The organism is Nonomuraea sp. NPDC005501 (assembly GCF_040605905.1).
Lineage (GTDB): Bacteria > Actinomycetota > Actinomycetes > Streptosporangiales > Streptosporangiaceae > Nonomuraea.
The window spans coordinates 1-54,923 of record NZ_JBEXDT010000050.1; the positions used below are offsets into that span (position 1 = coordinate 1).

At 72.4% G+C, this 54,923-nt stretch carries 59 protein-coding genes (1 of these 59 running past the window's edge); 30 read left to right on the forward strand and 29 right to left on the reverse strand.

Annotated elements, in window-relative coordinates:
* Nucleotides 1-101: 101 nt before the first annotated feature.
* The 4 genes from ABZS51_RS23555 to ABZS51_RS23570 form a co-directional block, all read right to left on the reverse strand.
* Nucleotides 102-1,319: a S8 family serine peptidase gene (locus ABZS51_RS23555; protein ID WP_355444709.1), complete on the reverse strand. Its 1,218-nt coding sequence runs from the start codon at nucleotides 1,317-1,319 to the stop codon at nucleotides 102-104.
* A gap of 77 nt (nucleotides 1,320-1,396) precedes the next feature.
* Entirely contained in the window at nucleotides 1,397-2,119 is a 723-nt protein-coding gene (locus ABZS51_RS23560) for a hypothetical protein (protein WP_310713003.1), read from the reverse strand.
* 150 nt (nucleotides 2,120-2,269) lie between these two features.
* Nucleotides 2,270-3,451 (reverse strand): adenylyltransferase/sulfurtransferase MoeZ, encoded by a 1,182-nt coding sequence (moeZ, locus tag ABZS51_RS23565; RefSeq protein WP_310713001.1) that lies wholly within the window; start codon nucleotides 3,449-3,451, stop codon nucleotides 2,270-2,272.
* Between the two features lie 52 nt (nucleotides 3,452-3,503).
* Nucleotides 3,504-4,415 (reverse strand): alpha/beta hydrolase, encoded by a 912-nt coding sequence (locus ABZS51_RS23570; RefSeq protein WP_355444714.1) that lies wholly within the window; start codon nucleotides 4,413-4,415, stop codon nucleotides 3,504-3,506.
* A gap of 360 nt (nucleotides 4,416-4,775) precedes the next feature.
* On the opposite strand from ABZS51_RS23570, the gene ABZS51_RS23575 reads away from it, so the two are divergent.
* From ABZS51_RS23575 to ABZS51_RS23585, 3 genes are all read left to right on the forward strand, one after another.
* Nucleotides 4,776-5,087 (forward strand): hypothetical protein, encoded by a 312-nt coding sequence (locus ABZS51_RS23575; protein ID WP_355444717.1) that lies wholly within the window; start codon nucleotides 4,776-4,778, stop codon nucleotides 5,085-5,087.
* Nucleotides 5,088-5,169: 82 nt separating this feature from the next.
* Nucleotides 5,170-5,688, forward strand: coding sequence for a hypothetical protein (locus ABZS51_RS23580; RefSeq protein WP_355444719.1), 519 nt, complete (start codon nucleotides 5,170-5,172; stop codon nucleotides 5,686-5,688).
* Between the two features lie 232 nt (nucleotides 5,689-5,920).
* Nucleotides 5,921-6,202 (forward strand): hypothetical protein, encoded by a 282-nt coding sequence (locus ABZS51_RS23585; RefSeq protein WP_355444722.1) that lies wholly within the window; start codon nucleotides 5,921-5,923, stop codon nucleotides 6,200-6,202.
* Between the two features lie 111 nt (nucleotides 6,203-6,313).
* Here the strand turns inward: ABZS51_RS23585 and ABZS51_RS23590 are convergent, their stop codons facing one another.
* A complete protein-coding gene (locus tag ABZS51_RS23590) occupies nucleotides 6,314-7,213 on the reverse strand; it encodes a Ku protein (RefSeq protein WP_355444725.1) in 900 nt (299 codons plus the stop codon).
* Between the two features lie 106 nt (nucleotides 7,214-7,319).
* On the opposite strand from ABZS51_RS23590, the gene ligD (ABZS51_RS23595) reads away from it, so the two are divergent.
* The 5 genes from ligD (ABZS51_RS23595) to ABZS51_RS23615 all read left to right on the forward strand — a co-directional run bounded on the left by ligD (ABZS51_RS23595) (nucleotide 7,320) and on the right by ABZS51_RS23615 (nucleotide 10,402).
* A complete protein-coding gene (gene ligD / locus ABZS51_RS23595) occupies nucleotides 7,320-8,225 on the forward strand; it encodes a non-homologous end-joining DNA ligase (RefSeq protein WP_355444728.1) in 906 nt (301 codons plus the stop codon).
* A gap of 19 nt (nucleotides 8,226-8,244) precedes the next feature.
* A complete protein-coding gene (gene ligD, locus ABZS51_RS23600; protein ID WP_355444731.1) occupies nucleotides 8,245-9,120 on the forward strand; it encodes a non-homologous end-joining DNA ligase in 876 nt (291 codons plus the stop codon).
* 35 nt (nucleotides 9,121-9,155) lie between these two features.
* A complete protein-coding gene (locus ABZS51_RS23605) occupies nucleotides 9,156-9,365 on the forward strand; it encodes a hypothetical protein (protein ID WP_310712987.1) in 210 nt (69 codons plus the stop codon).
* Between the two features lie 64 nt (nucleotides 9,366-9,429).
* The gene (locus ABZS51_RS23610; protein WP_175605892.1) at nucleotides 9,430-10,050 is read left to right on the forward strand and encodes a TetR/AcrR family transcriptional regulator; all 621 of its coding nucleotides are present in this window, start codon (nucleotides 9,430-9,432) and stop codon (nucleotides 10,048-10,050) included.
* 121 nt (nucleotides 10,051-10,171) lie between these two features.
* Nucleotides 10,172-10,402 (forward strand): DUF3107 domain-containing protein, encoded by a 231-nt coding sequence (locus tag ABZS51_RS23615; protein ID WP_310712984.1) that lies wholly within the window; start codon nucleotides 10,172-10,174, stop codon nucleotides 10,400-10,402.
* Nucleotides 10,403-10,936: 534 nt separating this feature from the next.
* Here the strand turns inward: ABZS51_RS23615 and ABZS51_RS23620 are convergent.
* Entirely contained in the window at nucleotides 10,937-11,581 is a 645-nt protein-coding gene (locus ABZS51_RS23620) for a ferritin-like fold-containing protein (protein WP_310712983.1), read from the reverse strand.
* Between the two features lie 349 nt (nucleotides 11,582-11,930).
* Here ABZS51_RS23620 and ABZS51_RS23625 point away from each other — a divergent pair, with 349 nt between their 5' ends.
* The 4 genes from ABZS51_RS23625 (at nucleotide 11,931) to ABZS51_RS23640 (ending at nucleotide 16,366) form a co-directional block, all read left to right on the forward strand.
* Nucleotides 11,931-13,823: a DEAD/DEAH box helicase gene (locus ABZS51_RS23625; RefSeq protein WP_355444736.1), complete on the forward strand. Its 1,893-nt coding sequence runs from the start codon at nucleotides 11,931-11,933 to the stop codon at nucleotides 13,821-13,823.
* 280 nt (nucleotides 13,824-14,103) lie between these two features.
* Nucleotides 14,104-14,994: an alpha/beta hydrolase gene (locus ABZS51_RS23630; protein ID WP_355444739.1), complete on the forward strand. Its 891-nt coding sequence runs from the start codon at nucleotides 14,104-14,106 to the stop codon at nucleotides 14,992-14,994.
* A 14-nt stretch (nucleotides 14,995-15,008) separates the two neighbouring features.
* On the forward strand, nucleotides 15,009-15,911 hold the full coding sequence (locus ABZS51_RS23635; RefSeq protein WP_355444742.1) for an oxygenase MpaB family protein: 903 nt from the start codon (nucleotides 15,009-15,011) through the stop codon (nucleotides 15,909-15,911).
* A 107-nt stretch (nucleotides 15,912-16,018) separates the two neighbouring features.
* A complete protein-coding gene (locus tag ABZS51_RS23640) occupies nucleotides 16,019-16,366 on the forward strand; it encodes a MazG-like family protein (RefSeq protein WP_310712976.1) in 348 nt (115 codons plus the stop codon).
* 172 nt (nucleotides 16,367-16,538) lie between these two features.
* Here the strand turns inward: ABZS51_RS23640 and ABZS51_RS23645 are convergent, their stop codons facing one another.
* The 3 genes from ABZS51_RS23645 to ABZS51_RS23655 all read right to left on the reverse strand — a co-directional run bounded on the left by ABZS51_RS23645 (nucleotide 16,539) and on the right by ABZS51_RS23655 (nucleotide 18,937).
* The gene (locus ABZS51_RS23645; RefSeq protein ID WP_355444745.1) at nucleotides 16,539-17,447 is read right to left on the reverse strand and encodes a PD-(D/E)XK nuclease family protein; all 909 of its coding nucleotides are present in this window, start codon (nucleotides 17,445-17,447) and stop codon (nucleotides 16,539-16,541) included.
* An 84-nt stretch (nucleotides 17,448-17,531) separates the two neighbouring features.
* Entirely contained in the window at nucleotides 17,532-18,242 is a 711-nt protein-coding gene (locus tag ABZS51_RS23650; protein WP_355444748.1) for an MBL fold metallo-hydrolase, read from the reverse strand.
* A gap of 41 nt (nucleotides 18,243-18,283) precedes the next feature.
* A complete protein-coding gene (locus ABZS51_RS23655; RefSeq protein ID WP_355444751.1) occupies nucleotides 18,284-18,937 on the reverse strand; it encodes a DUF6758 family protein in 654 nt (217 codons plus the stop codon).
* Between the two features lie 46 nt (nucleotides 18,938-18,983).
* Here ABZS51_RS23655 and ABZS51_RS23660 point away from each other — a divergent pair, with 46 nt between their 5' ends.
* Complete coding sequence (locus ABZS51_RS23660; protein ID WP_355444754.1) at nucleotides 18,984-19,376, forward strand: NUDIX domain-containing protein; 393 nt, start codon at nucleotides 18,984-18,986, stop codon at nucleotides 19,374-19,376.
* A gap of 30 nt (nucleotides 19,377-19,406) precedes the next feature.
* Here the strand turns inward: ABZS51_RS23660 and ABZS51_RS23665 are convergent, their stop codons facing one another.
* A complete protein-coding gene (locus ABZS51_RS23665) occupies nucleotides 19,407-22,469 on the reverse strand; it encodes a hypothetical protein (RefSeq protein ID WP_355444757.1) in 3,063 nt (1,020 codons plus the stop codon).
* Nucleotides 22,470-22,974: 505 nt separating this feature from the next.
* Nucleotides 22,975-24,072 (reverse strand): type II CAAX endopeptidase family protein, encoded by a 1,098-nt coding sequence (locus ABZS51_RS23670; RefSeq protein WP_355444759.1) that lies wholly within the window; start codon nucleotides 24,070-24,072, stop codon nucleotides 22,975-22,977.
* Nucleotides 24,073-24,172: 100 nt separating this feature from the next.
* Here ABZS51_RS23670 and ABZS51_RS23675 point away from each other — a divergent pair, with 100 nt between their 5' ends.
* Nucleotides 24,173-24,907: a hypothetical protein gene (locus ABZS51_RS23675; protein ID WP_355444762.1), complete on the forward strand. Its 735-nt coding sequence runs from the start codon at nucleotides 24,173-24,175 to the stop codon at nucleotides 24,905-24,907.
* Nucleotides 24,904-25,452, forward strand: coding sequence for a DUF6529 family protein (locus tag ABZS51_RS23680; protein ID WP_355444765.1), 549 nt, complete (start codon nucleotides 24,904-24,906; stop codon nucleotides 25,450-25,452). Before ABZS51_RS23675 ends, ABZS51_RS23680 begins: the two co-directional genes overlap by 4 nt.
* Nucleotides 25,453-25,458: 6 nt before the next feature.
* Here ABZS51_RS23680 and ABZS51_RS23685 read toward each other — a convergent pair whose 3' ends face one another.
* Nucleotides 25,459-26,397 (reverse strand): CoA ester lyase, encoded by a 939-nt coding sequence (locus tag ABZS51_RS23685; RefSeq protein WP_355444768.1) that lies wholly within the window; start codon nucleotides 26,395-26,397, stop codon nucleotides 25,459-25,461.
* A gap of 159 nt (nucleotides 26,398-26,556) precedes the next feature.
* Between ABZS51_RS23685 and ABZS51_RS23690 the strand changes: the two genes are divergently transcribed.
* The 3 genes from ABZS51_RS23690 to ABZS51_RS23700 all read left to right on the forward strand — a co-directional run bounded on the left by ABZS51_RS23690 (nucleotide 26,557) and on the right by ABZS51_RS23700 (nucleotide 28,941).
* Complete coding sequence (locus tag ABZS51_RS23690) at nucleotides 26,557-27,126, forward strand: biotin transporter BioY (protein ID WP_355444771.1); 570 nt, start codon at nucleotides 26,557-26,559, stop codon at nucleotides 27,124-27,126.
* A gap of 117 nt (nucleotides 27,127-27,243) precedes the next feature.
* A complete protein-coding gene (locus ABZS51_RS23695) occupies nucleotides 27,244-28,443 on the forward strand; it encodes a cytochrome P450 (RefSeq protein ID WP_355444774.1) in 1,200 nt (399 codons plus the stop codon).
* 126 nt (nucleotides 28,444-28,569) lie between these two features.
* Complete coding sequence (locus ABZS51_RS23700; RefSeq protein WP_355444777.1) at nucleotides 28,570-28,941, forward strand: hypothetical protein; 372 nt, start codon at nucleotides 28,570-28,572, stop codon at nucleotides 28,939-28,941.
* A gap of 79 nt (nucleotides 28,942-29,020) precedes the next feature.
* Here ABZS51_RS23700 and ABZS51_RS23705 read toward each other — a convergent pair whose 3' ends face one another.
* Nucleotides 29,021-30,001, reverse strand: a complete 981-nt coding sequence (locus tag ABZS51_RS23705; RefSeq protein ID WP_355444780.1) for an EamA family transporter — start codon at nucleotides 29,999-30,001, stop codon at nucleotides 29,021-29,023.
* A 96-nt stretch (nucleotides 30,002-30,097) separates the two neighbouring features.
* On the opposite strand from ABZS51_RS23705, the gene ABZS51_RS23710 reads away from it, so the two are divergent.
* Nucleotides 30,098-31,303: a CBS domain-containing protein gene (locus ABZS51_RS23710; RefSeq protein WP_355444783.1), complete on the forward strand. Its 1,206-nt coding sequence runs from the start codon at nucleotides 30,098-30,100 to the stop codon at nucleotides 31,301-31,303.
* Between the two features lie 43 nt (nucleotides 31,304-31,346).
* Nucleotides 31,347-31,814, forward strand: coding sequence for a DUF1003 domain-containing protein (locus tag ABZS51_RS23715; protein ID WP_310712930.1), 468 nt, complete (start codon nucleotides 31,347-31,349; stop codon nucleotides 31,812-31,814).
* On the opposite strand, the gene ABZS51_RS23720 is transcribed toward ABZS51_RS23715, so the two are convergent.
* Complete coding sequence (locus tag ABZS51_RS23720) at nucleotides 31,798-32,262, reverse strand: MarR family transcriptional regulator (protein WP_355444787.1); 465 nt, start codon at nucleotides 32,260-32,262, stop codon at nucleotides 31,798-31,800. The two genes, ABZS51_RS23715 and ABZS51_RS23720, sit on opposite strands and share 17 nt — an antisense overlap.
* 170 nt (nucleotides 32,263-32,432) lie before the next feature.
* Between ABZS51_RS23720 and ABZS51_RS23725 the strand changes: the two genes are divergently transcribed.
* Entirely contained in the window at nucleotides 32,433-33,572 is a 1,140-nt protein-coding gene (locus ABZS51_RS23725; RefSeq protein ID WP_310712926.1) for an Mrp/NBP35 family ATP-binding protein, read from the forward strand.
* 144 nt (nucleotides 33,573-33,716) lie between these two features.
* Here the strand turns inward: ABZS51_RS23725 and ABZS51_RS23730 are convergent, their stop codons facing one another.
* From ABZS51_RS23730 to sigE, 4 genes are all read right to left on the reverse strand, one after another.
* A complete protein-coding gene (locus ABZS51_RS23730) occupies nucleotides 33,717-34,076 on the reverse strand; it encodes a sec-independent translocase (protein WP_355444790.1) in 360 nt (119 codons plus the stop codon).
* A gap of 153 nt (nucleotides 34,077-34,229) precedes the next feature.
* Complete coding sequence (locus ABZS51_RS23735) at nucleotides 34,230-36,089, reverse strand: trypsin-like peptidase domain-containing protein (protein WP_355444793.1); 1,860 nt, start codon at nucleotides 36,087-36,089, stop codon at nucleotides 34,230-34,232.
* Nucleotides 36,090-36,469: 380 nt separating this feature from the next.
* The gene (locus tag ABZS51_RS23740) at nucleotides 36,470-36,976 is read right to left on the reverse strand and encodes a zf-HC2 domain-containing protein (protein WP_355444796.1); all 507 of its coding nucleotides are present in this window, start codon (nucleotides 36,974-36,976) and stop codon (nucleotides 36,470-36,472) included.
* Nucleotides 36,977-36,998: 22 nt separating this feature from the next.
* Complete coding sequence (gene sigE / locus ABZS51_RS23745) at nucleotides 36,999-37,655, reverse strand: RNA polymerase sigma factor SigE (RefSeq protein ID WP_310712919.1); 657 nt, start codon at nucleotides 37,653-37,655, stop codon at nucleotides 36,999-37,001.
* A gap of 161 nt (nucleotides 37,656-37,816) precedes the next feature.
* Here sigE and ABZS51_RS23750 point away from each other — a divergent pair, with 161 nt between their 5' ends.
* Nucleotides 37,817-38,455, forward strand: a complete 639-nt coding sequence (locus ABZS51_RS23750) for an O-methyltransferase (RefSeq protein ID WP_355444799.1) — start codon at nucleotides 37,817-37,819, stop codon at nucleotides 38,453-38,455.
* Between the two features lie 54 nt (nucleotides 38,456-38,509).
* Here the strand turns inward: ABZS51_RS23750 and ABZS51_RS23755 are convergent, their stop codons facing one another.
* Nucleotides 38,510-39,919 carry a leucyl aminopeptidase gene (locus ABZS51_RS23755; protein ID WP_355444802.1) on the reverse strand — a complete coding sequence of 470 codons (1,410 nt, stop codon included), beginning with the start codon at nucleotides 39,917-39,919 and terminating at the stop codon, nucleotides 38,510-38,512.
* A 79-nt stretch (nucleotides 39,920-39,998) separates the two neighbouring features.
* Nucleotides 39,999-40,166, reverse strand: coding sequence for a DUF3117 domain-containing protein (locus tag ABZS51_RS23760; RefSeq protein WP_020545024.1), 168 nt, complete (start codon nucleotides 40,164-40,166; stop codon nucleotides 39,999-40,001).
* Nucleotides 40,167-40,347: 181 nt separating this feature from the next.
* Between ABZS51_RS23760 and ABZS51_RS23765 the strand changes: the two genes are divergently transcribed.
* The gene (locus ABZS51_RS23765; RefSeq protein WP_355444805.1) at nucleotides 40,348-41,124 is read left to right on the forward strand and encodes a PaaX family transcriptional regulator C-terminal domain-containing protein; all 777 of its coding nucleotides are present in this window, start codon (nucleotides 40,348-40,350) and stop codon (nucleotides 41,122-41,124) included.
* A complete protein-coding gene (locus tag ABZS51_RS23770) occupies nucleotides 41,121-41,897 on the forward strand; it encodes an enoyl-CoA hydratase-related protein (protein ID WP_355444808.1) in 777 nt (258 codons plus the stop codon). The genes ABZS51_RS23765 and ABZS51_RS23770 overlap by 4 nt, the downstream gene beginning before the upstream one ends.
* On the opposite strand, the gene ABZS51_RS23775 is transcribed toward ABZS51_RS23770, so the two are convergent.
* Both ABZS51_RS23775 and ABZS51_RS23780 read right to left on the reverse strand, forming a co-directional pair.
* On the reverse strand, nucleotides 41,884-42,459 hold the full coding sequence (locus tag ABZS51_RS23775; protein WP_355444811.1) for a DNA-3-methyladenine glycosylase I: 576 nt from the start codon (nucleotides 42,457-42,459) through the stop codon (nucleotides 41,884-41,886). The two genes, ABZS51_RS23770 and ABZS51_RS23775, sit on opposite strands and share 14 nt — an antisense overlap.
* Nucleotides 42,456-43,256 (reverse strand): hypothetical protein, encoded by an 801-nt coding sequence (locus ABZS51_RS23780; RefSeq protein ID WP_355444814.1) that lies wholly within the window; start codon nucleotides 43,254-43,256, stop codon nucleotides 42,456-42,458. Before ABZS51_RS23780 ends, ABZS51_RS23775 begins: the two co-directional genes overlap by 4 nt.
* A gap of 28 nt (nucleotides 43,257-43,284) precedes the next feature.
* Here ABZS51_RS23780 and ABZS51_RS23785 point away from each other — a divergent pair, with 28 nt between their 5' ends.
* Complete coding sequence (locus ABZS51_RS23785; RefSeq protein ID WP_355444817.1) at nucleotides 43,285-43,566, forward strand: hypothetical protein; 282 nt, start codon at nucleotides 43,285-43,287, stop codon at nucleotides 43,564-43,566.
* Between the two features lie 142 nt (nucleotides 43,567-43,708).
* On the opposite strand, the gene ABZS51_RS23790 is transcribed toward ABZS51_RS23785, so the two are convergent.
* The 4 genes from ABZS51_RS23790 to ABZS51_RS23805 form a co-directional block, all read right to left on the reverse strand.
* Nucleotides 43,709-44,293: a TIGR00730 family Rossman fold protein gene (locus ABZS51_RS23790; RefSeq protein WP_355444820.1), complete on the reverse strand. Its 585-nt coding sequence runs from the start codon at nucleotides 44,291-44,293 to the stop codon at nucleotides 43,709-43,711.
* Between the two features lie 11 nt (nucleotides 44,294-44,304).
* Entirely contained in the window at nucleotides 44,305-45,102 is a 798-nt protein-coding gene (locus ABZS51_RS23795) for a TIGR00730 family Rossman fold protein (RefSeq protein WP_355444823.1), read from the reverse strand.
* A gap of 288 nt (nucleotides 45,103-45,390) precedes the next feature.
* Complete coding sequence (gene dapE / locus ABZS51_RS23800; protein ID WP_310713082.1) at nucleotides 45,391-46,446, reverse strand: succinyl-diaminopimelate desuccinylase; 1,056 nt, start codon at nucleotides 46,444-46,446, stop codon at nucleotides 45,391-45,393.
* A complete protein-coding gene (locus ABZS51_RS23805) occupies nucleotides 46,446-47,279 on the reverse strand; it encodes a 2,3,4,5-tetrahydropyridine-2,6-dicarboxylate N-succinyltransferase (protein ID WP_310712889.1) in 834 nt (277 codons plus the stop codon). The genes dapE and ABZS51_RS23805 overlap by 1 nt, the downstream gene beginning before the upstream one ends.
* A 37-nt stretch (nucleotides 47,280-47,316) precedes the next feature.
* On the opposite strand from ABZS51_RS23805, the gene ABZS51_RS23810 reads away from it, so the two are divergent.
* A complete protein-coding gene (locus ABZS51_RS23810; protein ID WP_355444826.1) occupies nucleotides 47,317-48,138 on the forward strand; it encodes a hypothetical protein in 822 nt (273 codons plus the stop codon).
* Nucleotides 48,139-48,153: 15 nt separating this feature from the next.
* Here the strand turns inward: ABZS51_RS23810 and ABZS51_RS23815 are convergent, their stop codons facing one another.
* From ABZS51_RS23815 to fdxA, 3 genes are all read right to left on the reverse strand, one after another.
* A complete protein-coding gene (locus ABZS51_RS23815) occupies nucleotides 48,154-48,804 on the reverse strand; it encodes a DUF4178 domain-containing protein (RefSeq protein ID WP_355444829.1) in 651 nt (216 codons plus the stop codon).
* 119 nt (nucleotides 48,805-48,923) lie between these two features.
* On the reverse strand, nucleotides 48,924-49,994 hold the full coding sequence (gene dapC / locus ABZS51_RS23820) for a succinyldiaminopimelate transaminase (protein WP_355444832.1): 1,071 nt from the start codon (nucleotides 49,992-49,994) through the stop codon (nucleotides 48,924-48,926).
* 110 nt (nucleotides 49,995-50,104) lie between these two features.
* Complete coding sequence (fdxA, locus tag ABZS51_RS23825) at nucleotides 50,105-50,431, reverse strand: ferredoxin (protein ID WP_310713081.1); 327 nt, start codon at nucleotides 50,429-50,431, stop codon at nucleotides 50,105-50,107.
* A gap of 105 nt (nucleotides 50,432-50,536) precedes the next feature.
* Between fdxA and ABZS51_RS23830 the strand changes: the two genes are divergently transcribed.
* The 4 genes from ABZS51_RS23830 to ABZS51_RS23845 form a co-directional block, all read left to right on the forward strand.
* Entirely contained in the window at nucleotides 50,537-50,767 is a 231-nt protein-coding gene (locus ABZS51_RS23830; RefSeq protein ID WP_355444835.1) for a hypothetical protein, read from the forward strand.
* Between the two features lie 17 nt (nucleotides 50,768-50,784).
* Nucleotides 50,785-51,843: an ABC transporter substrate-binding protein gene (locus tag ABZS51_RS23835; protein ID WP_355444838.1), complete on the forward strand. Its 1,059-nt coding sequence runs from the start codon at nucleotides 50,785-50,787 to the stop codon at nucleotides 51,841-51,843.
* Nucleotides 51,844-51,917: 74 nt separating this feature from the next.
* Nucleotides 51,918-52,721, forward strand: coding sequence for a class I SAM-dependent methyltransferase (locus ABZS51_RS23840; protein WP_355444841.1), 804 nt, complete (start codon nucleotides 51,918-51,920; stop codon nucleotides 52,719-52,721).
* A 152-nt stretch (nucleotides 52,722-52,873) separates the two neighbouring features.
* Nucleotides 52,874-54,923 carry the 5' portion of a hypothetical protein gene (locus ABZS51_RS23845; protein ID WP_355444844.1) on the forward strand. 137 nt of this gene lie beyond the right edge of the window, so the window shows 2,050 of its 2,187 coding nt (coding positions 1-2,050); the start codon lies at nucleotides 52,874-52,876; its stop codon lies off the right edge, out of view.

Consider the following 54,923-nt stretch of genomic DNA (forward strand, 5'->3'; position numbering starts at 1 on the left):
CCCTCCGGCGCGCGGGAGCCCCGAATTCGTCCTACGTGCCTTCACCACCGCCTCGTTCCCGGGGTCGCTCGGTGTGTATTTCGTCCCCCTTGGCACGCGGATCATGCGTCTTGGGGGCTGTGTGCGCGGCGCACGCGCCTGACCAGGAGGTACATGGCGGCCACGGAGGCCAGCGCCCCGCCCGCAGCCACGGCGGCCACGGCGACGTAGGCGTGGGCCCTGTCCCGGTCGCGCGCGACCACCTGGACGGGGGCCGACGCCCCGCCTCCCACAGGGTAGGCCGGGTCCTGGGCCTGGCCGCCGGTGGCGGTCTCGGTGTGGCGGGCCAGCCGGGCGGCCTCGGCCAGGGCGCGGCGGGCGTTCACGACGCCGAACCCGGTGCCCGTGTCGTAGCCGCCGGGGGGCCGGTCGGTGGCGCTCGCGGTGAGGGCTCGGGCGACCAATGGCGGCGACATTTCCGGATATTTCGCTTTTATGAGGGCGGCTACTCCGGAGACGAGCGCGGTCGCCTGCGAGGTGCCGCGGCCGATCCAGTACTGGTCGCCCGGTCCCGCACCCATGATGTCGACGCCCGGCGCGGCCACCACCACCGAGGAGTTGCCGTTGGAGAACGTCGCCCGCCGCAGCCGCCGGTCCGTCGCGCCCACCGCCACCACGCCGGGGAACGCCGCCGGATAGGAGTACGGCGCCTCATGGCCGGCGCCGCCCCCGCGGGCCCCGTCGTTGCCGGCCGCGGCCACGAGTACGACGCTCCTGGAGATGGCGTACCCGATCGCGGCCCGCTCCTCCCTGGTCGGCAGCTCCTTCGACAGCGACAGGTTGATCACGTCCGCGCCCTTGTCGACGGCGTAGCGGATGCCCCGCGCCACCACGTTCTCGAAGCGCGGATGCGTGTTGAACACCCGGAACCCCCGCTCCTCGTCCTCCAGGATCACCCGCACCGAGAGGATCTCGGCCTCGGGGGCGACGCCGATGACGCCGCGCGAGCCGCCCGGGCCGTGCCCGTGGCCCGCGATGAGCGAGGCCATGTACGTGCCGTGCAGGCGGAGGGGGCGCACGCCCGGCGGGTTGGCGCCCTTGGTGAAGTCCCTGCCGACGGTCACGGAGCCGGCCAGGTCGCGGTGCAGGGAGTCCACGCCCGAGTCGAGCACGGCCACGGTGACCCCGCCGCCCCTGGTGGCCCGCCACGCCCTGGGCAGCTCCAGGGTGTCGATGACCGGCTGCTGCTCGCCGCGCACGTCGTCGGCCAGCGCGGGCGCCCCGGCGACCAGCACCGCCCCGGCCGCCACCACACCGGCGCCCACCACCCGGAATCTCATCACCCGGAATCTCAGGGTCAGCCCTCGGCGATCCAGCGCTCGGCGATTCAGTGCTCGGGGATTCAGCGCTCGGGGACTCAGCATCGCCACTCCGGCGCGGCGCAGTCGGGCAGGCTGGGAGTGGTCAGGCTGTGCAGGACGTGCGCGGCCAGCTCGCTCCCGTACGAGAAGACGGCCGGCCGCTGCTCCCCCGCCGTCCGCGCCGGCCGCCCGTCGGCCTGTCCCGCCGTGGTCAGCACCACGTACGGCCCGGCCTGGCGTACGGAGCCGGCCTGCCGTACGGACGGGGTGAAGCGGTCGGCGACCGTGCCGCGGAACGCGAGCGGGCGCAGACCGGGAACCGGCTCTCCCGCCTGCGGGAAGGCAGCCGTGGCGCGGGCGGCGGCGCGCTCGTCGGGGAACGCGGCGACGCCCACGGTGACCAGCACGCCGCGCAGCGCGTCGATGTAGGTGGCGCGGAGCACCGCCCGGCAGCCGGCCCGGCGCAGCGCCGCGTCGGCGGCCGGGTCCACGGCCCCGGCGCAGCCCGTGCGCGGCGAGATGCCGATCCGGCTGGCCTGCTCGATGCCGCCCTGCTCGGCGGAGTACGCCAGGCGGGCCGGGAAGACGCGCCCCGCCGGCCAGACACGCCACCGCTCGGCCGTCTCCCGCTTCACGGCGGCGCGCAGCTCGGCGGTGTTCGGGCCGCGGGTCAGCTCCGTGCCCGCCGCACCGGCCGCCACCCCGGCGGTCACCGCGCAGACGAGCGTCAGCGCGGAGGCCACCACGAGGGCAGGCCAGCAGGGGCGGGCAATGTCCACGGCTTCGACCTTAATGCGGGCGACCCGGTGCCATCCCCGGAAACCGGACCAGCAGCGGAAACCGGTCTATCTCCGGACCACCGGCAGGCCGGAGCAGACGAAAGAACCGGCCGCCCCGAGGGACGGCCGGTCCGGTGAAGCACTCCGCGGTCAGTAGGACGGCAGGCTGGGGTCCACGGTCTTGACCCAGCTCAGCACGCCGCCGCCGACGTGGACGGCGTCGGAGAAGCCGGCGTTCTTGACGATGGCCAGCGCCTCCGCCGAGCGTGCCCCCGACTTGCAGTGCAGCACGATGCGCTTGTCCTGCGGCAGCCGCTCCAGCGCCGAGCCGTTGAGGAACTCGCCCTTCGGGATCAGCGTGGCGCCGGGGATGGAGACGATCTCGTACTCGTTCGGCTCGCGGACGTCCACGAGGAAGATGTTGTCGCCGTTGTCCTGCATGGCCTTGAGCTCCTGCGCGGTGATCGTGGAGCCCGAGGCCGCCTCGGCAGCCTCGTCGGAGAGCGCGCCGCAGAACGCCTCGTAGTCGTCGAGCAGCGCGGTGACGGTGGGGTTCTTGCCGCACAGCACGCACTCGGGGTCCTTGCGGACCTTGACGTCGCGGTACTTCATCTCCAGGGCGTCGTAGATCATCAGCCGGCCCACGAGCGGGTCGCCGATGCCGGTGAGCAGCTTGATGGCCTCGTTGACCTGGATCGAGCCGATCGACGCGCACAGCACGCCGAGCACGCCGCCCTCGGCGCACGACGGGACCATGCCGGGAGGCGGGGGCTCCGGGTAGAGGCAGCGGTAGCAGGGGCCGTGCTCGGCCCAGAACACGCTCGCCTGCCCGTCGAAACGGTAGATGGAGCCCCACACGTACGGCTTGCCGAGCAGGACCGCCGCGTCGTTGACCATGTAACGGGTGGCGAAGTTGTCCGTGCCGTCGACGATGAGGTCGTAGCCGGAGAAGATCTCCATCACGTTGTCGTTGGTCAGCGCGGTGTTGTGGACGATCACGTCGACCAGCGGATTGATCTCGCGGACGGTCGCCGCGGCGCTCTCGGCCTTCGGCCGGCCGACGTCGGACTGGCCGTGGATGATCTGGCGCTGCAGGTTGGACTCGTCGACGACGTCGAAGTCGATGATGCCGAGCGTGCCGACGCCCGCCGCCGCGAGGTACATCAGCGCGGGGGAGCCCAGGCCGCCCGCGCCCACGCAGAGCACCTTGGCGTTCTTCAGCCGCTTCTGCCCGGCCATCCCCACGTCGGGAATGATCAGGTGGCGTGAGTAGCGGCGCACTTCGTCAACGGTCAGCTCGGCGGCCGGCTCGACCAGCGGTGGCAACGACACTTTCTACGCTCCCGTTCCAGGGGGACCCATCTCACGTTCCTCAGGTTGGAACCTAGCCGGTGAGCGGGGCATTCCCCAATCGCGTCTCACCGATCAGACGGCGGGCCTCGGCGGCCACCACGGAGGGCATCTCCATCATCGCCACGTGCCCCGCCCTGGGCAACAGAACGAGCCTGACCTGCTGGAACGTGCGGGCCGCCTTGGCGGCCATGGCGGGACGGACCAGCCGGTCGTGCCGGCCGTGGATGATCAGCGTGGGCGCCTGGACGCGGGCGGCGCACCGCCACAGGCTGTCCGCGCCGCGCCGGAAGTACTCCGCGAAGTACTCCGCGACGATGCCGCGGGCCGAGCCGATCATGGCGGCTCCGGCGTACGGCAGATCGTCGCGCCTGCGCAGCTCCTCGACTGCGTCGCGCAGCCGTACGGGATGGACGGCGCCGACGTTGGCCCACACCATCGCGAACGAGGCGTTGATGCGCTGCTCGGCCGGGACGAGCCGGAGCTTGTCGGCCACCCACTCGCCGAGCCTGGGCGTCGCCGCGGCGGCCACGCGGACCGGCCCGTACCTGGGCAGCAGGTCGGGCAGCGCGGGCGAGATGAGCGTGAGCGAGCGCACCAGGCCGGGGCGTTCCGCGGCGACGCGGACGGCCACCGCTCCCCCGAGCGAGTTGCCGAACAGGTGGGCCGGCCCCGTGCGCTCCAGCAGGCCGATGACGGCCCTGGCGTGGGCGGCGACGCTGTAGTCCCCGTCCTCGGGGGCCGGTGAGTGGCCGGCGCCCGGCAGGTCGATCGCGTGGCCGGTGACGACGTCCTTGAGCTCGTCCATCAGATCCGTCCAGTTGGTGGCGGCCCCGGCCAGCCCGTGGACGAACACGGCCTGTTCGGGAGCGCCGTCCGGGGTGGATCTGACGTGCACCGAGCCCACCATGCGTCCCGGCCAGTGCGGGATCGGCTCTGCTGCCATGTGCCCTCCTCGTTCGCGCCCAGTCCACGATAGCGACCCGCCTCGCGACACATCACACCATCCCATGACATAAGGGACTTAATAGCATTTTTCGGAATGTGGCTGCTTTTATTCGTGCGGCATATCCGCTGAACTGGCAGAGCAAAACGGACATATCATGGCAATTCATTTCATAAACACTTAATAAGAGCAATGGGACCGTTAGGGTATAGCAAAACGCCCCGATTCTCGTTTGCAGCCCCCGGCCGCCGGAAATGAAAAGCGTCGGATGGGGCTTTTGGTCGCCATCCACGACATATTCCGTTCAGGACGGAATATGGCAAAAGAACCAGGGCAACCGATCCTTTAGGGGGGAACTCAATGCCCACGTTCAAGAGCGCAATCGCAGGTCTCGCGCTGGCCACCGCCGCGACCGGCGGCGTGGTCACCGTCGGCGCGCTGACCACCGCGTCGTCCGCCGGTGCCACCACGGTCACCAGCACGTCGGGTGACTTCAGCATGGGCTGCTGGCGCCGTTGGGGCTGCGGCTTCCGCGGTGGCTGGGGCGGCCGTCGCGGCCACCAGCGCGTGAAGATCCACATCCACATCCACAACAACAACGTGAACAACAACGAAAACGAGGCCGAGTCGGACTCCGTCGCCGTTGCGCGGAACGAGGAGAACGACGACTAGTCAACCGGTCGGCCCCAAGCGCTCTTCATGAGCGCCACGCCGGCCGGGCGCGGAAACCGCGCCTAGTCGCTTTCCGGCCGGGGTGAGCTTCGAGCTCACCTCTGAGTGCCTGTGTTCATCGGGGTCGTCGTTCGCCAAAACGAGCGACGACCCCTCACTGCACCGGCATAAAGATATCGCGCCGATGTTCGGGCTGGACCGGAAGAAAATCCAGAAATCGTCGGCGCTTTCCACAGTGCCACCGAACCGAGTGGCACGCTTTACCCACCACTCTTCAGGAGAACTCATGTTCAAGCACGCGATGGCGGGCCTCGCGGCCGCCACTGCCCTTTCCGGCGGATTCGTCGCTCTGGGCGCGGCCACCACCACGGCCACCGCGGGTGCCGCCTCGGTCGACTTCAGCACGAGCTGCGGCCACAGCTGGGGCTGTGGCTGCCGCTTCCGCTGCGGCGGCTGGGGCGGCGGCTGGGGCCGCGGCGGCCAGGGCCGCCAGAGGGTGAAGATCCACCTCCACATCCACAACAACAACACCAACGACAACGACAACGAGGCCGAGTCCAGGTCGGTCGCGGTGGCGGAGAACGAGGAGAACGACGACTGACAACCGGTCAAGTCGCTGTAGCCCTCTTCAGCATGTGCAAGTCCGGCGGGGCATGAGCCACCCGCTCGCCGGCCGCGATCGGCCGGCTGCGGCGAGTCTCGCCCTTGCCACCCGAGTGCCTGTGTTCATCGTGATCGTCGTCGCGTCAAGTCGCGGCTGCACCCACACCGAACGCAGGCACTCGCTGTTTGGCACGCGCAATCACTTCACGAACACTTCGAGGAGCACCTGCATGTCCACGTACAAACACGCGGTCGTCGGCCTCGTGACCGCCGTCGCGCTGGCCGGCGGGGTCGTCGCCATCGCCTCCGCCACCATGTCGTCCGCCTCGGCCACGACGCCGACCGCCTCGGCCGGCTTCCAGGCCGACGGTGGCCACCACCGGATCAGGATCCGCATCCACAACCGCAACAACAACGTCGCCGTGGCCCGTGGCGACTCAGACTCCGTCGCGGTCGCCACGTCCCGGCCGCGTCCCACGCTCACGTTCACCAGCGGGCCGCCCACCCAGTAGCCGGGGCGTAGACAAGCGGTACAGAAGGCGCGCCGTGTGACCCGCAGGTCACATGGCGCGTCGCTTTCGGGGCAGTCTCGCTGCCGGGGGCGGCCTGGAGGGCCGCGGGGCTCAGGCGGACTTTCGGGTCTTGCGCTTGGGGGCGGCCTTCTCCTCGCCCTTGCGCGTCCCCTTCTCCTCGACGGCCTTCGACTCCTTGGCCGCCGTCTTCCTGCCCCTGGCCGGCCGGCCGGAGCGCTCCCGCTTGGCGGCCTCCACGCTGGCCCGCAGCGCGGCCATGAGGTCCACGGCGGGGCCGCCCTCCTCCTCGCCCTCCTGGGGCGCGACGACCTCCTTGCCCTCCACCTTGGCCTCGATCACCTGTTGCAGAGCCTCGCGGTAGGCGTCGTGGTACTCGGTCGGGTCGAAGTCGGACTCCATCGTGGTGATCAGGGACTCGGCCATCTTGAGCTCCTGCGGCCGTACCTCGATGTCCTCCTCCAGGAACTCGAAGTCCGGCTTGCGAATCTCGTCCGGCCACAGCATCGTCTCCAGCACGAACACCCCGTCGCGCACCCGCAGCGTCGCCAGCGACTCGCGCTGGCGCAGCGCCACCTTGACGACCGCCACCTGTCCCGAGCTCTCCAGCGCGTTCCGGAGCAGCACGTACGGCTTGGCGCCCTGCCCGTCCGGCTCCAGGTAGTACGACTTGGCGAAGTAGATCGGATCGATCTGCTCGGCCGGGGCGAACTGGAGCACGTCGATGCGGCGCGACGAGCTGAGCGGCAGGTCCTCGAAGTCCTCGTCGGTCAGCACCACGATCTCGCCGGTGGCCAGCTCGTATCCCTTGGCGATGTCGGAGTACGAGACCTCCTCGCCGTCCACCGTGCAGACCCGCTTGTAGCGGATGCGTCCGCCGTCCTCGCGGTGGACCTGGTGGAAGGTGACGTCCTTCTGCTCCGTGGCGGAGAAGAGCTTGACGGGGATCGTGACCAGCCCGAAGGAGATCGCACCCTTCCAGATGCTGCGCATGGTCACTCCTCAAGCGGTAACAAGCGGTAACAGGTGGCCGGCCAATGGGCACATACCCGTCATGGGGCAAGGAATGCCATACCTACTGCCACATTCGATCGAACCAATGCTGGCCGTACCCGGTGAACTCCCCAAGGACCGGGCAGGCTACGGCCTGGAGGTCAAGTGGGACGGCATCCGGGCGCTCCTCCACCTCGACGGCGGCCTGCGGCTGACCGGGCGGCACGGCGCCGACTACACCCGCCGCTATCCGGAGATATCCGTACGCGAGGCGAAGACCGCCGCCGGGCTCGGCGTGAAGAGCGCCGTCATCGACGGCGAGCTGGTGGCCTTCGACCCCCGGGGCCGGCCGAGCTTCAGGCGGCTGCAACGGCGGATGAACCTCACCGACCCCGAGCCGGCCGTGCTGCGCCTCCACCCCATCACCTTCCTCCCCTTCGACCTGCTGTACCTAGACGGCACCCCGCTCCTCGACCTGCCGTACCGTGACCGGCGCGGCCTGCTCGACGAGCTGGACGCCGGCGCCCCGCCGTACTTCCCCGGCGAGTCGGACCTGCTCGCTGCCACGCGGGAGCAGGGCCTGGAGGGGGTCGTCGCCAAGCGGCTGGACTCCCCGTACCGGCCGGGCGAGCGCTCCCCGTGGTGGGTCAAGGTCAAGCACCTGCGCACCACCGAGGTGGTCGTCGGCGGCTGGAAACCCGGCAAGGGCCGCCGGGCGGGCGGCATCGGGTCGTTGCTCATGGGCGTGTTCACCGGCGAGGGGCTCCGGTACGTCGGTCACGTCGGGACCGGATTCACCGACGCCACGCTCGACGAGCTGTACGCCCTGCTGGCGCCCCTGGAGATCCGGCACAGCCCGTTCGGCGATCACGTGCCGTGGCGGAACCGGTGGGTTAGACCGGACCTCGTCGGGGAGGTGGCCTACACGATGTGGACCGACGACCTGAGACTCCGGCACCCCGTGTGGCGTGGGCTGCGCCCCGACAAGATCCCCGCGGAGGTCACCCTGTGAGCGCCGCGGAGGTCACGCCGTGAAGAAGGTCCCCGTCCGCGTCGACGGGCGCGAGCTGGTGCTCAGCAACCTCGACAAGATCCTCTACCCCGAGGACGGCTTCACCAAGGCCGAGGTCATCGACTACTACAGCCGCGTCGCGCCCCTCCTGCTCCCCCACCTGCGGGGCCGGCCGCTGACCGTCAAGCGCTACCCCAACGGCGTCGAAGGCGCGTTCTTCTTCGAGAAGAACGCGCCCGAGCACACCCCCGACTGGGTCCGCACGGCCCGGCTCCCCGCGCCCGGCAGCACCAAGAACCGCGAGACCATCGACTTCGCCGTCGTCGACGACCTGCCCACGCTCGTGTACTACGCCAACCTGGCCGCCCTGGAGCTGCACGTCCCGCAGTGGCGGGTGGCGGAGGACGGGCAGGCGCTGGCGCCCGACACGCTGGTCTTCGACCTCGACCCGGGCGCCCCGGCCACCATCGTGGAGTGCTGCGAAGTGGCGCTCACGCTGCGCGAGGTGCTGCGCGTCGAGGGACTGACCGCCCTGCCCAAGACGAGCGGCAACAAGGGCATGCAGCTGTACGCCTCCTGGGACTGCCGCGAGGAGCCGTCGGCGTACGCCAGGAGACTCGCCCAGCTCCTGGAGAAGGAGCACCCGGACCAGGTGGTGAGCGTGATGGCCAAGAAGGCTCGCCCCGGGAAGGTGTTCATCGACTGGAGCCAGAACAACCCGGCGAAGACCACCGTGGCGCCCTACTCGCTGCGGGCCAGGCAACGCCCGACGGTCTCCACGCCCCTGCTGTGGGAGGAGGTCGAGAGCTGCGAACACCCCGACGACCTGGTCTTCACGGCGGCCGACGTGCTGGCACGCGCGGAGGAACACGGGGATCTTTTCGCCCGGGCGTAGTCTGGTGAACATCCACATCTGGAAGGGGACCTCACATGTCGGAGATGGACACGCGTGACGACGACCGCACCTTCGAGGAGGAGGAGCTGTCGATCGAGGCACCGGAGGCCGACGCCGCCGAGCAGCAGCGCTCCTACCGCGAGGAGACGGGACGGCCGCGTGCCTCGCTCCCGCTGGAGGCCGATCCCGCCGACGCGGCCGACCAGGACCGCGTCGTGGACCTCGATGACGACGACTACCGGTGAGGCCGCCTACCCGCACGTAGGATGTGCCGACAGGGCACACTGAACAGACCCATGGGAGACCCGCGTGACAGCAACCCCGGACGCCAAGCCCCGGGGCACCCGGCTGCCCCGACTCGCCCGCCGCCGGCAGCTGCTCAGCGCCGCCCAGGAAGTGTTCGTCGAGAACGGCTACCACGCGGCCGCCATGGACGAGATCGCCGACCGGGCCGGGGTCAGCAAGCCGGTGCTCTACCAGCACTTCCCCGGCAAGCTTGAGCTGTACCTGGCGCTGCTCGACATGCACGTGGACGACATGGTCAACCGCTGCCGCGAGGCCCTGGCCTCCACCCACGAGAACAAGCTGCGGGTGCAGGCGACCTTCGCGGCGTTCTTCGACTTCGTCTCCACCCAGGGCGAGGCGTTCCGCCTGGTGTTCGAGTCCGACCTGCGCAACGTCGCGCCGGTGCGCCAGCGCGTGGAGCGCTCGCTGCGCGAGTGCGCGGAGATGGTCAGCGCGGTGATCCAGGAGGACACCGGCTGCACCAGCGACGAGGCCCACCTCCTCGGCGTCGGCCTGGTCGGCATGGCCGAGGTGAGCGCCCGGTACTGGGTCACCACCCACGGCTCCATCCCCAAGGAGGCGGCCGAGCAGCTCGTCGCCCGGCTCGCCTGGCGCGGCATCAGCGGTTTTCCGCGTACGGCTTAACCCGTTCGCTGGGCGCGATCACTCCGCCCGCTCCCGCCCCGGAGGGGCGACCATGGAGGGGCCAGCCCCCGTCGAGCGTCAGCTCGGAGCGGCCGCGTCCACAGGCACGAAAGGGAGCACGATGGAAGTCAAGATCGGTGTGCGGTCCGTACACCGCGAGCTCGTCGTCGAGACCGAGCTGTCGGCCGAGCAGGTCGAAGAGGAGATCAGAAACGCCCTGGCGGTCGAGCGCGGCGTCGTCTCGCTCACCGACACGAAGGGCAGGCGTGTGCTCGTGCCCACCTCGTCGCTGGGATTCGTCGAGATCGGCGAGGACGAGTCCCGTCCGGTCGGCTTCGGCGGCACCCTCTGACCTGACGCGGAGGGGGAGCGCCCCCAGCCACCCCCGCCGATCGCCCCGCGCCCGCCCCCGCTCGACGCCGGGGCGGGCGCGGAAGGCGAAACCGCTGTACCGTGCATCTATGAGGGCCTGGCGCCGCCACGGCGGTTCCTTGACGAGATGCGGACCCAGTCGCTGGACCTCGCGCCCCGTGCTCCGCAGGGAGAGCGCGCGCTGTCCAGCCACCGAGCCGTCCAAGGCCGGCTTCCCGGCCGGCCGGCCACCGTGGGGCTGCCGCCTCACCCGCCCAGGAGCGCGCGCCTGTCCCTGAGGAGATTCAGGACCCCGCGCCTGCCCTGAGAGGCCCGCGGACACCCGCCCCGGACGCCCGCCGCCCCCGCACGCCCTCCTGGGCGCCGCCGCCGTACGCCCTCCTGGGGCGCCGCAGCCCCGGACACGCCCCCTCGCTGGGCGCCGCAGCCCCGGACACGCCCCCTCGCTGGGCGCCGCAGCCCCGGACACGCCCCATGGCTGGGCGCCCGCTGCTCCGGACGCCGTACCCGGGCGTCACAGCCCCAGGGCGGTCATGCGCTTGCCGTGCTCCTCCGTCAGCCGGGCGAACATCCGCGAGATCTCCGCCTGGTCGTCCGCGTCCGCGGAGACCAGCATGCGCGCCAGCTCCGGCCGGGACGCCGCCACGCGCTGCCCCTGGCTGAGCGCCTCGCCGACGAGCCGCCGCGCCCAGAGCGCCAGCCTGCCCGCGGCGACCGGGTCGGCCTCCAGGGCCGCCCTGACCCGCTCCACCGCGAACTCCGACCGGCCCTCGTCCGCGAGCACCTGGTCCACCAGCTTGGCCAGCGGAGGGTCCAGCCGCTTGGCCGCCTCCCGGTAGAAGTCGAACGCTATGCCCTCTCCCACGTACGCCTTGACCAGCGCCTCCAGCCAGTCGCCCGGCGCGGTCTGGGTGTGCCAGCCGTCCAGCGCCTCCACGAAGGGCGACATGGCCTCCTCCGGATCGGCGCCCAGCTCGGCCAGCTGGTCACGCAGCAGCCGGAAGTGCGCGTACTCGGCCAGGGCCAGCTCGCTCAGCGCCGCCCGGTCCGCCAGGGAGGGGGCCAGGGACGCGGCGTCCTCGGTCATCCGCGCGAACGCGCTGAGCTCGGCATATGCCAGCACACCGAGCAGATCGACCACTCCAGGAGACTCCTTCATGGAACGCAGCGTACTTCGCGAAATCTTCGGGAACATCCAGAAGCTCGGCCAACGTTGTGGTATCGAGTACACTGCTCTGTGAAAGTGCGACCGCACTGTGTAAATTCGGGGGATCCCCCCGAAAACCCCCGCTCCCCGGGCCGCGGTCGCTAATGACGCGAGAGGGCTGGCTCTACCGCGAGGACCCAGGCAACGGGGAACGTTTTCCGCCCGTCGGTCCCGGCAGGCCCGCCTTCGTTTGAGACTGAGGCAGGCCACGCTGACGACTTTCCGAGACCTCGGAGTCACTCCAGAAATCGCCGATGCCCTCGAGACCGAGGGCATCACCACACCGTTCCCGATCCAGGAAATGGCACTCCCGCTCGCACTGAGCGGCCAGGACCTGATCGGACAGGCCCGCACGGGCACCGGCAAGACCCTGGCGTTCGGCATCGCGATGCTCCAGAGCATCGGCAAGCCGCGCAAGAACCGCAAGAAGCCGCGCGGGCTCGTCGTCGTGCCCACCCGCGAGCTGGCCACCCAGGTCAGCGAGGACCTGGTCACGGCCGCGGGCAAGCTCGGCTCGCGCGTGCTGACCGTGTACGGCGGTCGCGCGTACGAACCGCAGGTCGAGGCGCTCAAGGCCGGGGTCGACGTCATCGTCGGCACCCCCGGCCGGCTGCTCGACCTGGTCAAGCAGAAGCATCTCGATCTCAGCCAGGTCACCTCGTTCGTGCTGGACGAGGCCGACCGCATGCTCGACCTGGGCTTCCTGCCCGACATCGAGCGGATCTTCAAGCTGATCCCCGAGCAGCGGCAGACCATGCTGTTCTCGGCGACCATGCCGGGCGAGATCGTCGGGCTGTCGCGCAAGTACCTCAACCGGCCCACCCACGTCCGCGCCGAGCACGACAGCGGCGAGGGCGAGGCCACCCCGCAGGTCCGCCAGCTCGTCTGGCGGGTCCACCGGATGGACAAGATCGAGATCGTGTCCCGGCTGCTCCAGGCCGAGGGCCGCGGGCTCACCATGGTCTTCTGCGAGACCAAGCGGGCCTGCGACATGGTGTCCGAGCAGCTCGACACCCGCGGGTTCGCGGTCGCGGCCGTCCACGGCGACCTCGGCCAGGGCCAGCGGGAGCAGGCGCTGCGCGCGTTCCGCAACGGCAAGATCGACGTGCTGGTCGCCACCGACGTGGCGGCGCGCGGCATCGACATCGACGACGTCACCCACGTGGTCAACTACGACGCGCCCACCGACGACAAGACCTACGTGCACCGCATCGGCCGCACCGGCCGGGCCGGGCGCACGGGCATCGCGGTCACCTTCGTCGAGTGGGAGGAGCTGACCCGCTGGAAGATGATCAACCAGATGCTCGGGCTCGACTTCGCCGAGCCGGCGGAGACCTACTCGACGTCGCCGCACTTCTACTCCGAGCTCAGCATCCCCGAGGGCACCAAGGGCGTCCTGCCGCACGCCAACCGCTCGCGGGTGGGGTTGTCGGCCGAGCGCATCGAGGACCTCGGTGAGACCGGCCGCCCGCGCGTACGGGGTCGCCGCCGCGACGAGCGTGAGGAGCGCGAGGAGCGTCCGCCGCGCACGCCGCGTCAGCGCCGCCGCACCCGTGGCGGCAAGCTGGCCGAAGACAGCCCCGTCGAGACCGCGGAGGTAGAGGTCGTGGACAACCGCTCGCGCAGGACCGACGAGACACCCGCGATCATCTCCGCGGACGAGGTGGAGGCGGTGGCCGCCGAGCCGCGCCGCCGTACCCGCCGCTCCGCCGCCCAACCGGCCGCCGAGGCCGGCCCGCGGGAGGCGAAGGAGCGGGACGTCCAGGATCGCGACGTCAAGGATGGGGACGTCCAGGATCGGGGCGTCAAGGAGAAGGAGCCCGTCATCTCCCGGAGCCGTGCCCAGGAGCCGTCCACGGAGCGTGGACGTGCTCAGGAGGACGTCGCCGAGCGCGGACGTACTCGGGAGGACGTCGCCGAGCGCGGACGCGGTGAGGACCGCGGGCGCGTTCAGGAGCCGGTCGCCGAGCGCGTTCCGGAGCCGAGTTTCCTGTCCACCCCGCCGCCCCCGGCCCGCAAGGAGCCGGAGCGGATCATCCCGCCGAGCCCGTTCGCGGTGATCTTCCAGTCGCCGGATCTGGCGACGGACGACGACGACATCGCGCCGTCGGCCGCGACGGAGCGCAAGCAGCAGCGCCGCCAGGCTCGTGGCGGCGGCAGCGGTGGCGGCGGTAATCGCCGCCGCACGGGCTGACGCCTCCGGAAGAACCGCCGAACACGTCCGGACGACAGGGCGCGCACCTTCGCGGTGCGCGCCCTGTCGCGTTCACCGCCCTGTCGCGTTCACCCCCCGGTCGCGTTCACCGCCCGGTACGCCGGAACAGGGCGTCAGGAGCGGCCGCGCGTCAGGAGGCGCGGCAGCTCAATCGCGGGCCGGACTCCACTTCGCGCAAGCGGACAACTCCTCAGAACTCGCACCAGCGTCCTCACTTCGCCGGTGTCGGACCGCTGACCTCGGGGTATTGTTGCCCCACGTGAGTACGCCGCGATTCCTCAACCTGCCACCTGGCGTTGTGCCGCAGAAGCTGGAGACGCCCGAGGGCACCTTCGCGGCCCTTGAGGCGCTGCCCGTCAGCGGTGTGGCGGAGCGCTGGCCGGCGCTGATGGTCCCGGGCCTGACCGGCAGCAAGGAGGACTTCATCGCGGTCCTGCAGACGCTGGCCCAGTCCGGCCGCAGGGTGCTCGCGGTCGATCTGCGCGGGCAGTACGAGACGCCCGGCCCCGACGACCCCGAGGCCTACACGTGCGCCGCGCTCGGCGCCGACATCGACCTGCTGGCCCAGGTCGTCGCCGACGGCGAGCCGCTCCATCTGGTGGGTCACTCCTTCGGCGGTCTCGTGACGCGAGAGGCGGTCATCGACGGGCGCACCAAGTTCGCCTCGTTCACGCTGATGAGCTCGGGTCCGGCCGCGATCGTCGGACGGCGGGCACACGCCAGCCGCCGGATCATGGACGAGGTGCCGCGGCTCGGCCTTGAGCAGGTCTGGGACGACGCCTTCGAGCCGGAGGCGCTGTCCGCGGGGGTGCCCGACGAGATCCTGGCGTTCCTGCGCAGGCGGCTGCTGTCCAACTCCCCGACCGGTCTGTCCCGCATGGCCGAGCAGGTGGTGAGCATGCACGACCGCACCGACGAGCTGCGCCAGGTCGAGGTGCCGACGCTCGTCCTGTACGGCGAGCACGACGACGGCTGGCCCGCCCAGACGCAGGCGGAGATGGCCGCGACCCTGGGCGCGGAGATCGTGGTCGTGCCCGGCGCCGCCCACTCGCCGGCCGTGGAGGCACCCGAGACGACGGCGGCCGCGCTCGTCAGGTTCTGGAACCGGGCGGAGAGCCGCCATTTGGACACCAGGTCCGTCTCCGTGTAATCCTGCTGCCCATCATGGCCGGCATCGACGAGATCGTCGTCCAACCTCCTGACAGCGCCACCTGGCGGGTCCACCTCGACCGCTCCATGTGGGTCGGCGGTGTCCGCGGGCTGATGCTCCAGGCGCTGCACCCGCTCGCCATGCGCGGCGTCTGGCAGAACTCCACGTTCCAGGACGACCCGTTCGGCCGGCTGCGCCGCACGGCGGACTTCGTGGGGCGGGTGACGTTCGGCAGCCCCGAGGAGGCGGCCGAGATCGGCAGGCGGGTGCGCGGCATCCACCGTGCGCTGCGCGTCACCGACCCGGACACGGGCGCGAGGCACCGCGTGGACGACCCCGAGCTGCTGCTGTGGGTCCACTGCGCCGAGGTGTCGTCGTACCTGGAGGTGGCCCGGCGCGGGGGGCTCGGCCTGACGGAGCGCGACGCCGACCGCTACCTGCGCGAGCAGCGCGGCAGCGCCGCCTACGTCGGGCTGCACCCCGAGGACGTGCCGGGGTCGTGCGCCGAGATGGACGCCTACTTCAAGCAGGCGCGGCCGTCGCTGCGCGTCACCGAGGAGGCGGCCGCGACGGTGCGGTTCCTGCTGTGGCCGAGGCTGCCGCGGGAGCTGCGGCATCTGTCGGCGGGCAAGCCGCTCTACTTCCCGTTCGGCGCGCTGTGCTACTACTCGCTGCCGGAGTGGGCGCGGCGGATGTACGGCGTGCTGCCGGAGGTGCCGCCGGGACTGGTGACGGCGGGGCTGCGGGCGTTCCGGCTGGCGCTCAACAGCCTGCCGGAGCCGGTGCACGACCGCGCGTTCATGCCGGCGACCAGGACCATGCTGAGGGGCTGCCGCGAACGGCTCGGCGCGGCCGGCTACGACGTGAGCAAGGGGCTCAGGGGCCTGACCGACCCGCGCCGCCGGCCGAAGAACTGACCGGCCCGGGGCGCGGGCGGGTGTCGCCGCCTCCACGCCCGAGCCGATATCGGTCCAGGTCCGGTCCCATGTCCGGGCGGGCAGGGCGGCCGGTAGAGTCCGGGTCGATGAACCACGACCGGACCAACGCGCTCATCCGCGCGGTGTCCACCTGGATCGACCAGTCGCCGGACAACCTCGACCGTGACCCTGAGGCGCTGCTGTGGGGCAGGGTCGCCAAGGTCGCCGAGGAGGCGGGGGAAGCGATCAACGCACTCGTCGGCGTCACCGGCCAGAATCCCCGCAAGGGCCGGTCCGCCACGCGCCAGGATGTCGAGTACGAGCTCCTGGACGTGGCCATGACCGCCCTGACGGCCCTGGCCCACCTGCACGCCGACGACCCGGAGCCGGCCGACCTGCTCGAACTGCTCTCCGAGCACGTCGATGTCGTCGCCCGGCGAGCCGGCCTCGCCTGAACGGGTCACTGCCGGGTGGCCGGCCTCGCCTGAACGGGGCGTCGTCCAGCCGGGAGACGGCCGCCGGCGCCGTGAGCGGCCGGCAGTCCCGGCATCGCAGAGTACGCCGATCTTGAAGGCTGAGTGGCTGCCTCCTGATCAGGTACGAGACCGTCAGCGGATCTGAGGTGTCCTAGTCGGCGAGGCCGTCCCAGGGGTTGCGGTCGGGGCCCGCGGCCAGGCCCTCGGGGCAGTGGCGGCGGAAGTCGCACCAGGAGCAGATCGGCCCCGGGCTGGGCGTGAACAGCGCCTCCACCTCGGGCGGGACCCGCACCGCCGGCCCCTGCGGAGAGCCCCGCGGCGCCCTCGACCGGGACGACGGAGGCGCGGCCACGGCCTCGCGGTAGCGCTCGTCGGCGGCGGACGCCTCGGCCGCCATCTCCTCCGCCCGCCCCAGATGCCGCTCCAGCGACTCGTCCGTGTGCCGCCACTCCACGATCTCGCCCGTCGGCAGGTGGTGCAGCTCGACGGTGCGGCAGGGCGTGCGCATCATCCGGGAGGCCGCGATCGCGTAGACGGCCAGCGCGAGCGACGAGCGGGCGTCTTCCTGGGTGAGCGGCCGCCGCCCGGTCTTGTAGTCCACGACCACCAGCTCGTCGCCCCGCCGGTCGAGCCGGTCGATCCGCCCGGACAGCGCGAGGACCTTGGTACGGGTGGCGACGGTGCGCTCCACGCCGACCGGGTCGTCGGAGGGGTCGAGGGTGCTGACGTAGCCGGAGACCAGGTCACGGGCACGGCCGAGCCACCGTGCCGACTGCTCCTCGTCGCGGAAGCCCTCCTTGATCCACCCGTTGGTGAGCAGGATGGCCGCGGTCAGCGGGGTGCGCCGCTCGTACGGCTCGCGCCACCACCCGGCCAGCGCGTTGTGCACACTGGCGCCGACGCTGTTGTGGGCCCAGGCCGGGCCCTTGGGCGGCTGTGGCCGGTCGAGGTAGGTGAACCGGTAGCGGCGCCGGCAGTCGAGCCAGGTGTTGAGCCGCGACGGCGTGCACGAGTAGAGCCGCCGCGGCATCCCCTCCAAAGGGAGCTGGTCGGCGTTCATGGCCTCCACCCCGTGGAGGCGGCCCGGTCGCCGCGGAGCCGCCGCCTTCCCTTGTCACTCCGGTCGCTGCGGAGCCCTCGCACCCTAGTCGTCGCCCGGGTCGAGCCTGATCCCCGCGACGCGGGTGCCGTCGGCGAGCTGGCCCTCCTCCTCGGTGGCGGTGCGGGTCAGCGAGCCGGACACCCAGTCGTCGAAGTGCGGCTCCAGGTCGCCGATGGTGACCTCGTCGCCGTGGGCGGCCAGCACGCGGGTGTCACCGGGCAGCGTGAACAGGCGCCCGCCGATGGCGGTGAGCTGGTCGGGCAGGGCGGGGTACTCGCCGCCGAGCTTGCCCGGGCCGTCGGCCTGCAGCGTCTTGCCGGTGAACACGGCGCCGAGCGCCTCGGAGTAGAGCGACACGCCGCCGGGGCTGATGCCGGGCGTCTCCATGACGTCGAGCTGGACGTCGGCGACGCCGAAGACGCCGTCGTCCTCCATCTCGATGTCCGGCCACGTCTCGGTCCAGGTGTCCCGCCACAGCTGCTTGTCCTTGGGGTGGAGGGCGATGACGGACTCGTCCCTGCTGGCCACCTCGATGGCCGCGCCGACGTGGTCGGGCAGGCCGTGGGTGCAGATGACGGCGAGCACCTCACGCTCACCGACCTGCTCAAGGATCTTGTCGGCGTCACGCGCCGGGTCGATGACGATCACCTCGTCGTCGTCGCCCACGATCCAGGTGTTGTTCTCGACCTTGTGCTCGGTGCCGTCGATGTCGACGACGCCCTCGGTCACCACTCGCTCGATACGCGCTGTCACGCTTCCGCACTCTAGTCCGTCCGGCTGGCGGAGCGTACTGGTCAGCCGCCGAGGCGCGGCGAGAACGCGCCGAAGGGCAGGTCGAAGTCGTGGTCACGCAGGTCGAGGAGGCTCAGGTCGGTCAGGGCGATCACGCAGCCCGCGTCGGCCGGCCAGGCGATCGCCCACAGCCAGTTGCCCAGCGCCTCGCCCGCGTAGACGGCCCGGTCGGAGCCCGCGCCGACGCACCACAGCGGGGTCGGATGGCCCAGCACCTCGACCTTGGCGTTCGGCGGCCCGGAGTCGAACCCCTCCCCCGGGTCGGGCCCGCTCAGCCCGGCGAACGCCGCCCCCAGCCCCACGCCCGGCTCCTCCGCGATCAGGAGCATGTCGGCCGGTCCGTGGGCGAGCGACGGCCCGCTGAGCGCGACCACGCCGGCCCGGCCGCCGCTGCGCTCGTCGCCCGCCTCGGCGAACCCGGTGACGAGCCACCCGGCGGGCAGCGGCCACGGGATCCACAGAGGCACGACCGAGCTCTTGCGCAGCGCGCCGACGGCCACGTCCGAGGGCGGGAGGGGGGCTTGGAAGGGCATGACGTCGCCGTGCGCGTCGCACCGCCATGCGCTGGACCACACGTTGGGCCCGTGAAGCGGGCCAAAGCACCGTGGGCAGGTTGGAGCCGCTGTCACAGCTATCAACGGTGCGTCGTGAAGCACGGTGTCGTCAAGGGCGGCGCCGCAGAGTCGCCGTAATCTTGGTCAGGTGCGCGTAAATTGTGTGGGCGCGGTGATCAAGGACGGGCAGGGCCGGCTGCTGCTCGTGCGGCGCGGACACCCGCCGGGCGAGGGGTTGTGGTCGATCCCGGGCGGCCGGGTCGAGGCGGGCGAGACGGACGCCGCCGCGCTGGAGCGCGAGGTGCTGGAGGAGACGGGCCTGCGCGTGGCCGTGGGCCGCCTCGCGGGCGTCGTGGACCGCCCCGGGCCGGGCGGGGTGACGTATGAGATCCACGACTACCTCGCCACCGTGACGGGCGGCACGCTGGCCGCCGCCGACGACGCGGCCGACGCGCGCTGGTGCTCGTCGCGGGACCTCGTGCGGCTGCCGCTCACCGAGGGACTGGCCGAGGCCCTGCGCGAGTGGGAGGTGTGGCCCTGACCCGGCGCTCCGTCGAGCCGGGTCAGGACCTCAGCGGCCGGACGTGAGGGTGGACGTCCACAGGATGAGGTGGTCGGCGTCGTAGGTGGTGCTGCGGCCGAGCCCCACCACCTCCGATCCGGTCACCGTGACCGCCGCCAGCCACTGCATGCCGGGTCCGCCCAGCCGGTCCTTCGCCAGGTCCGAGCGGGTCCACGACGCGCCGTCCTGGGAGATCCACGCGGCGCTGTCGGCGTCGCCCGGCGTGCCGTGCCAGCCGACCGCCACCAGCCCCTGGTCCGTCGCCGCCAGGTCGTACACGTCCGCCGCCCGCTCGGCGGGCAGCCACGACGTGCTCCAGGTGGCGCCGTCGTCCTCCGAGACGGCCGCGAACTCCCGGCGGGCCCCCTGCGTCCGGGCCGTCCCGATGGCGACGATCCGGCCCTGGTACGCGGCGACGTGGCGGAGCCCGGCCGCGGCCGCCCCGTCGGGCACCAGCCGCTTGCGGGCCTTCCAGTTGACGCCGTCCTCCGACACCCAGACGACGCCGCGCTCCCCGTCGCCGCCGCCGGCCGCGCCGACGGCCACGTAGCCGTTCGCGTTGGCCGTCAGGTCCAGCACGCGGACGCCGGAGCCGCCCTGCGGCAGCTTGCGGGAACGGGTGAACTTGCGCAGGTCGCGGGTGAACCACAGCGCGGGGCCGGTCGTGCCGGAGGCGCCGGTGTCCTCGCCGGCCAGCACGTACCCCTCCGGGCCGGCCGCCACGGCGGTCACGGCCAGGCGGGCGTGGTCCTGCGGGCGGGCCAGGTCGCCGCCCGCCGGCACCCGTTTCCAGGAGCGGCCGTCCTCGGAGGTGACGAGCAGCGGCTCGGTGACGCCGATGCCGGTCTGCGTGGAGCCGGCCGCCAGCCAGCCGCGGCGGCCGTGCACGACGTCGTCGAGCTCCTGCTCGCGGGGGCCGCCGAGGCTCATCGACGTCCAGCTCTTCCAGTTGAGGCTGGTCCAGATGCCGGCGTCGCCGGAGGCGCTGCCGACCGCGACGTACCGGCCTTCGTGGGCGGCCAGGCCGTTGGTGCGGCGGGCGATCCGCGACAGGCCCTCCACGTCGGTCAGCCGCACGCGCGCCGCCTCGCCGCGCGGCGGCGCGGACAGCAGGACGAGCTGGTTGTCGACGTCCGCCGCCGCCTGGTCGCCGCCCGCCAGCAGCGTGCCCGACTGCGTGATCGTGACCCCGCGCAGCGTGGCGCCCCGCAGCCCCGCCAGGGCCGCGCGTTTCGTCCAGGTACGCGCGTCGCGGCTGGTCAGCACCTCGTACGAGTCGAGCTTCGCCTGCGCGACCACGGCGACGCCGCCCGGATGGGTGATCACCGACTCGACGCCGGGGCTCTCGCCGCCGAGCCCGCCGATCGAGCCGCACTGCGCCCACTGCTCGCCGCTCGGCGAGCAGTACACCCGCACGTCGCCCTCGATCGTGCGCTGACGGGTGGGCACGAGCACGAACCGCTCCGGGAGCACGGCCAGCGACCCGGCCCGCGGCATCGCCTCCGGGAGCTGGAACCCCGTCGCCCGCCAGGTACGCCCGCCGTCGGCCGAGCGCACCACCCGTGAGCCGTCGCCCTGCGCCGGCCGGGCCACGGCGATGACCGTGTCCCCCCTGGCCACGACCGCCCGCAGGTCGAACGTGTCCAGAGCGCGCAGGTCGGTCCGCTGCCAGGCGCGGCCGTCGGACGACTGCCAGGCCGCCGGGCCGAGGCCGCCGTCCTCCCGGGCCGTGCCTCCCACCGCCACGAACCCCGACCGGGTCCGCGCGACGTCGGCCACCACGTCGCCGTCCCTGAACGCCGCCAGGCCGCTCTCCTCCACGGCCACCCAGCCGAGGCCGTCGGCGCTGGTCCACAGGCCCCGTCCACCACCGGGTCCACCGCCGGCCCCGCTCACGCCCCCGCTGACGTCGCCGCCGATGGCCAGCCAGCGGCCGTCGCCGCCGACGACCCGCCGCACCGTCGAGGTCGTCGCGCCGCCGCTGACCTTGCCGAGCCGCCACGTCCTGCCGCTGTCCGGCGAGAACAGGAACAGCGGGCGCGGCGTCGGGCTCGTCGTGTCGCTGCCCACGGCGACCACGGCCTTGCCGGCGGCGGCGATGTCGTTGAGCACCTGGTTGGAGCCGTCGCCGGCGGACGGGACCGTGAACAGGTCGTCGCCGGACCGCCCGGTGCCGGCCGCCAGGCGCAGCGCGGGCTCGCCCGGGGCGTTCCACCGCCACACGATCACGGTGCCGGCGATGACCAGGGCGAGCGCCAGGACGACGGCCACGGGGGCGGCCATGCTGCGCCGCCCGCGCACGGGGCCGGCTCGCCGCACGGCCGAGGGTGCCGGCCCCCGGTGGTGCCGCCCGCCGTGGGCGCCGGAGCGGGGCGGGCCGGAGGCGACGAGCAGATCGGGCCTCGTGGGCCGCCCGGCCGGCGGCCTGCCCACCCGCCGCACCTCGACCTCGTCACCCGGCCTCTCCTCGGGCTGGTCGTCGGGCCGATCCACAGGCCGGTCCTCGGGGCGGTCCTCGGGCCGGTCCTCGGGCCGGTCGCCGGGCTCATCCCCGGGCTCGCCGCCGTCCTCCTCGCGATCGGCGTGCCGGGTCTCGGCGGTGGCTCCGACAGGGGGCGGGGCGTCGATCACGGGCAGTGGAGCGGCCACGTACGGACGCGCCCGGGACGGGAGATCGTCGTCCTCGTCACCGTCCGGACCGTGCCCGCCGTCGGCGGCGGGCGCCTCGCCCGGAGCCGCGTCGCGGCTCTCGAACCAGGAGCCCGGCACCACCCCGGTCGGCAGCACTCCCGGGTCCACCACCTCGGGCGGGATCACGCCCGCCGGCACCACGCCGGGCGGCAGGTCGTCCCGCCCTTCCGCGCCGGGGTCCGTGCCCCGCGGGGAGGGACGATGGGGCTGGGGGCGGGGCGGGCCGCCGGCGACCAGCTTGTCGGGCCGGTTCACCAGCCGCCGGGGCCTGCGGCGCGGCTCCGCCTCCGGCTCTGCGGTGGGCGAGCTGTACGGCCGGCGCCCCCGGGGCGGCTCCTCCGGCTCCTCGTCCTCCGGAGTGGGCGCCGAGAACGGCGGCATCCCCCAGGGCGACGCCAGCGGTAACCCACGGGCCCGGTCGTCCGTGGGGCCCGGCGGAGAGTGCCTGATGCGAGGCTCCCCCGATGCCGACGGGGACGGGGGTGGGGACGACGGGGGCGTAGGTGTGGCGGATGGGGCCGTGGTGGACGGGTCCGGGACGGATTCCGGGTGAGGGTCGTCGTCACCCGGCGGTCGCCGTGGCGGATCGCTGGGAGCGGAGGCCACGCGGCGCACCTCCTAGTCGAGCTCGTCGAACGGGTCGAACCTGATCAACAGGGCACAAAACCGCATTTCCGGGATTCGGCCGGACGATTCGGACCGCTCCAGGGCTGGGGATCACTTGCAGGCGCCTGTCCCCGGGAATGCCGGCACGCGTCGACACGTACCCCGCCGGACAGAAATGATCACCTCCGCCATCCTCGCCTCCCCACAGCATCCAGACCAGCACGCCGAAGCCAGAATGGCGAGACCTCTCTAGCGAGATTCCTCTGCCCCGTCGCCGGATTTATCCAGAGATGACGCTGATTGACCGCTTTTTCGCGAGATAGAGAACCCCGCCGGCGAACACCCCGAGCTGCACCACGGTCCCCGCGAGCGCCTGCCACGGCACCGCACCCTGCCGCAGCGCGTCGTCGAGCTGTCCCGCCGCCGCGCTCAGCCCGAAGGCCATCATGTTGTTGACCACGTGCAGCGCGATCGGCGCCTCCAGCCCTCCGGTCCGTACGGCCAGCCACCCCATGACCGCGCCGAACGCGAACACGTCGAACAGCCCCGCCCCCGTGTAGCCGTGCAGCGACGCGAACAGGGCGGCACCCAGCACGATCGCCCACACCGGGTTGCGCACGTGCGCGCCCAGCGCCTGGAGCACCCACCCGCGGAAGATGTACTCCTCGGCCGCCGCCTGGAAGGGCACCAGCAGCACGATCACGATCAGGGCGGGCACGAACTCGCGCCAGCCCGCCCACCCGAACATGTCGGAGGTGTCCTCCCCCGACAGCATGAGCGCCACCGCCTGGGCGGTCTGTCCCAGCACCAGGGCGAGCACGGCCACCCCGGCGCACGACAGCAGCCACGGCCAGCGCAGCCGCCCGGCCACCGACGACAGCGTCCCGGGCCTGCGCTGCTGCACCAGCGCGGCGGTCCCGAACACCAGCGGCAGCACGGCCGCGATCGACAGCAGCAGCACCGCCATCCCGAACACCGGGTCGCCGAACGACTCGTCCGCGGTGATCGGCATCGGCAGCCCGGCGATCGTGGCGAACACCGAGCCCGCCAGGACCACCACGACGCCCACGACCAGGAACCCCAGGGCCACCACCAGCGTGCCGACGATCTGCCGCCACGGGCGGGCGAGGGGCGTCCTGGCCAGGTGGTCGTAGCGGGCGCCGGAGGGCGTGGGGGCGAACCAGGACACCGGCTGCGGCAGGGGCGCGCCGTAGACCGGATGGCCCGGATGGGCGGGGTAGGGCGGCGCGCCGTAGGGGGGAGCCGCCGGGGCGGGCGGCTGCGGGGCGGACTCAGGGGAGCCCGCCCGCCAGGGCTGGTGGACGGGTCCGGGCGGCTCCGTGCCGTACGGAAGCTGGGGTCCTGAGTTCTCCTGCATCTTTACATTCTGTCCATCCGATGCGCATTACTTCACAGACGGCTCGTCCTTTTGGGCGGATGCTCGTGGTGTCAGCATGTCGAGCCTGGGAGCGGATCCAATGTCAAGGCTGGGACCTGTCCTCACCCTGGCGGCCGGCGCCGTGCTCGCCGCGGGGCTCGGTGTCGCCAGCGTCACCGCGGCACCCGCGGCGGACCGCACCGCCACCGCGAGCACCACCGGGAACACCAAGAGCCCGGAGAGCACCAAGAGCCCGGAGAACGCCGCGAACGACCAGACCGCGCGGCCCGCCGAGGGCACGCCGCGGGCCACGCCGTCCCCGACCCGTACGGCCAAGGGCCCCGCCAAGGCCGACTACGGCGGGCACGTGGACCGCAACGGCGGCCTCATCGCCATCTCGGTCCGCGGTGACAAGGCCATCGGCTACTTCTGCGACGGCCGTTCCGAGGCGTGGTTCAAGGGCGACGCGGCCGGCGGGAAGGTCGGCCTCGCGGGCTTCGGCGGCGCGGCGGCCGGGGCCACCCTGGGCGGCGGCAAGGCCAAGGGGTGGCTGAAGGTCGGCGGCAAGCGGTGGACGTTCGACGCGCCGGTGGTCAGGAAGCCGTCGGGCCTGTACCGGGCGACCGCGCAGGTGCGCGGCGCGAAGATCCGGGCCGGCTGGATCGTGCTGAAGCGGCCGCAGGGCGGCTTCACCCAGGTCGGCGCGGCGTTCGCCGGCGAGAAGCAGATCCAGGTGCCCGAGCTGGACGGCGAGCGGCCGACCGAGCCCGTGACCGCCGGCGAGGCCACCCTCTACCCGAAGGACGTCGACGGCTTCATCGAGGAGATGCGATGACCACCACCGTGCGCCGCAGGCGGCCGGGCGGCCTGACCGTCCTCCTCACTCCCCTGCTCGCGGGCGCGCTCGCCGCTGTGGCGCTGGGCGTCTACGGGCGGGTCCACGCGCCCACGGGCTTCGCGGTGGGACCGGCGGGCTTCTCGGGGGCGCTGCCGATGAAGGCGTGGCTGACGACGGGCGCGTTCCTGCTGGCCATCGTGCAGATCGTGTCGGCTTTGTCGATGTGGGGCAGGCTGCGGGTCCCCGTCCCGCCGGCCGTGCACCGCTGGTCGGGCCGGCTGGCGTTCGTCCTGACGATCCCGGTCGCCTTCCACTGCCTGTACGCGCTGGGACTCCAGTACGACGTGCCGCGGGTGCTCGCCCACTCGCTGCTCGGCTGCTTCTTCTACGGCCTCTTCACAGCCAAGATGCTGGCGCTGCCCAAGCGGGGAACGCCGGGCTGGACGCTGCCGGTGCTGGGCGGGCTGGTGTTCACGGCGCTGGTGGGCCTCTGGCTGACCTCGGCGTTCTGGTTCTTCACCAGCGTCGGGGTCACCTTCTGACGGGAGTCACTCGCCGGGCTGGAACGTCTTCGTACGGCTCAGCCCGGCGGCGCGGCCCTTGGCGGCGACGACGAGCGCCATCTTGCGCGACGCCTCGTCGATCATCTCGTCGCCCAGCATGACGGCCCCGCGCCGCTCGACCGTCGTGGAGTGCTCGTACGCCTCCAGGATGAGCTCGGCGTGGTCGTAGTCCTCCTGGGTGGGCGAGAACACCGCGTTGGCCGCGTCCACCTGCGACGGGTGCAGCACCCACTTGCCGTCGAAGCCGAGCGCGGCGGACCGCCGGGCCACCCGCGTGAACCCCTCGACGTCCTTGATCTGGAGGTACGGCCCGTCGATCACCTGGAGGTCGTGCGTCCGGGCGGCCATGAGCAGCCGCATGAGGATGTAGTGGTAGGCGTCGCCCTCGGTGTAGCCGGGGGGCTGCTCGCCCACGACGAGGGTCCGCATGTTGAGCGAAGCCATGAAGTCCGCGGGCCCGAACACCAGCGTCTCCAGCCGCCGGGAGCTGCCCGCGATGGTGTCGACGTTGACCAGCCCGCGGGCGTTCTCGATCTGCGCCTCGATGCCGATGCGGCCCACCTCGAAGCCCATGGCCTTCTCGATCTGGGTGAGCAGCGTGTCCAGCCAGACGACCTCGGTGGAGTCCTGGACCTTGGGCAGCATGAGGCAGTCGAGGTGCTCGCCCGCGCCCTCGACGACCCCGATCACGTCGCGGTACGTCCACTGCGTCGACAGGTCGTTGACCCGGACGACGCGGGTCTTGCCGGTCCAGTCGCCCTCGCGCAGCGCGGTGACGACGTTGGCGCGGGCCTGGTCCTTGGCCAGCGGCGCGACGGAGTCCTCCAGGTCGAGGAACACCTCGTCCACCGGCAGGCCCTGGGCCTTCTCCAGGAACCGGGGGTTGCTGCCGGGTACCGCGAGAACCGAACGACGTGAGCGCATGCGGCACACGCTAGTGGGTCCGCCTGCGAGGGGCACGGCGACCGGCTTCTATCGCACCCGTACAAACCGGTCGGGTCGTTCTTGGCACACCCGGTGCAGGACACGAAGCGGGCGACGGCCAACAATAGGGGCAAGACCAAGCGAAGGAGTGTAGCCCTGATGGCATCCGCCCCCGTGTCGATCCGCCCCGCCGTCCTGTCCGACCTGCTGCCGGGCAGCCGTGTCCGCGACGTCGCCCTCGTGGTCGGAGGAGCGGGCCTGACCGGTCTGGCCGCCCAGCTCACGGTCCCTCTCTGGCCCGTGCCCGTGACGGCCCAGACCTTCGCCGTCCTGCTGGTGGGCGCGGCCCTCGGCATGAACCGGGCCGCCGCCGGCATGGCCCTCTACCTCGTCGCCGGCATCGCGGGCGTGCCCTGGTTCGCGGGTCACAGCTCGGGCTTCGGCGGGGCGACGTTCGGCTATGTGCTGGGCTTCATCGCCGCGGCGGCCGTCGTCGGCAAGCTCGCCGAGCGCGGCGCCGACCGCACGGTCCTCGGCACGGTCGGCACGATGGCGCTGGGCAACGTCATCATCTACGCGTTCGGCCTGCCGGTGCTCGTGGCGGTGACCGGCCTGGACCTGGGGACGGCGCTGGTGGAGGGCGCCGGCAAGTTCCTCGTGGGCGACGCCGCCAAGATCATCGTGGCGGCCGGCCTGCTGCCGCTGGCCTGGAAGCTCGCCCGCCGCTAGACGGGCCGCGATCGGCGAGGGCCGGGCTCTTCGGAGCCCGGCCTTTCTCGTGCCTTGTTTCAGATGGTCATATCATCTAGATTGTCTCGCCATATGATCGCATCATCTGGAGGCTTCGTGGCGGACATCCCAGAGCTCGACCTCACCGATCCCGAGGTGGTCGGTGACCCGTTCACCGCGTACGGCCGGGCCAGGGAGCGCTCGCCGATCGCCCGGGTCCTGACGCCGGGCCTCCCGCCGCTGTGGACGCTGACCCGGCACGAGGGCGCCCGCGCGATGCTGGCGGACGCCCGGTTCGCGATCACCTCGGGCAGCTTCCTGCGGCCGGACGTTCCCGAGGACTGCCTGCCGTACATGCGGACCATGTCAGAGATGGACGGACCCGAACACCTGCGGCTGCGCCGGCTGGTCGCGCCCGCGTTCACCGCGCGGCGGGCCTTGACGCTCAGGCCCGCGATCGAGCGCGTGGTGGAGCGTCTGCTGGACGAGCTGCCCGGCCACGCCGGCGACGGCGTCGTGGACCTGCTGCGGCACTTCGCGACCCCGCTCCCGATGGAGGTCATCTGCGAGCTGGTGGGCGTGCCGGAGGAGGACCGGCCGCGCTGGCGCGAGTTCGGCACGCTCGTCGCCGCGGGGGCGGGCCCGGGGTTCGCCGCGGCCATCCCCGGGATCATGGCGGGCGCCAGGGAGGCGGTCGCCCGCCGGCGCGCCGCCCCGCCGACCGGCGACGCGCCGTCCGACCTCCTGGCGGATCTCATCCGCGCGCAGGCGGAGGACGGCGACCGGCTCAGCGACACCGAGCTGGTCACGCTGGTCTGGCACCTCGTCCTCGCCGGGCAGACCCCGGCGAACCTCATCGCGAACGCCGTCCACGTCCTGCTGTCCGAGCCCGCCCAGCTCCGGGCACTGCGCGCGGACCCCGGCCTCATGCCCCGCGCCGTCGAGGAGCTGACCCGCTGGTGCGGCCCGATCCTGCTGACGGTCCCCCGCCACGCGAGCGAGGACGTCGAGCTGTACGGGGCGGCCATCCGCGCGGGCGACGCCGTGACGGCCTCGGTCGCCGCCGCCAACCGGGACCCGCGCGTGTTCGAGGACCCGGACCGGCTGGACGTCACCCGGGCCCGGGAGGCGACCCACCTGGGGTTCGCCCACGGGGCCCACTTCTGCCTGGGCGCCTCCCTGGCCCGCGTGGAGACCGGCGTGGCCCTGTCGGCTCTGCTGCGCCGCCTCCCGGACCTGGCGGCCGGCCCGGAGGGCGCGCGACGCGCTCCCGACCCTGGCACGTGGCGTTTGACGTCGCTCCCCGTGACCCTGTGAGGCCGCTGGTCAGCCGTCCGCGCGAAAACTCTGTGAGGTTCTGACCTGCAAGGATGCGAGCGGCGACTGCAGGCGGACCGCCACGCGACCTGCCACCGGATCACCGCGCTGGATTACAGTCGGGACGTGAGCGACACACGCGCGGCCATCGAGGAGGGCGCGAAGAAGTCCGGCGTCCTCTGGCTCGGCCTCGACCGCCCCCGCCTGGCCTGGCACGCCTGGCACGACGGCGCCATCCACCTCGTGACCGGCGGCGGCGAGCAGGACCTTCCGGGACTCGCCGGCCTCGACCGGGTCCGGGTCACCCTGCGCAGCAAGGACAACGGGGCGCGGCTGGTGGAGTTCGACGCGGCGGTCCAGGTCGTCGACCAGCGGGCGGAGCCGGAGGCGGTCGCGGCGCTGGCCAAGGAGCGGCTCAACGCGCGCGACGGCGCCCACCTGGCGGACCGCTGGGCCCGGGAATCCACGGTCCTCCGCCTCACACCCCTGGAGTCCTGACCCGCCCTCCGGGTCGTCCCTCCGCGGTTCGCCGAGACGTGACGCCGGCGCAGGGCGACGTCCAGCATGTCGTGGCCGGTCAGGTCTGTGCGCGGTCCAGGGCCAGGCCGGCCTCGGCGGACGACGCCGGGGCCGCGGACCCGGTCGCCGGCGCCCCGCCCCGGGAGGCCGCCGTCTGGGCGAGCAGCGCCCCGGACAGCACCAGCAGCCCGCCGATGATCTGGAACGCCCCGAGCGCCTCGCCCACCAGCGCCCAGGCCACCACCGCGCCGCCGATGACCTCCAACGACGCCACCGTCGCGCCGACGGCCGCCGACAGGCGACGCACCGCGTTGACGCCCAGGATGTACGCCGCGACGGTCGCCACCAGCACCATCCACAGGTACGCCCCGAACGCCGGCAGGGTGAGGCCGCCTCCCTCGGGAGCGACCGAGCGGGTGAACGCCTCCCAGGGGATGCTCCACGGCCGGGCGAACGGCACGAGCACCACGGCGGCGCCCAGCATGCCCCAGGCGATGAGCCCCAGCGGATCCACGTCATCCCCGAAGCTATCGCTCATCAGGAAATATCCGGCGCAGCACGCCCCGGCGACCAGGGCCAGCAGCAGCCCCAGCGCGTCCAGCCGCAGGCCGTCCCAGACCTCCACCACGATGCCGAGCCCCACCACGGCGGTCACCGCGCCCAGGTACGCGGAGCGCGGCAGCCGGATCCGGCGCACGAAGCGCACCCAGACCACGACCATGACCGGCGCCATGTACTCCAGCAGCAGCGCGATCCCCACGGGCAGCCGGGTGAGCGCGGCGAAGTACAGCGACTGCACCCCGGCGACGGCCACGACGGCGTACACCCCGAAGAACGGCAGCCGCGAGCGCGGGATCCGCAGGGCGGACGGCTTGAGCACGGCCAGCACGGCGACCATCAGCAGCCCCGCGCCGGCCATCCGCACCCAGACCGCCTCCATGGGCGCCAGCCCGGCCGCGTTCAGGTACTTGGCCATGGGTCCGGAGAACGCGAAGCACCACGCCGAGACGAGCGCCATCGCGAGTCCCGTGTATCTCATTCCCACACCATTCGCCGTAATTACCGTTCTTATCTTTTGATACTGACATGCCGGGCGTCCGGGGCGCAATGTCGCCCGGCTGTTAGCCTGCTCGGTATGAAGATCTTCGTGGCCCGCCTGGCCGGGACCTCGGTCTTCGACCCGGCCGGCGACCAGATCGGCCGGATCAGGGACGTCGTGGTGGGCCTGCGCGGGACCCTGCCGCCCGCCGTCCACGGCATGGTGGTCGAGGTGCAGCCGCGCCGCCGCGTCTTCCTGCCCATCACCCGCGTACGGGGGATCGAGGCCGGCGCGGTCGTCTTCACGGGCCGGCTCAACCTGCGCCGCTTCGAGAAGCGCGCGACCGAGACCCTCGTCATCGGCGAGATGCTCGACCGCACGGTCAGCGCCGAAGGCGAGCAGATGACGGTCTTCGACGTCGCCATGGAGGAGACCAGGCCGTCGGCCTGGGAGATCACCAAGGTCGCCGTGTACCGGGGCAGGCGGCGGCGCGACCCCCGGATCATGGCCTGGGGCGAGGTGTCCGGGTTCGACCAGCTCCAGAAGGACCAGGGCGCCGCCGGGCTGATCGCCGCGTTCGAGTCGATGCGGGCCGCCGACATGGCCAGCGCCCTGCACGAGCTGCCCGGCAAGCGGCGGATCGAGATCGCCCGCGCGCTCGACGACGACCGGCTCGCCGACGTGCTGGAGGAGCTGCCTCCCCGCGACCAGATCGGCATCCTCAGCACCCTCGAACCCGCGCGGGCCGCGGACGTCCTGGAGGAGATGGACCCCGACGACGCCGCCGACCTGCTCAACGACCTGCCCGCCGACCAGGCCGCCCATCTGCTGGCGCTGATGGAGCCGGGCGAGGCGGCGCCGGTGCGGCGGCTGCTCACCTACCCGCAGGACACGGCCGGCGGCATGATGACCAGCGAGCCGGTGATCCTGCCGCCGACCGCCACGGTCGCCGAGGCGCTCGCGCACATCCGGCAGAAGGACCTCGCGCCGTCCGTCGCGGCCCAGGTGTACGTGACGCGGCCGCCGAACGAGACGCCCACGGGGGCGTACCTGGGCGTCAGCCACTTCCAGCGGCTGCTGCGCGACCCGCCCTCCACGCTGCTGGGCTCGGTGCTCGACCCGTCGATCGACCCCATCCGGCCGGGTTTCACACTGCCCGAGGTGGCCTGCTACCTCGCCAGCTACAACCTGGTGGCGGCGCCCGTGGTGGACGAGCTGGGGCGGCTGGTGGGCGCGGTCACCGTGGACGACGTGCTCGACCACATGCTCCCGGCCGACTGGCGCGAAGGCGCGCACCCATGAGCGCCCGCCGGCCCGCCCGGCTCTCCGGCGCCGGGGAGCCGTCGTGACGGCCGAGCGGCTGGACCAGCCGCGCGACCTGCGCCGCACGCTGCGCCCGCACTACGACCCGGAGGCGTTCGGCCGCCTGTCGGAGCGGATCGCCCGCTTCCTCGGCACCGCACGGTTCATCGTCTACATGACGGTGTTCGTGGCGGTCTGGGTCATCTGGAACGCCGTCGCCCCGGCCGACCTGGCCTTCGACCCGTACCCGTTCATCTTCCTCACGCTCATGCTGTCGCTCCAGGCCTCGTACGCGGCGCCCCTCATCCTGCTCGCCCAGAACCGGCAGGCCGACCGCGACCGGGTCCAGTACGAGCAGGACCGCGAGGCCGCCGAGCGCAACCAGGCGGAGATCGAGTACCTGACCCGGGAGATCGCCGCGCTGCGGATGGCGCTGAGCGAGGTCGCCACCCGCGACTACCTGCGCTCGGAGCTGCAGCATCTGCTGGAGGAGCTCAGGGAGCGCCCGTGACCTCGGCCAGCCGCGCCGCGAGCTCCCGCACCCGGGTGACCTCGCCGGGGCCCAGGACATCGAGGAACTGCGCGCGGACACCGCGCAGGTAGGTGGGCGTGGCCTCGGCCAGCCGAGCCGCTCCCGCGTCCGTCAGCACCGCGAACAGCCCCCTGGCGTCGCTCTCGCACGCCTCCCGGCTCACCAGCCCGTCGCGCTGCAACCGGTCGATGAGCCGGGTCAGGCCGCTGCGGGACAGCAGCACCCTGCCGGCCAGGTCGTTCATCCGCAGCCGCCGCCCGGACGCCTCGGCGAGCTGCGACAGCACGTCGTACGACGCGAGCGGCAGGTCGTGTGCGTCCAGCAGTTCGGCCTCCAGATGGCGCGTGATCCGCACCTGCGCCCGCTGCAGCATCCGCCAGACGGCCAGCTCCTCGACGGTGAGGCCCTCGTCGCGCAGAAGAGTCACGGAGTAACCTTAGTTTGTTGCACGCACACCTATACAGCCATCGACGCGGCACGGATTAACCGTGCCGTGCCCCTGGTTCATACCATGGAGGGGCATCCTCACCGGCGTGCAGCGCCTGACATACAGAGACCACTAAGGAGGGACGGCACTCCCTTCGTGCCGAGACTTCGATGGCACCAACCCAGGAACAGGTGACGGCCGCCCTCGCCACCGTCATCGACCCCGAGATCCGTCGTCCGATCACTGATCTCGGAATGGTCAAGAGCGTCGACTTCGCGCCCGGCGGCGTGGTTCGCGTCGGCGTCTATCTCACGGTCGCGGGCTGTCCGCTGAAGGACACCATCCGCCGTGACGTCACCACTGCGGTCTCCCGGCTCGACGGTGTCACGGGCGTCGAGATCGAACTGGACGTCATGAGCACGGAGCAGCGCAAGGAGCTCCAGACCAAGCTGCGCGGCGACCGCGGCCCCGAGAAGGAGATCCCCTTCAACCAGCCGGGGTCGCTGACCCGGGTCTTCGCGGTGGCCAGCGGCAAGGGCGGCGTCGGCAAGTCGTCGGTCACGGTCAACCTGGCCGCCTCCATGGCGGCGAGCGGCCTCAAGGTCGGCATCGTGGACGCCGACATCTACGGCCACAGCATCCCTCGCATGCTGGGCGCCTCCGAGCGGCCGACCAAGGTCGAAGACATGATCATGCCGCCGATGGCGCATGACATCAAGGTCATCTCGGTGGGCATGTTCAAGCCGGAGGGCAACACCCCGGTGGTGTGGCGCGGCCCGATGCTCGACCGGGCGCTGCACCAGTTCCTCGCCGACGTCTACTGGGGCGACCTCGACGTCCTGCTCCTCGACCTGCCTCCGGGCACCGGGGACATCGCCATCTCGGTCGCCCAGCGCCTGCCGTCCGCCGAGATCCTCGTGGTGACGACGCCGCAGATGGCCGCCGCCGAGGTGGCCGAGCGGGCCGGGTCGATCGCGGCCCAGACCCACCAGCAGATCGCCGGCGTCATCGAGAACATGGCGTGGCTGCCCTGCCCGCACTGCGACGAGCGCATCGCGGTCTTCGGCGAGGGAGGCGGCCAGACGGTCGCCGACGCGCTGACCCGCACGCTCGGCGCCCGCGTGCCGCTGCTCGGCCAGGTGCCGATCGACCTGCGGCTGCGCGAGGGCGGCGACGAGGGCAAGCCGCTGGTCCTGACCGACCCCGACTCGCCGGCGGCGGCCGAGCTCCGCTCGATCGCGGGCACGCTGAGCAAGCGGTCCTCCAGCCTCAAGGGCCTCCAGCTCGGCCTGTCCCCCAACCGCGGCTAGCACCCGCTCGCGCTCCGGGCCCGCTCACACCGAGCGGGCCCGCCGCGTCTCCGCAGGCTGTCGCGGGTTGTTGTCGCGGGTTTCGGCGGGCTCCGACCAGCGGCGTCTGTTGTCGCGGTTTTCGGCGGGTTCCGACGAGCGGCGTCAGGTCGCCTCGGAGTCGTACGGCGGGATCTGGCCGTAGCCCAGCTCGTCCACCGGCTCCGGCACGGGCGCGGCCGTGACCGTCTCCAGCTCGCCCGGCTTGGCGTTCCAGGCGTCCTCGACGTCGTCCAGCAGGTGCTTGCGAACGAAGGTGCGCGGGTTGAGGTCGGCCGGGTCGAAGTCGGAGAACTCCGGCGGCAGGCCGGCTCTCAGGTCGTCGCGCGCGTTGTTGGCCATCCGGCGCAGGTTGCGCAGCGTCTTGCCCGCCTGCGCCGCCGCCTGGGGCAGCTTGTCGGGCCCGAAGACGAGGAGCGCGATGACGATCAGCGCCCCGACCTCAAGCCACCCGAGTCCGAACACCGTGAGCTCCTAGCGCAGTCCAACTACTCCGAGGACAACCCCGGCGTGTCCCAGCCTAAAGGCTCCCGCGCTCGGATCGACCTCCAGCCCCGGCCGTACCCGAGGGCGTGCCCCGGGTACGGTCACCGGCCCCGGGTACGGCCTCGGTACGGCTCAGGACGGCGTCGGGGCGGGCTCGGCGTCGGCCGTGACCGTGAGGGTGGCCGTACGCTCCTGCCCGGCGCGCTGGTACTTGACCGTGATGTGCGAGCCCGGCGACTTGCTGCGGACGAGCGCGATGAGCTCGTTGCCGTCCTGCAGGCGCAGCCCGTCGAGCTCCAGGATGACGTCGCCCGCCTTCAGCCCGGCCTTGGCGGCGGGACCGCCGGGGTCGACCGGCTGGCGGCCCTCGGCGGGCTCGGAGGCGATGCGGACGCCCTGGCCCTTGTAGTCGGGGTCGAGCACGATGCCGATCTTGGGGCGCTTGGCCTTGCCGCTCGTCACCAGCTCCTCGGCCACGCGCCGCGCCTGGTTGACCGGGATGGCGAAGCCGAGGCCGATGCTGCCGCTCTGGTTGGTGAGCGAGCGGCTCAGCGTGGCGATCGCGGAGTTGACGCCCACGACCTCGCCCTTGCCGTTGACCAGAGGACCGCCGGAGTTGCCGGGGTTGATGGCGGCGTCGGTCTGGATGGCGCTGATGTAGGCGGGCTCCTCGGAGCCGCCGCTCTCGTCGCCGGCGATGACCGGCCGGTTCAGGGAGCTGACGATGCCCGTGGTGACCGTGCCGGACAGGCCCAGCGGCGAGCCGACCGCGATCACCGGGTCGCCGACCACGACCTGGTCGGAGTTGCCCAGGTTGATCTCGGGCGTGCCGAAGGTGTCCTCGGGCTTGACCACGGCCAGGTCGGAGCCCGGGTCCCGGCCGACGATGCGGCCGGTCGTGGTCTTGCGGTTGTAGAACATGATCTTGATTTCGCCGCCCTTGGCGGCCATGGCGACCACGTGGTTGTTGGTCACCACGTAGCCGTTCTTGATCAGGAACCCGGAGCCCGTGGCGCCCTCGGTGTTGCTGCCGTTGCCGACCTCCAGCGACACGACGCTGGGCAGCACCCGCGCCGCCACGCCGGCCACCGAGTCGGGCGCCCGATTGGTGGCGCCGGTCGGGGCGGGGCCGAGGCTGTAGGTCGGGTCGGTGCCGTTGGAACGGGTCAGCAGGTAGGTGCCGATGCTGCCGAGCGCGGAGGCGACCAGGGCGATGACCACGGCCAGCGCCACGAGCACGCCGATGCCGGGGCCACGCCGGGGGGCCGCCGCGACGCCGCCTCCGGGAGGCGGCGGAGCCCAGCCGGGACCCATCCCGAGCGCGTGACGCGGGGGCGGCGGGGGCGTGTCGCCGCCGTAGGGCGCAGGGCCGGCCGAGGGGCCGAAGAACGGGCTCTCGTAGGCGCGGGTGGACGACCCGCCCTCGGCGCCGAACGACGCCTCGCCCGCGTCGCCCCGCCCGTGGGGCGGGTCACCGCCGTCGGGACGGCCGAACGGCGAGTCGTCGGCGCGTCCGAACGACGGGTCTCCGCTGTCAGGGCGGCCGAACGGCGTGTCGGGACCGTCGGGCCGGCCGAAGGGCCGGTCGCCCGCGTCGGGACGTCCGAAGGGAGGCTCGCCGGGGGCACCGCCTTCCTGACCGCTCTCCTGCCCGCGTTCCCGCCCTTCCGGCCCGGGCTCCTGCCCGGCCTCACGGCTCGGCTCGTACGGCGAGCGGCCACGCTGGGCGTCGTCACCCGGACCGACGTCGGAGGCGTCACGGGCGTCTCCCGAGGCGGCCTGGAACGGCGCCCCGTCCCCCGCCTCGCCACCACGGTCACCACGGTCGCCCGAAGAGCCGAACGAGGGCGAAGGGCCCCCGTAGGGGCCCTGAGGGGCGCCGAAGACGGGCACGTCACCCGGCTGCCCGGAGGCGGCCCGCCAGGCCCCCTGCGAGCCGTACGGCTCCTGAGGGCCTTCCGGCCGGCCATAGGCGTCCTGCGATTCGGACAAGGCGGGTGAACCCCAGGCGGCGCCCGGTGATTCGGAGCTCGGTGGTTCCCAGGAGCCGGGTGAGCCGGACGAGGGCGCTCCCGGCCCGCCGCCAGGCCGGTCGGCCTGGCCGTCCGCGGGCAGGAATTCCGGGCGCCCCTGAGTCACAGGGAAGTCCGACGGCATGCGTCCTTCGCCCGGGCGCGTCTCGTCGGTCATCTACGTCTCACCACTCCTTGCTCGACACCGCAATCCTGGTGCGATCGGCATACGAGAGTCGTAAAGCAATGGTCAGGAACCACGCTTCTACCGGCGGTTCCTCTCCAAAACCCCGAACTCCGATCGTATGCCCCCGACGCCGTGGACTACGCCACCGAGTATCCCAGCCCGCCGTGTCCTGGTCAGGGCGTGGCGGTGGGCGGGGTGGCCTGGGTTGAGGCGGGGGTGTTCTGCCGGAACAGCTCGACCGGCGGCGGCGTGCTGGTCTGCCCGGCGCCGGACACGGCGAAGAAGGTGCCGAGGGCGACGGCCGCGGAGACCACGCCGACCGCCACGTACGTGCCGCGCCGCCTACCCCGGCGGCCGGGGCCGGAAACGCCGCCGTTCGCGTCCCTGCGGGGGCGGTTGTCCAGGGGCGCGATGGAATGAGGGCCCGGCAGCGGGACACCTCCGAAGGTCCGCGCGGGGAAGGGCCGCTCGCGGGGCGGCAGCGGGCCGCCCGGCTCGGCCATCCGCAGCAGCGACATCGTCAGGTCGGCCGGCATGGCGAGCTCGTCGAGCGAGCGCAGGCGCGACTTCAGCGCCCGCATCGACTCGACCTCCCGCCTGCAGTCGGCGCAGAACGTCAGATGAGCCAGCGCGCGATCGCGCTCGGCGTGGTTGAGCTCGCCGTCCACGAGTGCGGACACGCGTTCTCCAAGATGCGACATATCAGACTTCCTCCCCACGGGGCCCCGACGGGAATGCTGGCGGGGGGACTACAGGCGGGGGAAGTTGTGAGTGTCGCGGGGCCCGGTGTTCGAGCGCCTCGCGCAACTGCGCCCGGCCACGGTGGATACGGCTCCGGACCGTGCCCAGCTTGACCCCGAGCGTGGCCGCGATCTCCTCGTACGACAGGCCCTCGATGTCACACAGCACGATCGCCGCGCGGAACTCGGGGGCGAGCGCGTCGAGCGCGGCCTGGATGTCGGGTTCGAGATGGGCGTCGTCGAACGCCTGCGCCGGTGACGGCTCCCGGCCGCGCAGCCTCTCGGCGGCGTCGTCGGCCAGTCCCTCGAACCGGATGCGCTGCTTGCGCCGCGCCATGTCGAGGAACAGATTGGTCGTGATCCGGTGCAGCCAGCCCTCGAACGTCCCGGGCGTGTAGCTCGACAGCGACCTGAAGACCCGTACGAAGACCTCCTGGGTGAGGTCCTCGGCGTCATGGACGTTGCCGGTCAGGCGGTACGCCAGCCGATAAACGCGCGCGGAGTGCGTCCGCACCACTTCCTCCCAGGTGGGAGGCGTCCAATCAGACACGGAGGCATCGGCCTGGTGGTCGCGTTCGTCCACCAGATCTCCTCTCTTTGGGACCACAGCTACCGCCATAGTGCCTGCTTTCGTCCCCTCATGCGCACTGCCTGCCTTCCGGACCGGCAAAGCCCGTTTAAACCTGCAACGCCTCAGGGTGCTCCTGAGTTCCCGTCCTGGCGCTACTCCCCTAGGCTGCGATCGGTGACCAATCGCACGAAAGTGGGGGGAGGAGGCCGATGACCAGTCAGGTGGAGGCCACTCTGGCCTATGCGGAGCAGTTCCATCACGAGGATGAGATCCTGCGCGCGGCGCGGCAGCGCGGCCTGGAGATGGGCGCGGTGCCCATCCTTCCCGGGGGCGGGGCGGCGCTCTGCTTCCTCGCCACGGCGCTCAACGCCAAGTCGGTCGTCGAGATCGGCACCGGCTGCGGCGTCTCGGGGCTCTGGCTGCTGCGCGGCATGCGCCCCGACGGCACGCTGACCAGCGTGGACGTGGAGCCCGAGCACCAGCGGCTGGCGCGGCAGGCGTTCGCCGAGGCGGGCTTCGCCGGCGGGCGGGTGCGGCTGATCACCGGCCGGGCGCTCGACGTGCTGCCCCGGCTGTCGGACGGCGGCTACGACATGGTCTTCGCCGACGGGGCCAAGCAGGAGTACGCCGACTACCTGGCCGAGGCGGTCCGGCTGCTGCGCGTGGGCGGCATCGTGGCCTTCGACAACGCGCTGTGGCACAACCGCGTGGCCGACCCCACCCAGCGCGACCCCGACACGGTCGCCCTGCGGGAGCTGGGGAAGCTGGTGCAGGGCGACGATCGTCTCCGGTCGCTGCTGATGCCGCTGGGCGACGGCCTGCTCGCCGCCGTCAAGATCGCCGACTAGCGCCGTCCCGCGCCCGCCGCCCCTTCGGCCCGCGCGGGCGCGGCCCCCGCGCGGCTACGCGCGGGTCAGCCACTCCAGCAGGACCCGCACCCCGAAGCCCGTGGCCCCCTTGGTCAGGATCCCGTCGTCGACCGTGCTGCGGCCCACTCCGGCGATGTCGAGGTGCGCCCACGGCCTCTTGCCCGCGAACTCCCTGAGGAACAGCGCGGCCGTGATGGACCCGGCGCCGTAGGTGCTGCCGCTCTCCACGTTGGCCAGGTCGGCGATCGGCGACTCCAGGGCCGGCGCGTACTCGTCGATCAGCGGCATCCGCCACAGCCGGTCGTCGCTGTCGCGGCCGGCGGCCAGGAGCGCGCGGGCGAGGTCGTCGTCGGTGGAGTAGACGGACCCGACGTTGCGGCCGAGCGCGACGGTGATGGCGCCCGTCAGCGTGGCGATGTCGACGACCGCGTCGGGGTCGAGCTCGGCGTCGGCGTAGGCCAGCGCGTCGGCCAGCACCAGCCGTCCCTCGGCGTCGGTGTTGAGCACCTCGACCGTGCGGCCGCCGTAGTGGGTGATGACGTCGCTGGGCCGCTGGGCGGTGCCGGACGGCATGTTCTCGGCGGAGGCGACCAGGCCGGTGACCCGGACCGGGACGCCCAGCCGCGCCAGCGCGCCGATGACGGCGATCACCACGGCGCCGCCCGCCATGTCGGTCTTCTGGGTCTTCATGTTCTCGGTCGGCTTGAGCGACAGGCCGCCCGAGTCGAACGTGATGCCCTTGCCCACCAGCACGACGTGCCGCTCGGGAGTGCCCTCGGGAACGTAGGAGAGCTGGATGAGCCGAGGGGGGTTGGCCGAGCCGCGGCCGACGGCGAGGATGCCGCCGAACCCGCCGGCCTGGAGCTGCTCCTCGTCCCACACCCGCACGGGCACGCCCTGCTCGGCGGCGCGCTCGGCCAGCCAGGCGGGCGTCTTGACCGACGCGGGCGTGTTGGCCAGGTCACGGGCCAGCGCCACGGCCTGCGCGACGGTCTCGCCCCGCCGTACGGCCTGCTCGTCGGCGAACGCGAACCGCAGCGAGCGCACGGGCGGCTTGCCCGGCCGGCCGATGCGGAAGGAGTAGGCGGCCAGCAGCGCGGCCTCGGCGAACGCGGCGACGTCACCCTCCGGCGCCACCACGGTCAGCTCCTCGCGGCCCTTGACCCTGCGGGTCAGCCCCGCCGCCGCCTTGCGCAGCGCCTTCGGCGAGCCGTCGCCGACGCCGTACAGCAGGACGCGCCCGACGCCGCCCTCCCGTGCCACGGGGACCTCGACGATCTCGCCGGCCTCGCCCTTGGCCTCGTAGTGGGCCAGCAGGCCGGGCAGGGGCACCGGCAGGTCGAGCTCGACGGCGGGAACCAGCTCGGGCGTGTAGGGGACGGCCAGCAGCTCGGCGTCGTCCGGGACGCCGGCGACCACCGATGCAGTGGTCTCAATGGGCACGGAACATTCTCCTCAAACGTCAGCGACCCTGGCGCGCGGATACGCCAGGGCCGTCGGACCAGGTCTTACTCGGGAGCTCTCAGCCGACGACGTTCTTCAGCGCCTCGCCGAGCGCCTTGGCCTCGTCTGCGGAAATCTCCACGACGAGCCGGCCACCACCCTCCAGAGGGACCCGCATGACAATGCCGCGCCCTTCCTTGGTGACCTCGAGCGGACCATCGCCGGTCCGCGGCTTCATCGCCGCCATGCGTGCATCCCTTCCTGCCTTGGGCTCCCGCAGCCCGCGGTTTTCAGTCCGCCCGCTAGGGAGGGCGGCGCATTCACGTCTTCTGTGATGTCCTATTCTCCCGCATCGAGAGCGCTCATGGGTAACGATCTCCTCCCAGAATGCGTTGTCGGGGGTGGAGAAGACGTCCAAACTGGACAGCGTGCACGCACGCGCCGCCCTGTTCGACCTCTATGGAGACCACCTGCGCCCGCGCGGCGGACAGGCCTCCGTGGCGGCTCTCGTACGCCTCATGAAACCCCTGGAGATCGCCGCTCCCGCCGTGCGGACCGCCGTTTCCCGTATGGTCAGGCAGGGCTGGCTGGAGCCCGTCAGATTGCCCCAGGGGGCCGGCTACGGGCTCACGCCGAAGTGCGTCAGAAGACTGGACGACGCAGCGTCGAGAATTTACCGAGCGGGAACACCGGCCTGGCACGGACGGTGGCACCTGATCGTTCTGGAGCCGATGAGGGATCGGCCGCGCAGGGAACGGGTCAGGGCCGTTCTCGCGTTTCTCGGGTACGCGCCCTTGTCGGAGACCACCTGGGCCGGGCCGCGCTCCTCCCGGGAGGTGGACCACCTGCTCGCCAGTGAGGGGCTGCGTGCCGACAGGTTCGACGCGGCGCTGGAGGGCGACCCCCGCGAGCTGGTGGCCCGGATCTGGGATCTGGACGCCGTCGGCGAGGCGTACGAGCGATGGCTGACGGAGGCTGCCACGCTGGTCGGGGCGCTGCCGGGCGGGGCGCCGGACGACCAGGTGTTCGCGACGAGGAGCAGGCTCGTGCACGGGTGGCGCAACTTCCTCTTCCGCGACCCCGGCCTGCCGCCCGAGCTGCTGCCGGCCGGCTGGCCCGGTGAGCAGGCCAGAGCGTACTTCGAGCAGGAGGCGTCCCGCCTGCTGCCCTCAGCCGCCGCGTTCGTCGACAGGGAGCTGCCGTGATCCGCTATGACCTGACCGACTCCGTCGCCACCGTCACGCTCGACCGGCCCGAGGCGATGAACTCGCTGACGGCCGAGGTGAAGTCGGCCCTGCTGGAGGCGCTGCGCCGGGCGGCCGGCGACGAGCAGGTGCGGGCGGTGCTGCTGACCGGCTCCGGCCGGGCCTTCTGCGCCGGCCAGGACCTGCGCGAGCACGCCGACAATCTGGAGGCCGGGCGCGGGCTGGCCGGCACCGTGCGCGAGCACTACAACCCGCTGGTGGAGCTCATCACCACCATGGCCAAGCCGGTGGTGGCCGCCGTCAACGGCGTCGCCGCGGGGGCGGGCGCCTCGCTCGCCTTCGCCTGCGACCTGCGGATCGCCTCGGAGCGGGCCAAGTTCGCGCTCGCGTTCTCCGGCATCGGGCTCGCGCCCGACTCGGGGGCGTCCTGGACGCTGCAACGCCTCGTCGGCGCGGGGCGCGCCGCCGAGCTGATGCTGCTCGGCGAGCCGGTCGACGCCGCGCGGGCACTGGAGCTGGGGCTCGTCACCCGGGTGGTGCCGCCGGACGACGTGCTCAAGGCCGCCGGGGAGCTGGCGGTACGGCTCGCGCAGGGGCCCACGCGCGCATACGCGGCCACCAAGCGGGCGCTGGCCTACGCCGCCACGCACACGCTGCCGGAGGCGCTGGAGCTGGAGGCGGTCCTGCAGGACGAGTGCGCCGCCACCCGCGACCACCGTGACGCCACCCGGGCCTTCCTGGCCAAGGAGCGCCCGTCGTTCACCGGCCGCTGAGCACGCCCGTCGCCGGGGTGCGCGCCAGGCAGCCCTCGATGTGGTCGTTGACCAGGCCGATCGCCTGCATGAGCGCGTAGGCGGTGGTCGGGCCGACGAATCTGAACCCGTGCCGCTTCAGCTCCTTGGCCAGCGCCTTGGAGCCCGGCGTGACGGCGGGCACGTCGGCCATCGTCCTCGGCGTCGGGGCGCCCGGGTCGGCGTGCCGCCACACCAGCTCCGACAGCCCGCCGGGCAGGTCGAGCGCGACGCGGGCGTTGTTGATCACGGCCTCGACCTTGGCGCGGTTGCGGACGATCCCGGCGTCGCCGAGCAGCCTCTCGACGTCCTTCTCGGTGTACGCGGCGACCTTCGGGATGGCGAAGCCGTCGAAGGCGGCGCGGAAGTTCTCCCGCTTGCGCAGGATCGTCAGCCACGACAGCCCGGACTGGAACGCCTCCAGCGCCACCCGCTCGAACACCTTGTCGTCACCGTGGACGGGACGGCCCCACTCCTCGTCGTGGTAGGCCGTGTAGAGGGGGTCGGCCAGGCCCGGCCAGGTACAGCGGATCAGCTCGGTCACGCGCGCTCGTCCCCCTCCTTGCCCGCCACCGCCCGCACCGGCTCCACCCGCGTGCGGGCGGCCTCCTCGTGCGTGTCCGCCGTCTCGTCGCGCGGGCCCGAAGTGTCCTCGCGCGTGTGCGCGGGCTCCTCGCGCGTGTCCGCGGGCTTCTCGCTCGTGTCCGCGGGCTCCTCATGGGGGGCCGCTGTCTCGTCGCGCGTGTCCGCGGTCCCGTCGCCGGTGTGCGCGGCCTTCTCGCCGGGCTGGGGCTCTGGCTCGGGAGGAACGCCGTTCGCATCCGCCGGAACGCCGTCCGCGGCAGGCGTGCCCGGCTCTTCCGCGGGCGCCACCTCGGCGGCCGGGACCGCGATCGGCTCCGGCTGAGCTGCGATCGGGTCGGCCTGGGCGGCGATCGGGTCGCCGTCCTCGGGCAGGCTGGGCAGCTCGGCGGGGCCGTCGGGCTCGTGGTCGGTCCGTGGCGCGCCGCCGGGCGAGGCGTACAGCTCCTGGCGCGCGTACAGGCGGCTCGACATCAGCTCCGAGACTCGCTGCTCCAGCACGGCGATGCGCGTGTCGCGGGCGCTGATCGCGCTGGCGGCTCTGCGCAACGTCTCGTCGACGCTCTGTGTGTGATAGCCGACGATGTTGACCGGAAGCTGAAGCGCCATGAAGTCGACAGCCGTGAGCCGCGTGGCCTCGGGCAGGTCGAGGGGCGGCACGTCCGGCGGGAACTCGGTCAGCTCACCGCCCCTGCCAAGGGAGACCAGCACCACGCAGGCCAGGATGGCGAGCGCCGCGATGGCGAGGATGACCAGCACATGGGCATCGTACTCATACCATCGAGGCATGAGTCCCGCAGTTGTCGCACCCGGTGCGTCTCCGGACCCCGACTGGACCCCCGCGGGCTCGCCCGCCGAGGCCGCGGCGCTGGCGCGGGCGGGCGCGACCGTGCTGGTCACCCTGCCACCGGAGCTCGATGCCGCACTGGCCGCGGCGGCCGTCTACTGCTGGCACGGCGCGCGGGTGTTCGTCACCGAGCACACCGACCAGGTACGCCTGGCGCTGGAGATGACGGAGTCGCTGGCCGGCCGGCGCCCCCCGGCCCTGGCCCGCCGCGCCCTGGCCTGAAAACGCCGGACTGAAAGCACCGGACTGAAAGCACCGGACTGAAAGCACGGGCCCCGAACACCTGGGCCCCGAACACCCGGGCCCCGAACATCCGGGGCCTGAACGCCGGGGCCCGAGGCTCCGTGATCTGCGGGCCCTGGTTTCAGCCCGTGGCCTCGCCCAGCTCCTCCGCCGTGGGGCGCACCGGCTGGGCGCGGCTCTCGATGTGGTCGAGCGCCTCCTCCACCGACGTCGTCCACGAGATCGCGTCGAAGACGTTCGCCCGGGTGAACCCCTCGTCGTACATGTGCTCCACGAGCGCGCGCAGCGACGCGTACAGACCCCACGGGTCGAGGATGACCAGGGGCCTGTCATGGATGCCCAGGACGCGGGCCGTCCAGATCTCGAACAGCTCCTCCAGGGTGCCGATGCCGCCCGGCAGCACGAGGAAGGCGTCGGACCGCTCGTCCATGACGCCCTTGCGCTCGCGCATGCCGGGGGTGACGATCAGCTCGTCGGAGTCGCGGTCGGCGATCTCGATGTCCACCAGCGCCTGAGGGATGACGCCGATCGTGCGCCCGCCCGCCGCCCGGGCGGCGGCGGTGACGGCGCCCATGCAGGAGACGGTGGCACCGCCGCTGACCAGTGTGTGGCCACGTCTGGCCAGCTCGGTGCCGGCATGCGTCGCCAGCTCCACGTACTTGGGGTCGATCTTCTGACTGGACGCACAGAACACGCAGACATTCACGGCATGTCAGCTTATTGGGGTTCGGCGGTGTGGCCTGCGGCCGCCTCGATCTCCTCCTGGCGCAGCCCGGAGCGCGCCTGGTCGGACTCGACGACGATGCGCACGGCCTCGTCCACGTCGTCGGTGACGGTGATCAGGTCGAGGTCCTGCTCGGCGATCTTGCCGGTGCCCAGCAGCGTGCTCTTGATCCAGTCGATCAGGCCGCCCCAGAACTCCGAGCCCATGAGCACGACCGGGAACGAGGTGACCTTGTGCGTCTGCACCAGCGTGAGAGCCTCGAACAGCTCGTCCAGCGTGCCGAAGCCGCCGGGGAGGGCGATGAAGCCGCACGAGTACTTCACGAACATGGTCTTGCGGACGAAGAAGTAACGGAACTCGATGCCCAGGTCCACGTACTCGTTCATGCGCTGCTCGAACGGCAGCTCGATGCCGAGTCCCACCGAGACGGCGCCGTCGACCTCGGAGGCGCCGCGGTTGGCCGACTCCATCACACCCGGTCCGCCGCCGGTGATGACGGCGTAGCCGGCCTCGGCGATGGCCCGGCCGAGCGCGCGGCCCATGGCGTACTCGGCGGAGTCGGCGGGGGTGCGGGCGGAGCCGAAGACCGTGACGGCCCGCGGCAGCTCGGCGAGCTGGCCGAAGCCCTCCACGAACTCCGCCTGGATCCGCAGCACCCGCCACGGGTCCATGTGGACCCAGTCGGCGGGGCCCTGCCGGTCGAGCAGGCGCTGGTCGTGCGTGGATTCGGGGACGAGGCTGCCACGGACCACGGCCTGGCCCTGACGGCGCTCGCGACGTGTCGTATCCATGCGGATCACGCTAGCCCTCCTTCTGTGCCCCTGAACCAGGGGCCGTTCCCTCCGGCGCCGGCGCACCTCCCCGCGGACCGGGCCGTGGACGGCCCACCGACTGGGCCGTCCGAGCAAAATAGCAGGTCAACGCCCGTGTGGGGGGTGGCAAAAAATCATGAAAAAAGAGGGGAACCGGATTTCGACTCGCCTGCGTCTAACTGCCGAGGGTGCTGCTCGGGACTGAAAGTGGCTTTCCCCGCCAAATGGCCGGCGAGGAAAGCCACTTTCATGTTCCGGGGTCCCGTGTCAGGCCGAGAGCCAGTCGAGCATCGCCCGCTCGCTCTCCACGATCTTCTGCCGGGAGACGTACTCCCCCTGCTGGTGCGCCAGGTTCGGGTCGCCGGGGCCGTAGTTGACGGCCGGGATGCCCAGCGCCGAGAACCTCGCCACGTCCGTCCAGCCGAGCTTGGCCCGCGGCTCGCCGCCCACGGCCGCGGCGAAGGCCGCCGCCACCGGGTGCGTCAGGCCCGGCCGGGCGGCCGGGGCCCCGTCGGTGAAGCTCACCTCGAACCCGTCGAACACCTCGCGCACGTGCGCCCGCGCCTGGTCCTCGGTGAGGTCGGGCGCGAAGCGGTAGTTGACCGTGACCACGCACGTGTCCGGGATGACGTTGCCCGCGACCCCGCCGCGCACCCCGACGGCGTTCAGCCCCTCGTGGTACTCCAGCCCGTCGACGACCGGCCGGCGCGCCTGGTAGGCGTTCAGCCGGGCCAGGACCGGCTCGATGCCGTGGATGGCGTTGACCCCGAACCACGACCGGGCGCTGTGCGAACGCTTGCCCGTGACCAGCACCTCGGCCCGCAGCGTGCCCTGGCAGCCGCCCTCGATCACCCCGTCCGTCGGCTCCATCAGCACGGCGAAGTCGGCGGCGAGCCAGTCGGCGTGGTCGCGGGCGACCCGGTTGAGCCCGTTGCGCTCGGCCTCGACCTCCTCGCAGTCGTAGAAGACGTACGTGACGTCGCGGTTGGGCGCGGGGAGCGCCGCGGCGAGCTTGAGCGCGACGGCGACGCCCGCCTTCATGTCGGAGGTGCCGCAGCCGTGGAGGAGGTCGCCCTCGACGCGGCTCGGCAGGTTGGCGTGGACCGGGACGGTGTCGAGATGCCCGGCGATCAGCACGCGCTCGCCCCGCCCGAGCGTGGTGCGGGCGACGACCGTCTCGCCGGACCGGTCGACCTTCAGGTGCGGCAGCGCGCCGAGCGCCCCCTCCACCGCGTCGGCCAGCTCGCGCTCGTCGCCGCTCACCGACTCGATGTCGACGATCGCCGCGGTCAGGTCGCGGACGTCCTGGGTCAGGTCCAGCATCACGTGTTCACCCCGTGCTCGCGCAGCGCCTCGTTGAGCGCCGCCTTGTCGTGCCGCTGCCCCGGCTCCAGCCGCTTGATCACCAGCACGCACGGCAGGCCGAACGTGCCGCCGGGGAACTCCTTCTGACGGGTGCCGCCGACGGCCACGCACCAGTCGGGCACCCGGCCACGGGCCAGCTCCTCGCCCGTCTCCACGTCTATCACGGGGATCGACGCCGACAGGATCGTGCCCGCCCCGACCACCGCGCCACGTCCCACCCGGGCGCCCTCGACGAGCATGGCGCGGCTGCCGACCAGCGCGTCGTCCTCCACGACCACCGGCAGCGCCCCGGGCGGCTCCAGCACGCCGCCGATGCCCACGCCGCCCGACAGGTGCACGTTGGCGCCGATCTGGGCGCACGATCCGACCGTGGCCCACGTGTCGACCATCGTGCCGGACCCGACGTGGGCGCCGATGTTGACGAACGACGGCATCAGCACCACACCGGGCGCGGCGTACGAGCCCCAGCGGGCGATCGCGCCGGGCACCACGCGCACCCCGTCGAACGTGGTCTTGAGCGGCACCCGGTCGATGTGCTGGAAGTCGCCCACCTGCGACCGGGCCATGCCGAGCACCTTGAAGGCGAGCAGGATCGCCCGCCTGGCCCGCTCGTCCACCACCACCTCGCCATCCGACACCTCGGCCACCCGCGCCTTGCCGGTGTCGAGCAGGTCGATCGCGCCCACCACCACGGCGCGCGCCTCGGTGTCCTGGGGCGACAGCTCCGCGCGCAGCTCCCACAGGGCGTCGACCGCCGGTGGGATCGGTGACGACGTGCTCTGGTCACTCATGGCCACGGAGCTTATCCGGCCGGGTAGGTTTTCCAGAGTGCGCGTGCGCTTCTCCCGCGGTGTCATCACGATCGCGGCCATCGTCGTCGTGCTCGCGGTGGCGATCTCCGTGGGCCTGTTCAAGCTGCTCAGCAAGGCGCAGCCGCTCGCCCCTCCGGAGGCCTACTGCAGCGTGCGCACCCCGGAGGGCGCCCTCGACCTCGACATCGAGCAGGCGCAGATCGCGGCCACCATCGCCGCCGTCGCGGCGCGCCGCAGGCTGCCCGAGCGGGCCGTGGTGATCGCTTACGCCACGGCGCTCCAGGAGTCCAAGCTCTACAACCTGCCCGGCGGCGACCGCGACTCGGTCGGGGTGTTCCAGCAGCGCGAGTCGCAGGGCTGGGGCAAGAAGAAGCAGCTCATGGACCCGGTCTACGCGACCAACAAGTTCTTCGCGGCACTGGTGAAGGTCAAGAACTACCGGAAGATCCCGCTGGCCGAGGCCGCCCAGGAGGTGCAGCGCTCGGCGGGCGGCTACGCCTACGCCCCGCACGAGGAGGACGCCAAGATCCTCGCCGCCACGTTCACCGGCCGGGTGCCGCGCGCCCTCCACTGCTGGTACCCGCCGGCCAAGGGGGAGACGGCGCCGCCGAAGCCCAAGGCCACCGAGGCGCGCCGCCAGCTCGCGCGGGCCATCGGCGACCCGGCCGTCACGAGCACGCGCCGCGGATGGCTGATCGCGGCCTGGTCGGTGGCGTACGCGCAGAAGTACGGACTGAGCCGGGTGGGGTTCAGCGGCGCGGTGTGGAGGAACGACGCGAACGTGGAGGGCTGGAAGGCCGGCGGCAAGGCCGGCGACGCCCAGGTGGAGCTGTCGTAGCCGGACGCGCCCGGGTCAGGTCGCGCGGCTGACGATGGCGATGGAGCCGGGGGCCAGCGGGCTGGCGTAGCTGGCGGTCCACGAGCCGCCCTGGATCCGTTCGAAGGACAGCAGCCTGCCGTCGGAGGCCCGGTAGTCGGCGAAGTCGAGCAGGCCGCGCTCCGGCAGGCCGGTGTCGCCCTCGCACCGGAAGGCCGCCGTGCCGCGCTCGATGGGGAAGAACTCGACGCCCTCCATGATGAGCATGCTCTTGGCCGGGACCATGCCCTGCGTGGGCACCTCGGTCCACATGAACACCTCCAGGTGCGGCGGGTCGCCCTGGCGCATCTCGACCGACAGCCACTGCCGGCGGCGGGCGACGTCGCGCAGGAGGAACTCCGTCCACTCGTGCCCCTGCCAGGAGACGAACACGGCGCCCAGCACGCGCGCGGGCGAGCCGTGGACCTCGATCCCGTCGCCGACCTTGATCGTGCGGGGGTCGGCGTAGTCGGACCCGGCATACAGCACCACGCCCACCGGCGCCGGCAACGGGGTCTCGAGAGGAGCGACCTCGACCGGCGGCTCGGCCGTCCTGCCCTTCCTGCCCTGGCGCAGGACGGCCAGGAAAACCACCAGCAGCAGGAGGACGGTGGCGATGCTCAGTCCGAGTACGACCATGGCGGTCATGCCCATAGCTCAGCTCGCTCCACTCGCGGTCTGTCTCGGCGAGCGCCTTTGTCAACGCCCTGAGTAACGCCCTTATTGACATGTACGCGCCCGCCGGCGGGGCGGGCTGTGCCGGGATCCTACTGGAGGCGGCGTACCGCCGCATCGACGCGCTCGTCGGTGGCGGTCACCGCGATGCGCACGTGCTGCCCGCCCGCCGCTCCGTAGAATTCCCCTGGCGCGACCAAAATACCGATATCAGCGAGCTTGCCGACCTGATCCCACGATTTTTCTCCGTTGGACGCCCAGAAGTAGAGACCCGCTGTCGAATGGTCGATGCGCCAGCCGGCCGCCTCCAGCGCCGGGCGCAGCCGCGCGCGGCGGGCCGCGTAGAGCTCCCGCTGCTCGTCGGCGTGCCCGTCGTCGGCCAGCGCGGCGGCCATCGCCGCCTGCACCGGGGCCGGCATGATCATGCCCGCGTGCTTGCGGACCTCCAGCAGGCGCTTCACCAGCGCCGGGTCGCCCGTGACGAAACCCGCTCGGTAGCCGGCCAGATTGGACCGCTTGGAGAGCGAGTGGACGGCGAGCAGCCCCTCGTGGGAGCCGCCGCAGACGTCGGGGTGCAGGATGGAGACCGGTCGCTCCTCCCAGCCCAGCTCGATGTAGCACTCGTCGGAGGCCACGACCGTGCCGCGCTCGCGGGCCCAGGCCACCACCTTGCGCAGGTGCTCGGCCGGGAGCACGCGGCCCGTGGGGTTGCCCGGCGAGTTGATCCACACCAGGTCGGGGCGCTCGGGGCCGAGGGCCAGCAGGCCGTCCGAGGCCAGCGTCGAGGCGCCCGCCAGCCGCGCGCCCACGTCGTACGTGGGATAGGCCAGCTCGGGCAGCACCACCCGCTTGGCGCCGAGGTAGGTCGGCAGCCAGGCGACGAACTCCTTGGACCCGATCAGCGGCAGCACGTCGCGCTGGTCCACCGTGACCTCGTGCCTGCGCCGCAGCCAGCCCGCCGCCGCCTCGCGCAGCCTCCGGGTGCCGTGCGTCATCGGATAGCCGGGGCTGTCGGAGGCCGCGGTCAGCGCCTCCCGCACCGCCGGGGGCACCGGGTCGACCGGGGTGCCGATCGACAGGTCGACGACCCCGTCGGGATGGGCGCGGGCGCGCTCCTTGTAGGGCTCCAGCTTGTCCCAGGGAAAGTCGGGCAGGGTGTTCACGGAACTCCAGGTCTCGGTGGTGCGGGCCGTACCGCGACGGCGCACGTCACGGCACCGGCGCACACCGTGGCGCCGGGCCGGCCGGGCGACCGCCCACAGCGTGCGGGCGGCTAGTCGCCCTCACCCTGAGGCGGCAGCGCCGCGACGACCGGGTGGTCCTTCTCGATCTTGCCGACCTTCGAGGCGCCGCCGGGCGAGCCCAGGTCCTCGAAGAAGTCGACATTGGCCTTGTAGAAGTCCTTCCACTGCTCAGGAAGGTCGTCCTCATAGAAGATGGCCTCGACGGGGCACACCGGCTCGCACGCTCCGCAGTCCACGCACTCGTCCGGGTGGATGTACAACATGCGCTCGCCCTCGTAGATGCAGTCGACGGGGCACTCCTCGATGCACGCCTTGTCCAGGACGTCCACGCAAGGCTGCGCGATGACGTAGGTCACCTCGAGCTCCTTCTTCTCCGCCACCATGGCTGAATCTGACCGCGGTTTGCTAGGCCCTAGTATTGCCGTGCTTGTCGGCTGGCCGAAACGGAGGGTGGCAAACTCATGGCCGCTCGTCTGGTGATCAGCGTCACAAGTGCCGACGTGGGCGCCCGGATCACCACGCGCAGGCGGGTTTCCGGCGGGTTCAGCGACGCGGTCGGCGTCCTGGAATCGTGGGAGCACGGCGTGTTGCGGGTGCGTAAAAGGGACGGCACGCTCGTGGAGATCTCCGAGGAGAGTCTGGTGGCGGCCAGGATCGTACCGGCCGCGCCTCCTCGACCTGGGCGTCCGTAGCGGCGAGTATTCGCCGTGTGACCGTACGTATGTGTGCCGCCGCGGCAGCCATCCTCGTCAGCGCCGGGTGCGGCGCGTCCACCACCAGCACGCCGTCCAAGCCGCTCCCGCCGGTGAACGCGCGGGCCCTCTCCCTCAAGGAGGGCTTCGGCGACATGGACCGGCTCGTGGCGGCGGCCCGCCAGGAGGGGTCGCTCACCGTGATCGGGCTCCCCCACGACTGGGTGAACTACGGGGGTATCCTCGCCGCCTTCACCGACAAGTACGGCGTCAAGGTGAACGAGCTGGAGCCGAACGCCAGCAGCGCCCGCCAGCTCCAGGCGGCGGTGCAGCCCAAGCCCGACGTGTACGACCTCACGCTGGACGTGGCGGTGGCCCACGCCGGCCACTTCTCGCCGTACAAGGTGGCGGGCTGGCAGGACCTGCCGGACGACGTCAAGGACCCGACCGGCGCCTGGTACGCCGCCTACGGCTCGTACATGTCGATCGGCTACGACCCGCGCGTCCCCGCGCCCACCTCGTTCGCCGACCTCACCAAGCCCGGCTACACGGTCGCGCTCGACGGCGACCCGCTGCGCGCGGAGGCGGCCTTCGACGGCGTCATGGCGGCCTCGCTGGAGCGCGGCACGCCCCACCCGCGGCGCGGGGTGGAGCTGTTCGGCAGGCTCGGGCACGCCGGGCGGCTCACCGAGCCAGCCAAGGCGAACGTGATCGTGAGCTGGGACCACGTCAACGCCCGCCGCGCCGCGCAGAACCCCGACGGATGGAGGGTCACGATCCCGAAGGACGCCCCGCTCGGCTCGTACCACGTGCAGGCCATCTCCAAGACCGCGCCGCACCCGGCCGCGGCCCGGCTGTGGGAGGAGTTCCTCTTCTCCGACGAGGGCCAGAATCTGCTGCAGCGCGGGTACGCCCGGCCGGCGCGCGCGGAGGCCATGCTCATGCGCGGCAAGCTCGACACCGAGCAGGCCGCCAAGCTGCCCGTCCCGCCCGGACCGCCGGTCCTGCTCACGATCCCGCAAACCGACGCGGGAAAGTCCTATCTAAAGAGAGAATGGACAAAGAGCGTCCGGTGAGACCGATGTGACTCGGTATGTCATAGCGACGCTCAGCCTCTAAAGTGAACGGACAGCACGGCCACGGGGGCCCGATGTCTGACGAATGTGAGCTGATCGTCTTGCGATATGACGCACCGAGCTTGGAGCGGTGGAGCAGTCGCGCCTACGACGGCAGTTTCGGCTACGTCTCCACCCAGGGCGCTCCCCTGGTCGACCTGCTGGATCCGCGGCCCGGGGAGCGCGTTCTCGACCTCGGCTGCGGCACCGGCGTGCTGACGGCCCAGATCGCCGCGCGCGGCGCCGAGGTGCTCGGCATCGACGGCTCCCCCGCCATGATCGAGAAGGCGCTCGCGCAGCACCCCGGCATCGACTTCATCGTCGGCGACGGCCACGACTTCACCGTCGTCCAGGCCTACGACGCCGTCTTCTCCAACGCCGCGCTCCACTGGATGAGCCGCGACCCGGCCACCGTCATCGCCAACGTCCGCGAGGCCCTGGTCCCGGGGGGCCGGTTCGTCGCCGAGATGGGCGGGGCGGGCAACTGCGCCGAGCTGACCGCCGCCATGCTGACGGCCTGGCGCGAGTACGGGCTGCGCGAGCCCGACCTGCCCTGGTACTTCCCCACGCCCGCCGAGTACGCCCGCCGCCTGGAGCAGGAGGGCTTCGTGGTGCGGCTGCTGGAGTACTTCGACCGTCCCACGCCCCTTGAGGAGTGCCCCGGCGGAGCCGCCGACTGGGTGCGGATGTTCGCCTCCTCTGTCATCGAGGGGCTGCCCCCGGAGGTCGTCGCGCCGCTGCTGGGCCGGGTCAACGAGCTCGCCGCGCCCGCGCTGCGCAGGGAGACGGGCTGGATGGCGGATTACGTGCGCCTGCGCTTCGCCGCTGTCCGGCGCTGATGCGTAGTCCATGATGCGTAGGGCTGTTTTGCCGGACTATGGTCTGTTCCGTGGGCGGCGAGACTGTGCCCGCACCGCGATACGCACGTTTTGATCAGCTTGACGAGCCTTGCGACGACACGGCGGCGTGAGGGGCCGGTGAACGGAACGGGATGAACTTCTGCCTGAGCGACCTCGTACCACCGTTGAGGTGGAGCGACGCGTCCACGATCACGCTGCTCACCGGGCAGCCGGACCTTCCGGACGCCTGGTGGCGCAGCCTGCCGCTGCCCCGCGTCCTCGCGGTCATCGGGCCGGAGGCACTGGGAGAGCTGCTCACGGAGATCGCGCTGGAGCAGTGGCCCGCCGCCGCCGTGGGTGACATCCTGCCCGCGCTGCACGTGCTGGATCCCGAGGAGGCGGACGAACCGCACGTCGCCATCGCGCTCGACCGCGCCGGCTCGTGGGCGGGACTGCTCGCCCTGACCGGCCGGGAGCTGGTGGACCAGCCGTTCATCCAGGCGCGGGCGGTGCTGGGGACGCTGTTCTCCGCGGTGTTCGCCCGGGTGTCCCCTCTGCCCTCCACCGCTGCCGCGTCCGTCGTGCCGGCCGCATCCGTCGTGCCGCCCGTGCCCGCTGCCGCCTCGCCTGCCGTGGCCTCACCCGCCGTGGCTGAGCCCGCCGTCGCAGAGCCCGCCCTGGCAGAGCCCGCAGTGGCAGAGCCTGTGGGCGCCGAGGCTGCCGTGGACGCGCCTGTCGCGGGCGGGCCCGCGCCCGAGCCGGTGCAGGCGCCGGTCGAGGCCGTGGACGCCGCCGAGTCCGAGGAGCCCGAGCCGGAGGCCGTCGAGGCCGAGTCTGAGGCGGCCGAGGCCGGGCCCGATGTGCCGGAGATCGTGGACGAGGTCGCGGACTCCGAGGCCGAAGAGATCGCGGAGCCCGAGCCCGTGGAGCCCGAGCCCGTGGATCATGAGGCTGCGGATCACGAGGCCGCGGGTCACGAGGCCGCGGAGCCGCGCGCGGAAGAGCCTGAGGCCGTGGAGCCGCAGGACGATGAGCCGCAGGCCGCTGAGCTCGACGACCGTCGGCCGGAGGGCGACGGCCCCGCGACGGAGGACGACGAGACCGAGGACGACGAGCCGGAGGCCGAGGGCGGGCAGGCGGCGCGGGACCTGTCCCAGCTGATCGAGTCGGCCTTCGCCGGGCTCGACGACAAGAGCTGGGCCGTCGCGCAGAACCGGGTCTTCACCGACGAGCCGTCCGCCGTGGACCAGCTCGCCAAGCTGTTCGCCGTGCCGCCGACCGAGATCTCCGAGACCGAGGAGCGGCTGCGGGCCCGCCTCGACCAGTGGCTGGCCAGCGACGAGGCGGCCCCGTACCGGGAGCACCTGGACGAGCTGCGCAGGACGATCGGCCCCGCCGCGCCCCGCGACCGGGTCATCGGAGCCGCGCCCTGGCACGCCAAGGAGATCAAGGCGCTGGAGGTTCCGGCCTGGCAGTTCGTGCTGGCCACCCTGCCGCCCCGGCCCCCGCAGGCAGCCGTGCCCGTCGCCAACGGCGTGCCGGCCGTCCCACCGGCGTCCCCCGCGCCCGAGCTCCCCGTCCGGAAGCCGAGGCCGCCCGCGCAGCCCGGACCTCCCGGACCGCCCGGGCCGTCCATGTTCCAGGCGTTCATGCCGTCCACGCCTGCGCCCGGGGAGAGCAACGGCGGGTCCGGCGAGCACCACGTGGACGAGCCTCCCGCCGCCGGCCTGCACGAGGCCGGCCTGCACGAGGCCGGTCCGCACGGGGCCGGCCAGCACGGGAGCGAGCAGCACGGGGGCGAGCAGGGGGGCGGCAAGCCGTACCAGCCGCTGAAGGACGTCTCGCAGACACGGCGCTGCTTCCGGCAGCCGGACGGCAGGTGGTGGCTGCGCGTGGACGTGACGGCGGAGCAGCTCGGCGGGGGCGAGTGCGCGCTGCCGACCGGGTTCGCCGCGTACCTGGGGCTGTCGCCCGGCGAGACGCGGACGGTGCGCAGCGCGGCGGGAGAGCTGACGATGACCTGGCACGGCAGACCGGTGCTGGAGTCGGTGGAGCGGCTGTTGGTGGACGTCGGCGCGAAGGAGGGCGGCCACCTGTTCCTCACACTGTCGGACGAGGGCGTGCTGCGGGCCAGGCACCTGCCGGTGGCCGCGCAGGGCGCCGAGAAGATCACGAAGGCGCTCCGCCTGGTCGGCTACACCG

Coding starts and splice junctions, on each gene's coding strand:
- ligD (WP_355444728.1), top strand. CDS start 7,320: ATGCTGGCCGTACCCGGTGAACTCCCCAAGGACCGGGCAGGCTACGGC.
- ABZS51_RS23710 (WP_355444783.1), top strand. CDS start 30,098: ATGAAGATCTTCGTGGCCCGCCTGGCCGGGACCTCGGTCTTCGACCCG.
- ABZS51_RS23670 (WP_355444759.1), bottom strand. CDS start 24,072: ATGCAGGAGAACTCAGGACCCCAGCTTCCGTACGGCACGGAGCCGCCC.
- ABZS51_RS23785 (WP_355444817.1), top strand. CDS start 43,285: ATGAGTCCCGCAGTTGTCGCACCCGGTGCGTCTCCGGACCCCGACTGG.
- ABZS51_RS23680 (WP_355444765.1), top strand. CDS start 24,904: ATGACCACCACCGTGCGCCGCAGGCGGCCGGGCGGCCTGACCGTCCTC.
- ABZS51_RS23635 (WP_355444742.1), top strand. CDS start 15,009: ATGGCCGGCATCGACGAGATCGTCGTCCAACCTCCTGACAGCGCCACC.
- ABZS51_RS23760 (WP_020545024.1), bottom strand. CDS start 40,166: ATGGCGGCGATGAAGCCGCGGACCGGCGATGGTCCGCTCGAGGTCACC.
- ABZS51_RS23585 (WP_355444722.1), top strand. CDS start 5,921: ATGTCCACGTACAAACACGCGGTCGTCGGCCTCGTGACCGCCGTCGCG.
- sigE (WP_310712919.1), bottom strand. CDS start 37,655: ATGGCGGTAGCTGTGGTCCCAAAGAGAGGAGATCTGGTGGACGAACGC.
- ABZS51_RS23795 (WP_355444823.1), bottom strand. CDS start 45,102: ATGGATACGACACGTCGCGAGCGCCGTCAGGGCCAGGCCGTGGTCCGT.
- ABZS51_RS23690 (WP_355444771.1), top strand. CDS start 26,557: ATGGCATCCGCCCCCGTGTCGATCCGCCCCGCCGTCCTGTCCGACCTG.
- ABZS51_RS23640 (WP_310712976.1), top strand. CDS start 16,019: ATGAACCACGACCGGACCAACGCGCTCATCCGCGCGGTGTCCACCTGG.
- ABZS51_RS23555 (WP_355444709.1), bottom strand. CDS start 1,319: ATGAGATTCCGGGTGGTGGGCGCCGGTGTGGTGGCGGCCGGGGCGGTG.
- ABZS51_RS23590 (WP_355444725.1), bottom strand. CDS start 7,213: ATGCGCAGCATCTGGAAGGGTGCGATCTCCTTCGGGCTGGTCACGATC.
- ABZS51_RS23805 (WP_310712889.1), bottom strand. CDS start 47,279: ATGAGTGACCAGAGCACGTCGTCACCGATCCCACCGGCGGTCGACGCC.
- ABZS51_RS23615 (WP_310712984.1), top strand. CDS start 10,172: ATGGAAGTCAAGATCGGTGTGCGGTCCGTACACCGCGAGCTCGTCGTC.
- ABZS51_RS23570 (WP_355444714.1), bottom strand. CDS start 4,415: ATGGCAGCAGAGCCGATCCCGCACTGGCCGGGACGCATGGTGGGCTCG.
- ABZS51_RS23815 (WP_355444829.1), bottom strand. CDS start 48,804: ATGACCGCCATGGTCGTACTCGGACTGAGCATCGCCACCGTCCTCCTG.
- ABZS51_RS23725 (WP_310712926.1), top strand. CDS start 32,433: ATGGCACCAACCCAGGAACAGGTGACGGCCGCCCTCGCCACCGTCATC.
- ABZS51_RS23575 (WP_355444717.1), top strand. CDS start 4,776: ATGCCCACGTTCAAGAGCGCAATCGCAGGTCTCGCGCTGGCCACCGCC.
- ABZS51_RS23625 (WP_355444736.1), top strand. CDS start 11,931: ATGGCACTCCCGCTCGCACTGAGCGGCCAGGACCTGATCGGACAGGCC.
- dapE (WP_310713082.1), bottom strand. CDS start 46,446: ATGCTGGACCTGACCCAGGACGTCCGCGACCTGACCGCGGCGATCGTC.
- ABZS51_RS23830 (WP_355444835.1), top strand. CDS start 50,537: ATGGCCGCTCGTCTGGTGATCAGCGTCACAAGTGCCGACGTGGGCGCC.
- ABZS51_RS23645 (WP_355444745.1), bottom strand. CDS start 17,447: ATGAACGCCGACCAGCTCCCTTTGGAGGGGATGCCGCGGCGGCTCTAC.
- ABZS51_RS23705 (WP_355444780.1), bottom strand. CDS start 30,001: ATGAGATACACGGGACTCGCGATGGCGCTCGTCTCGGCGTGGTGCTTC.
- ABZS51_RS23665 (WP_355444757.1), bottom strand. CDS start 22,469: ATGCCGCCGTTCTCGGCGCCCACTCCGGAGGACGAGGAGCCGGAGGAG.
- ABZS51_RS23675 (WP_355444762.1), top strand. CDS start 24,173: ATGTCAAGGCTGGGACCTGTCCTCACCCTGGCGGCCGGCGCCGTGCTC.
- ABZS51_RS23840 (WP_355444841.1), top strand. CDS start 51,918: ATGTCTGACGAATGTGAGCTGATCGTCTTGCGATATGACGCACCGAGC.
- ABZS51_RS23620 (WP_310712983.1), bottom strand. CDS start 11,581: ATGAAGGAGTCTCCTGGAGTGGTCGATCTGCTCGGTGTGCTGGCATAT.
- ABZS51_RS23685 (WP_355444768.1), bottom strand. CDS start 26,397: ATGCGCTCACGTCGTTCGGTTCTCGCGGTACCCGGCAGCAACCCCCGG.
- ABZS51_RS23750 (WP_355444799.1), top strand. CDS start 37,817: ATGACCAGTCAGGTGGAGGCCACTCTGGCCTATGCGGAGCAGTTCCAT.
- ABZS51_RS23605 (WP_310712987.1), top strand. CDS start 9,156: ATGTCGGAGATGGACACGCGTGACGACGACCGCACCTTCGAGGAGGAG.